The organism is Sphingorhabdus sp. (genome assembly GCF_044239665.1).
Classification (GTDB): domain Bacteria; phylum Pseudomonadota; class Alphaproteobacteria; order Sphingomonadales; family Sphingomonadaceae; genus Sphingorhabdus_B.
Window position 1 is genome coordinate 1 of the sequence record NZ_JBIIBA010000001.1, and the last position, 56,768, is coordinate 56,768.

Sequence of the window (56,768 nt, forward strand, 5' to 3'; positions counted from 1 at the left end):
CCCACGACAATATCGTCGACCTCTGCTGCGAGGCGTGGAACAAACTCATAGATCAGCCTTGGCGCATTATGACCATCGGCCATCGTAAATGGGCCAGTGAGTTGTGATCAATGCAGGTTGGTATAATATATCGTTAGATACATATCATCGCCGTATAACCGGCGGGCTGCTGAGGGGTGGACCTAAGATGAGGGTATTTATCGCTGACCATGGTTCGGATGTTGTGGATTATCTCAAACAGATAGTTGAAGACCTAGGGTATATTGCCGTCGGTTGTACCGACAACACAGCTTTCACCGAGATGTTATCGCGGGATATATATGACCTCGTCATCTTGGATTGGAATATTCGGACTGCGGACAATATGTCCCTGCTTGAATGGATGAATAAGACTTTGCCCGCGCGACCACCCGTTATCATGATGGCGAACCGGTCTGCTAAGCGTGATATTTCAGATGCATTAAATTCCGGCGCTGACGATTATATAACTAAGCCAGAAAGCCGTAATGTTATTGCTGCTCGGGTAAACGCTTTGCTGCGCGGCAATGCGGTAGGGGGCGCCTTTGATACCGAGGTGACATATGGCGCCTACAAAATGAACCGGCTTGAGCAGAGCGTTACAATCCATGAAGAGACCGTCATATTGACCGCCAAGGAATTTGAATTGGCGGAGATGGTTTTCAGAAATTCAGACCGGACCTTGTCACGTAACTATATTATGAAAACCATTTGGCGAACGACGGCAACGCTCGCGACACGCACATTAGACATGCACATTTCGAGGGTGCGGGCCAAATTGGCATTGCGGCCCGAAAACGGCTTCCGGATTTTCACGGTTTTCGGTTACGGTTACCGCCTTGAATCTCAGTAATAAGCTGTAAAAACTGACTTTTGCAAAAAGGCTGCTTCAAGCGGCCTTTTTCGCGCGCTCCGCCATTTCTTGGTTCAGCATTTCGGCCAACAGAAACGCCAGTTCAAGCGACTGCGCCGCGTTTAATCGTGGGTCACAATGGGTGTGATAGCGATCTGCAAGGCCTTCGTCAGTCACGGCAACTGCACCGCCAGTACACTCGGTGACATTCTGCCCCGTCATTTCGATATGGATACCGCCACCAAAGCTTCCTTCGGCGCGATGCACAGCAAAAAAGCCGCGCACTTCGGCTAAGATACGCTCAAACGGGCGCGTCTTATATCCGCTGGCTGATTTGACGACATTGCCATGCATCGGATCACAGGACCAGATGACGGGATGCCCTTCACGCTGCACCGCGCGTACCAAATTCGGAAGCCCCGTTTCTACTTTGTCATAGCCGTAACGCGAGATCAAAGTGATACGCCCGGCCTCCCGTGATGGGTTCAGCGTATCAAGCATCCGCAACAATGCATCGGGTTCAAGGCTTGGGCCACATTTCACGCCGATGGGGTTGCCGATACCGCGCAAAAATTCCACATGCGCCGACCCCTCGAACCGAGTCCGATCACCAATCCATAGGAAATGCGCTGACGTATCATACCAGCCGCCGGTCAGGCTGTCTTCACGCGTCATCGCTTGCTCATAAGGCAACAACAAAGCTTCGTGGCTCGTGTAGAAGCTTGTTCCCTTAATTTGCGGAACGGTCTCTGGCGTAATGCCGCACGCTTCCATAAAGGCCAGCGCCTCGCTGATACGATCTGCAGTTTCTTTATATTTTTGTGCCCATGGCGAACGGCCCATATAATCATGCGTCCAGGCGTTGACCTGCTGCAGATTGGCATAACCACCATTGGAAAAGGCGCGAAGCAGGTTCAATGTGGATGCGGCCTGACTATAAGCGCGGATCATACGCGCCGGGTCTGGCTCACGTCCCTCGGCCACAAATTCAATGTCGTTGATGATGTCACCGAAATAACTCGGCAGCTCAACACCGTTTATGGTTTCAGTCGGCGTCGAGCGTGGCTTAGCAAATTGGCCCGCCATACGCCCAAGCTTGACCACCGGTAATTTGCCCGCAAAGGTCAGCACAACCGCCATTTGCAAGATCACGCGGAACGTGTCGCGGATGTTATTCGGATGAAATTCGGCAAAGCTTTCGGCGCAATCGCCGCCTTGAAGCAGAAACGCCTTACCTTCCGCTACTTTCGCAAGATCGGCGGTGAGGTTACGTGCTTCGCCTGCAAAAACCAGCGGCGGATAATTACGCAGCGTGTTTTCCGTGGCCGACAACGCGGCAGCATCCTTGTACGCAGGCATGTGAATGCCCGTTGCGTCTCTCCAGCTTTCAGGCGTCCAATTCGTCGCCATGGGGCATACTCCAACAATGATAGAATAAATTTTGCGCCCTTTAGGCGTAACATGTTGTGGGTAGCAAGTGTTAGCGCCTAATTTCCGCTGGTTTCGCAAAATGCAACCAAGCTGGCGTCGTTTGCCACATTGGTAACCAAATTGCCTGTTGGCAAATGATTTGAAAGACGTCTATGTGGCCGCTGAATCGCCCCTATCGTGCGCCTTATTGTTGGACGCGGTTGGAGCGAAGGGATTTCGTCGGTATTGCGGGGTTCGGCTCCGCGACGCAAATAAGGGCAGATTATGTCGACAGTCAAAAACACAAAAGGCACCGAGAAAAAACCGGTGAAAGCGCCAAAGAGTGCCGCTGCAGCCGCTTTGAAAGCGGATAAAGCGACTACGGGCGATGTTCCGGGACAAGATTTACGCATTGAAAACAGCGATCAGGCGCCGGGCGTTCGCCGCCGCGACTTCATCCATATCGCCACCGTCAGCTTCGCTGGCGTCGGCGCTGCCGCCGTTGCGATGCCTTTGGTATCGCAGATGAGCGCAAGTGCCGACGTGCTGGCCTTGGCCTCCATCGAAGTCGACGTTGCCGCCATTCAGCCCGGCCAGTCAATCAAGACAAGCTGGCGCAAGCAGCCAGTCTTCATCCGCAATTTGACGCCTGCCGAAGTCGAAGACGCCAATAAGGTCGATGTCGGTGCATTACGCGATCCGCAATCGCTTGCCGACCGAACGAAACCGGGCAAGGAAAATTGGCTCATCACGCTTGGCGTTTGCACCCATTTGGGCTGCGTGCCTTTGGGCGCCGCCGCTGGTGAAGTTAAAGGTGAATATGGCGGCTATTTCTGCCCTTGCCATGGTTCGCATTATGACACCGCCGCACGTATCCGGAAGGGCCCAGCCCCGACGAACCTCGTCGTTCCGGAATTCGCATTCATTTCTGACACAGTCGTAAAAATCGGTTGAGGAGCTAGAACGTAATGAGCTTCCCTTGGGCACAAGAATATAAGCCGCAAGGCACAGTAAGTAAGTGGGTCGATGAACGCCTGCCCTTGCCGCGCTTGGTATATAATGCCGTTGGCGCCGGATATCCGGTTCCGCGTAACCTCAATTATTTCTGGAACTTCGGCGTCCTTGCGGGCGTTGCTTTGGTTATCCAGATTGTAACCGGCATCGTCCTTGCCATGCATTATTATGCAAGCATCGACGGAGCGTTCAACAGCGTTGAGCATATCATGCGCGACGTGAACTCTGGCTGGTTCATCCGCTACGCACATATGAACGGCGCGAGCTTCTTCTTCATCGTCGTATATATCCACATATTCCGCGGACTTTTCTACGGATCGTATAAAGCGCCGCGTGAAATGATCTGGCTTTTGGGTGTTACCATCTTCTTGTTGATGATGGCGACCGCATTCATGGGCTATGTTCTCCCATGGGGCCAAATGAGCTTCTGGGGCGCGCAGGTTATCACGGGCTTCTTCTCCGCGATTCCGTTGGTAGGTGAACCACTGCGTCAATGGCTCCTTGGCGGCTTTGCGCCTGACCAAGCGGCTCTGAACCGCTTCTTCTCGCTACACTATCTGATGCCATTCGTTATTGCAGGGGTCATCATCCTACACGTTTGGGCATTGCACATTCCGGGCTCATCGAACCCGACAGGTGTTAGCGTCAAGGGCGAACAGGACACGGTTCCATTCCACCCTTATTATACCGCAAAGGACGGCTTTGGCCTTGGGATCTTTTTGATCTTCTTCGTTGCGGTGACTTTCTTTGCGCCAAATATGTTGGGCCACCCCGACAACTATATCCCCGCAAACCCGCTTTCGACGCCTGCACACATCGTGCCGGAATGGTACTTCCTACCGTTTTATGCGATTTTGAAGGCATTCACCGTCGATTTCGGCATCCCCTTCACAGGTATCATTATCATTGAAGCCAAGTTGATGGGCGTGCTTGCGATGTTTGGTTCGATCCTGCTGCTGTTCTTCCTGCCATGGTTGGACACGTCACCAGTGCGTTCGGGCCATTATCGTCCGCTGTTCCGCAAGTTCTTCTGGTTTGGCCTCATCCCATGCTTGGTCCTATTGACCTATTGCGGCGGAAAGCCACCTTACACCCAGTGGGTTATTCTTAGCCAGATTGCAGCGGCTTATTATTTCATCCACTTCTTGATCATCTTGCCGATAGTGTCGCGCATTGAACGGCCGCTCCCGTTGCCGAATTCAATCACCGAAGCTGTCACCGGCAAACCGCTTGAAACAGCGGCTGCGTAAAACAGGGAAAGCAGTATCATGGTTCGTTTAGTTGCTTTTTTAGTAGGCCTGTTTTTCAGCGGCATGCTTTTGCTCGGCCTTGGGGACACTGTCATCAAAGCCATTCAGGAGCCTGCACAGCCGTCGGCCGAGTATGAGTTTCATGAAAAGCCACTTGCCGTCAGCTTTGCGCATGACGGTCCGTTCGGCAAGTATGACCGGGGCCAATTACAGCGCGGATTGAAGGTATATTCCGAAGTCTGCGCTGCTTGCCACAGCCTAAATCTCGTTGCCTTCCGTGATTTCGCGGCATTGGGTTACAACGAAGACCAAGTGAAGGCACTGGCCAAGGCGTGGAAGACCGAAGTACCAAGCATCAACCCTGAAACGGGTGAAGCGGCTTCGCGCCCTGCCATTCCTGCCGATAAAATTCCTTCGCCATTTGCGAATGAAGTGGCGGCACGTGCGGCCAACAACAATGCGCTTCCACCCGACCTTTCGCTGATCACAAAGGCGCGTGCTGATGGCACGGCCTATGTTTATTCCTTGTTGATGGGCTACCGCGATCAAGCCGGTTATAAGAATGCAGAAGGCAAAGAGCTGCTGAAGGAATTCCCTGAAGCCTCGACGTCTGCGGGTCTGCACTTCAACCCATGGTTCGCAAATTTGAACATCGCAATGGCCGACCCGATCGTGGGTGATGATCAAGTTACCTATGATGATGGGACGAAGGCCACCAAGGCACAGATGGCGAAAGATGTTTCTGCATTCCTGGCATGGACAGCAGAACCCAAGATGGAAAACCGCAAGAGCGCAGGTTGGGCGGCATTGGGCTTCCTGTTCATCTTCACCGTGCTTGCATGGATGTCCTACAGAACCATCTGGGCAGACAAAAAACACTGATAGCGTGAAACCTATTTTTGGAAGGGGCCGCTTTTGCGGCCCTTTCTTTTGCAATGAGGGCGTTGACGCTGTGGCCGGATAATGGCAATAGCGGCGCTTCAAACGGCCAATTGGTCCGTCGCGGGTATAGCATAGTGGTAATGCACTAGCCTTCCAAGCTAGCTAGAGGGGTTCGATTCCCCTTACCCGCTCCAACTTTCTGACCTTTACGCATTGTTTGCACCGCTAAGCTGATACAGTTTGCGACAACTCGGCCATTGTCTTGACAACCTATCGTGCCATATTCATCCTATATTCACGCGTGTTCATTAGTCTTAATGATTATAAGGAGCGAGAACGATGAAGAAACTTTCACTCTATGCTGGCATCATGGGTCTTTCTGTTACCTCTGCAGCGGCGCTTCATGCTGCACCCGTTAAAGCCGATGCAGACGGAAATCGCATTGTCACCAAGGCGGAAGCCATGGGAGCCGCCGATGCGCGCTTTGCTAAGATAGACGTAAATGGCGACGGCACGTTAAATGCTGCCGATCGGGCCGCCATGATGGCAAAGCGCTTTGCTATCATGGACGCAGACAATAACGGCGCAATTAGCCAAAGCGAGTTCATGGCAATACATGAAGCTGGCGCCGAGCGACGTGCCGACCGGCGTGAACGGCGCATGGAACGCATTGGGGCCAGCATGCGTGAAGGCCGCCAACGCGGCCGTGTTGGCACCATAGCCATGATGGCACGCGCCGACACCAATGGGGACAAGGCTGTATCCCAAGCAGAATACCGCGCCGCGATTGACGCACGTTTTAGTAAGGCAGATGCCAATCAAGATGACAGCCTTTCAATTGAAGAGCGTCAGGCCGCACATAAGAAACGCTAAATCTAGCGCATTGTTGCCCGCGCGTTTTCGCGCACTGTTCGGTTGAAGAGTCTCAATGCCTGTGGTCTGCGGGCAATAGGTTCGTGCATATTTTAAGGTGAGCCGGCTTGCGGAGATCGGTGGGCTGGCGGCATCTTGGGCGTTCTGATTAAATCGCTGTGGTTAGCAATCGTATAATGTTGGCCTCCTCCACCTTTAGCGCAATAACCGTTTGGACGCGGGCAGCCATACAGGCTAATGGCCTCGAAATAGGTTTCTAGTGAGGAGGCTCTCATGCGCATTGCGCTGTATCAGCCAGACATGGCGGGGAATGTCGGCGCGGTTTTGCGCACGTCGGCTTGCTTTGGCGTCATATGCGATATCATCGAGCCTTGCGGCTTCGCCTTTTCGGAACGTGCGCTAAAGCGTTCAGGCATGGATTATATGGATCATGTCCAGCTTCGACGTCATGCTGACTGGTCCGCCTTTCTCGAGACCTTAGACGGCGCGCGGATTGTCTTGATGTCCAGCAAGGCGTCTACCCCGCTTCCACAATTCACATTTCAGCCTAATGACATCATTCTCATGGGGTCCGAAAGCAAGGGGGCGCCACCGCAAGTGCATGCACGCGCCGACGCGCGCGTGTGTATTCCGATGGCAACAGGATTTCGTTCCTTGAACATTTCGGTATCGGCTGGCATCGCTTTGGCAGAGGGTCTTAGACAGACCCATTCATTCCCGAGAGGCGAGAAATGACCCTGATATTAGATCAACGCCAACAGGCCGCGCGGACATGGTTTGAATCGCTCCGCGACAGCATTTGCGCTTCCTTTGAAGCGATTGAGCGCGAAGCAGGCTCCGACGCGTCGTTTGAATATACCCCATGGGACCGCAACGACCATGATGGCTCACCCGGTGGCGGCGGTGTCCGCGGGGTGATGAAGGGTAAGGTTTTCGAGAAAGTCGGCGTCAATGTATCGACCGTCGGCGGCAGCTTTAACCCCGAATTTGCCAAAACCATTCACGGTGCGGCTGAAGACCCCAGTTTTTTCGCCACGGGCATTAGCCTCGTTGCGCATATGGCAAACCCGCATGTTCCAGCGGTGCATATGAACACGCGTTATTTGGTTACAACGAAAAGCTGGTTTGGCGGCGGTGCTGACCTTAACCCCCCCATTCCTTATGCGGAAGACACGGACGATTTCCACGCGCACCTCCGTGCGGCCTGCGCGCCTTATGGTCCCGATGTGTATGAACGTTATCGCAAATGGGCGGACGAATATTTCTGGATTCCGCACCGCAACGTCCATCGCGGTGTCGGCGGGATATTTTACGATCATCTCGAAAACACAAGCGACGCGTTGTTTGAACAGAATTTCGCCTTCACGCGTGATGTCGGCAATACCTTCCTCGACATCTTTCCAAAGCTTGTCCGCCGCCGCATGAACCAACCCTTCAGTACCGAAGAAAAGCAGGCGCAATTGCGATGGCGTGGTCTTTATGCTGAGTTTAACTTGGTATATGACCGTGGCACGACCTTTGGCTTGAAGACTGGTGGCAATGTCGATGCAATATTGATGAGTCTGCCCCCCGAAGTCGTATGGGCCTAACCCCATATGGTGTTTAGCCCGATCACCCATGGCGAACTTGGCGCAATTGTCACATCGTTGGAAATGACGATCCGTCCGCCTTTGCGGGCGCTGCCAGCGTCGGAGCTGCGCTTGGAACGATGGCAAGCGCCAACGGCAGATACCTATCGCACGCTATATCGCCGCATTGGCGAGCCATGGCTTTGGTTCTCCCGGCTTGCGCTGAATGACACCGACCTGTTGCACATCATCCATGACCCTACAGTGCGCATCTGGGCCGTTCTGGACCGGCGCGGAATTGAGGTCGGAATATTGGAGCTTGATTTCCGGCAGGCCGGACAATGCGAGATTGCCTTTTTCGGCCTAGTGCCAGAGCTGACTGGTAAGGGTCATGGCAAATGGTTGATGGCAATGGCGCTACAGATGGGCTGGGCCGAGGCTGGCGTTCAGCGGATGTGGGTGCACACCTGTACGCTTGATGGTCCGAATGCGCTGGCCTTTTACCAGAGGTCCGGCTTCACAGCCTATCAACGGCAGTTGGAAACCTTCCCCGATCCTCGCCTTAATGGCCTTATACCGCGCGATGCTGCGCCGCATATCCCAATTATAGGTTAAGGTTAGGACCTAGGTGTCTGTGCGGAAAGCTGTCGGTTCACGGCGACCAGCATCAATATGAAAGCCACGGCCTCCAAAGTGACAAATAGCGCCTTGACCGCGGATTCGACAATTGGGACGCCATCTTCGCCAGCGATCGACTGGCAAATGGCAACGATCGCGGCATCGGCCACACCTGCGAAAATGCGCAATATGACGGCAACGAAGAGCATCAAGAACAGGATCGCCCAACCGCAATTATTTGTAACGCGCCACGTCCGGATGATGGAACGGTTGACACCAGCCCCGGCATCCTGCGCGACGACGGCGGGCAATATTGCAAAGCGGCCAGATAGATAAAGGCCAGGTATGATCAGCAGAAAAAATCCAGCCAAGGTAGCCCAACCAACGAGCAAGCTGGCCAGCAAATAGGGGACGAATAATGCCGCTGCGGTTACAAGCGCATCCCCCACTTTTTCCAACCGACGCCCCGACATCAGCACGTATAAAGAGAGGCTGCCATAAATGGTTACCAACATGGTCGGCACAAGGACGAGCCAGTTGGCTTCGAAATAGCCGCTGATTTCCAACATGGCTTGATTTCTATTGTCCAGATTTTCAACCATTAGCGGCGGTACCAGAAAGGCCGAAATCCATGCCGACATAAAAATGAAGAAGCCTGCGATTGCGGCAATCGCCTCTTTATGCTCCGCAAGCAAAGCCCGCGCATCAATCCAGACAGCGAGATAATCAAGCTTCTTTGGCATAATTCCTCCTTAGCTATGCGCCGCGTAGAGGCAGACATATGCGGTGGCAAGCCGCTTGCACCATGCTAAGGGGTTCATCATGATTGTGGATCACAATATCGACTGGGACATATCGACTGGCCTGACGCCTTATCCAGACGCCCTAAAGCGTATGGAAGCGTTGCAGGCGGCCATCCGTGATGACAACGCAAGAGAGCTTATCTGGCTGTTGGAACACCCGCCCTTATACACCAGCGGCACCAGTGCGGACCCCGCAGAACTGCTCAGCCAGCAATTCCCAGTCTATGACACAGGACGCGGCGGGCGATACACCTATCATGGGCCGGGCCAGCGCATTGGCTATGTCTTATTGGACCTTGCCCGTCACGGAAAGGATGTGCGCTGCTACGTCCATGCGTTGGAAGGCTGGGTGATACATGCGCTTAGCCATTTTGGCATCCAAGCCCGCCGTGCCGAAGGGCGCGTGGGTATTTGGTGCGACACGCCGGACGGCCAAGAGGCAAAAATTGGCGCGATTGGGGTACGTATTCGCAAATGGGTCACAATGCATGGCTTTGCCGTCAATATTTCCCCTGATCTCAGCCATTTTTCCGGCATCGTGCCCTGCGGGATATCGGAATATCCGGTGACCAGCCTCGCCGCGTTAGGCATCAACGCTACCCTATCAGATTTTGACGCCGCTTTACTCTCCGCGTTCCCCGATTTTCTCAATAGTCTTGCGAAAGTAGATGAAGATTGTACGGTCGCGCCGAGTTAGAACGACGAGGATATTATGCGCTTTTGCAACTTCACGCCTGCCCTTGCCATGATGCTGCTGCTGTCCGCATGCGGCGGTTCGCAGGAGGATAATCAGGCCACCGAAACGCGCATGGATAGTCTCGACAGCCTGGAAGGCACGATCAGCGACGATATGATCAACACAGATGAAGCCGTTGACGATGTACCTGTTCAGCCTGGCGCCGATGTTTCGGTACCCGACGCAAGCAAGGATGCAGCTCCAGTCAAAACCGGCACAGCAGATACAGCAACAGTCGAAATATCCGGCGAACCCAAGTGAAGCTAAGCAACACGCTGCAGCTGCCTTGTGGGGCCGTGCTGAAGAATCGCATCGCAAAGGCCGCGATGACAGAGGGGCTTGCCGACCCATTGGGACGTCCGACGCCTGAATTGCAGAACCTATATGGCATTTGGTCAGATGGCGGCGCCGGCCTGCATATTTCGGGCAATATCCACATTGATGCCGACCATCTCGAACGCCCCGGCAACGTCTTTTTTGAGGGGCATCCAGATGCCGAGATGATGACCGCCCTCCAATTCTGGACAAAGGCGGCGACCCGCAACGGCAATCATTTCTGGGCGCAGATCAGCCATGCCGGACGGCAAACGATGCGTGCGATCAACCCGCGTCCCAAGGCACCTTCTGCGCTCAAGCTGCGGTTACCCGGCGGACAATTCGGGACACCCGTCGCCTTAACTGAGGACGAAATTCTGAACCTCATTGGCCGCTTTGGGCAGGCCGCATTACATTGTAAAAATGGTGGCTTTACAGGCGTTCAGATCCATGCCGCGCATGGTTATCTGATTTCGCAATTCTTAAGCCCAAGGTCAAACCAACGCACCGACCGCTGGGGCGGAAGCCTTGTGAACCGGGCCCGTTTCCTAATGTTTACGATAAACACTGTACGCACCTTGGTCGGCCCTGAATTTCCCATTTCCGTCAAATTGAACAGCGCCGATTTTCAGCGCGGCGGCTTTGCCTTTGAGGACAGCCTGCAAGTAGCCCGATGGCTGCAGGATGCGGGTGTGGACCTCATCGAGATTTCGGGCGGCACTTATGAGCAACCAAAGCTTCTGGGCATTCAAGGTATGGAAGAGGAGGAAACCCAGAATGTGGCAGACACCACGCTTTCACGGGAAGCCTATTTTGTTGACTTCGCCCAAGCGATGAAGGCCGAGTTAAAGATACCCTTGATGGTGACGGGCGGCTTCCGCAGCGCATCAGCAATGGAACAAGCCTTGCGCAACGGCGGTGCCGACGTCATCGGCCTTGCCCGGCCATTATGCGTCATGCCCGAGGCGCCAAGAAGGCTGCTCGGTGGTATGGCGATGTTACCAAAGGTCGAGAACCAATTGAGGCTGCTGCCTGAATGGCTGTCAAGCTTACGCAAGATCAAGATGGTGCGCAGCATGGAGGGATTTGCTACGCAATATTGGTTTTACAGTCAGATCTACGCCCTTGGCCGCACGGGCCGCACAGCACCAAATATGACGGTGTTTGCCGCATTGCGTGAAGTGGAAGCGTATCAGAAAGGCTGGTTGAAGGCGTCGCGCGCCGCGAGAGCTTAATCGCCCTCGCCGGGGTCAGGGCTGAAATATTTGTCGAACTTATCTTCTACGCCCTTAAACTCATCTGCATCTGCTGGCGGTTCACGGCTTGATGTGATGTTTGGCCATTCCGCGCTATAGGTCGCGTTGAGTTCAAGCCATTGCTCGAGACCGCTTTCGGTGTCTGGCAAAATCGCTTCTGCAGGGCATTCCGGTTCGCAAACGCCGCAGTCGATGCATTCATTGGGGTTGATGACGAGCATGTTGTCGCCTTCATAAAAGCAATCCACCGGACATACTTCAACGCAGTCCATATATTTGCAGCGGATGCAGGCATCGGTAACGACATAAGTCACTTGCGGAAATCTCCCAGACGCGGCGGCGGAGTAGCCGCTTCAATTTTCTGCCTATTGCGAGGCGCAGGGGGAAGTCAACGGCGGAATGCAACTGACTGCCAATTTTTAGTCTATACGCTGATAGCAAAGCAATGCCTCACAGGCAGGACCGCGCCGTAATGGCGTCGACAGCAGCTTGAACGTTACAACAGCCTCACCAATGGGCAATGTGATGATATCGCCGATGGCAATGGGCTGGCTACCCTTTTCCACCCGGCGACCATTGACGCGGATATGCCCCGTCTCCGCCCAATTTTGGGCGAGCGTCCGGCTTTTGGCAAAGCGCAGAAAGAACAGAAGTTTGTCGATCCGCAACTTCGCCCCAGCCGATTAGAGTTTTAGCCCCTTAAGCGCCGCCAATTGTAACGCAAGGGATGATAAAGGAGCGCTTTGCTTGGCAGCAACCGGTGCGCGCTCGGGTTTGGCTTGTGGCTTGCCCTTGGTCTGTGATTTTTGGTGTTGCGGCTTGGCGCGCGGCTGACGTTGCTCGGGCGGACGTGGCTTTGGCAAGCCGACCCAGCGCCAATGCGTCAGGGTGATGGCTTGTGCCTCGGCTGCTGGGGCCGCGTCGGGCTCTTGAGTGCTCGCTTCGGGTTCGGCAGCAACATTTATATCTGCGACTTCAGCTTCAGGGGTTAAAACGGTTTCCTCTGCCAATACTTCTACCGCCTCGGGAATAATGTCAGAGACTGCCTCAGTCTCAGTTTCAGTCTCAGTCTCAGCCCCAGCCTCAACAAGCTGCCGCTCCGGCGCCTTCTCCGCCGGGCGGAAGCCTGCGTCGCGCATCAGGGCCTTCAACCCGTTTTCGCTGATGCCCAGCGACGTCGCGAACGCCATGTCCATACCGAACAGATTGCCCTGCCCGCGTGCTTCATGCGCTTTTTTGATAACCCGTTCGGCCAGATCAATGCGGACATATTCGTCGCCAATCCGCCGATAACCAGCGTTGCGCGCTTCGGACGCACTGGCAAAATTCCACGCCTTCAAATGCACGGCGCTTTCGGGCGGGAGTTCTGGCATTGCACGGTTATCGCGCGCCGCAAATAATGCTGCACGCCATTTGGCCGCCGCTGGTTTCAAGGCATTATGGTGATAGATATCGAGCGCACCAAAGACGATGCCGCCCTTACGCGCAGCGCCACGGGCTTCCTTGGGTAATGCCGCAATTGCGTCAGCCAGATAATGCCGACCCGCAATGCCACCCTCATCTGCCAATCGCACCGCAAGCGCGCGGACATTGCCGTCGACATCTGCTTGTTGCGCGAGTTCCAATAGCCCAATTATGCCACCCATGGATTTGGCCAATTGCGTTGCAATCCAGCTTTCGGCGCGCGTTGTGATTTCACGCAACGCGTCACCTTCAAGGCCGGAAACAGCCTTCACTGGGGTAAACGCAGGTTGCATCAGCGTCCGCCCCTTAGTCAGCGCACCCAGTATTTCGCCCTGCCAGAAAATGGCGGGCTTGCCTTCTCCATCCGCCGCGAGCGAGAATTCGCTGTCCTCTGCCATGCTTACGTCCTTTGCCTTTTGTCTCAAATATGCTGTCAAATGCCGTTCGGCGGCTGCTAATAAAAGCTTACGGTCACTTGCTTTGGCCGCCGGGTCAACCCGAAACGCAAAGCCCCGTAAAGTACCAATGTCTTCTCCATCGACCAGAACATGTGTGTCAGCTTTAATCTCGACGGGCAACAACCCAACGTCCGTCGCGTTTTTCCGCAGTAGCATCGATGTGCGTTTATCGACAAATCGCTGGCGCAATGCATCGTGCAACGCGTCCGATAATTTTTCCTCCAACGCGCGTGCCCGCTCTGCCATGGCGGGCGGATTGGTCAACCAATCGCTCCGATGGGCAATATAAGTCCATGTCCGCACCGCAGCGATTCGCGCCGACAGCGTATCGACATCGCCTTGAATATTGTCGAGCCGCGCAAGTTCGCTGGCATAGACGCCTTGCGGAATGACGCGATCATTTTGCCCGAGATATTGCCACAGCGACGCAACGAAGCGGCTATGATGCTCCTCGCCCATTTGGCGGAAGTCAGGTAGACAGGCGACTTCCCAAAGCCGCGCGACATCGACTTGATGGCGGATCAGGGCGTTCACATCGGGCATTTCGGCCAAACGCTTGAGCACCAGCAAATCTATAACCTTGGGCGCTGGCAATAGCCCCGGACGATGCGGCTTTTTCTCCAAATCCGCGATCAGCGTGGCGATATCGTTAAAGCGCGGCTTGGCCTCACGCCAATACAACCAGTCCAGACGCGGGAAGCTGTGTCCTTCAATCGCCAACACCTCTTCGGGCGTGAATTCGCTGCCTTCGCCAGCCAGGGTCCCGAATGTTCCGTCGCGCTGATGGCGACCGGCGCGGCCCGCGATTTGCGCCATTTCGGCGACTGTCAGGCGTCGGCGGCGAGAGCCATCGAATTTGGACAGACCGACGAACGCGACATGCGCCACGTCAAGGTTCAACCCCATGCCAATGGCGTCAGTCGCCACGAGATAATCCACCTCGCCCGATTGGAACATCGCGACTTGCGCATTGCGCGTCCGCGGGGACAACGCCCCCATCACGACCGCAGCGCCACCGCGCATACGGCGCAAAGTCTCCGCCACGGCATATACCTGCTCGATTGAAAAGGCGACTATCGCTGACCGTTTCGGCAAGCGTGACAGTTTCTTCGCGCCAGCATAGCTCAACGTCGAAAATCGCGGGCGGGAGATGATTTCAGCATCGGGCAGCAACGCGCGGATAATCGGCCGAAGGCTCTCCGAGCCCAGAATCATCGTTTCCTCACGCCCACGCGCATGCAATATTCGGTCGGTAAAAATATGCCCCCGTTCGGGGTCGGCACCCAATTGCGCCTCGTCTATGGCGACGAAGGCAAATTCCTTCTGGATCGGCATGCTTTCAACGGTGCAGCAATACCAGCGGGCTTGCGGCGGCTCGATCCGTTCTTCACCTGTTATTAAAGCAACATTCTGTTCGCCCTTCATGGCGACAACGCGGTCGTAAATTTCCCGCGCCAGCAACCGCAACGGAAAGCCAATCATCCCGCTGGAGTGCGCACACATCCGCTCGACAGCAAGATGAGTCTTACCAGTATTGGTTGGGCCTAAAATGGCCGTGAGGGCGGAACGGACTGGGGGCAAAATTTACATCAGTTGGCCATCAAAGCTGCAGCGAGTTCCTTCAATGGCACGTTGGTATCGGCTAATTGTTCAAATGTGGGTGACAGGCCTTCGGTCACGAACAAGCGGCCCTGGACATAATCCTTGGTCGCGTTGACACAGTCGAGCGCGATGACTTTATTGGCCTTCAGATAGACAACTGAGAAGCAGCGCGTATCCGGGTCGCCGCGCAACACCATGGAATCATAGCCCGCGCTGATGCCCACTGTCTGAAGGCGCAAATCATATTGGTTGGACCAAAACCATGGCACCGCATGATAGGGCGTCAGTTCATTGGTCAGGCTTTTGGCCACGGCGTTGGCCATATCATTGGCGTTCTGGACCGATTCAACGCGCATGACGTTGCCGCCTGCAAAATCATTGGCATGCGCCGCGCAGTCGCCAATGGCATAGATGTCCGGCAAGGACGTCCGGCAATAAGCATCAACATCCACTCCGGCCCCGCCAGCGGCGCCCGCCGTCAGCAAAGGCGCAACAGCGGGGATGATACCAATGCCGACAATAACCATTTGGGCGGGGATCACTTCACCATTGGCCAAGCGCACACCCGTGACAAAATCGTTGCCCTCTATGCCACTGATTTCAACGCCCAAGCGCACGTCCACGCCATGCGCGCGATGCTCAGCCTCGTAAAAACGCGACAGCGGTTCGCCGACAACCCGCGCCAACACGCGGTCCATCGCCTCCAGAACAGTGACTTTCTTGCCGATTTTCCGGAGTACGGCCGCCGCCTCAAGCCCAATATAGCCGCCACCCACAATCGCAATGTCAGCGACATCATCGAGACCGTCAAGCATGCCGTCCACATCAGCGCGCGAGCGTACAACGTGCATCCCGGGCAGATTGCCGCCCTCAACTGGTAATGGCCGCGGACTGCCGCCTGTTGCCCAAATCATCTTGCCATAAGAAATGTCCGCCCCATCAGACAGTGTCACCTTATGAGCAGATGGATCGACAGCGTCCACGCGCATGCCTAACATCATATCGACGCTGCGTTCCGCCCAGAAAGCCGCCGGCCGGATCATGATACGTTCAAACGCTTTATCGCCCGCGAAATAATCTTTGGACAAAGGCGGGCGCTCATAGGGATATTCAGGCTCAGCGTTCACTACGCCAATGCTGCCCTCATATTTGGCTTGCCGTAACGCAATCGCGGCCTGCGCGCCGCCATGGCCGCCACCGACAATAAGAATATCATAATGCATTAGTGAAGATTCGCCTGCTTAAAAAACATCCGAGCAGCGGTAAGCAAAAGGTCGCCCACTGGCTAGTCCTATGCTTGCAGCGCATGCAATTAACTGGCAGAGCAAGGCTATGACAAGCATGACATTAGACTTTGCCCTTGGCGATAATGCCGACATGATCCGCGAAACGACGCAACGTTTTGCAACCGATAAAATCGCGCCGCTCGCGGCCAAAATCGACGCGGATGACTGGTTCCCCCGGGATGAGCTGTGGCGCGCCATGGGCGAACTCGGTCTGCATGGAATAACCGTTGATGCAGCCGATGGCGGGCTTGGCCTTGGCTATTTGGAACATGTTGTCGCGGTCGAAGAAGTCAGCCGCGCCTCTGCCTCCATCGGCCTTTCCTACGGCGCGCATTCCAACCTTTGCGTTAATCAAATTGCGCGCTGGGCCTCGCCAGAGCAAAAGGCGAAGTATCTGCCTAAGCTGATTTCGGGTGAACATGTTGGCAGCCTTGCCATGTCCGAAGCGGGCGCAGGTTCAGACGTTGTGTCCATGAAGCTGAAGGCGGAAGCGGTTCAAGGCGGCTATATTTTAAACGGCACCAAATACTGGATCACCAACGCGCCTTATGCCGACACTTTGGTCGTCTATGCCAAGACCGCGCCAGAGGCTGCCTCGCGCGGCATCACCGCGTTTCTGATTGAAAAAGGCATGGAGGGTTTTTCCATTGGCCAGAAAATCGACAAGGTCGGGATGCGCGGTTCGCCAACGGCGGAACTGGTGTTCAACGATTGCTTCGTATCCGATGAACAGGTGATGGGCCCGCTGCATGGCGGCGTTGGCGTATTGATGTCCGGGCTGGATTACGAACGCGTTGTGCTTGCCGGACTTCAGCTTGGCGTGATGCAAGCCTGCTTGGATGTGGTTCTGCCTTATGTGCGCGAACGCAAGCAATTCGGTAAGCCCATTGGCAGTTTCCAACTGATGCAGGCGAAAGTCGCCGACATGTATGTCGCGCTCAATTCCGCCCGCAGCTATGTCTACAATGTCGCGCGGGCATGTGACGCCGGACAGACCACGCGCTTTGATGCGGCGGGCGCAATCCTGCTCGCCAGCGAAAGCGCGGTAAAGGTTGCGGGCGAGGCTATTCAGGCCCTCGGCGGCGCTGGCTATACCAAGGATTGGCCCGTTGAGCGCTATTGGCGCGATGCCAAATTGCTCGACATTGGTGCGGGCACAAATGAGATTCGGCGGATGCTGATTGGCCGGGAGCTGATCGGAGCGGCTGGATGAGCATGTTGGTCAACAGCCTGTTATGACGGCACGTCCCGTCTTGGGTGTTATCGCCTGCAACCGCATGGTCGGCAGCGAAGTGGCCCAGGCTGTTATGAACCGCTATATTCGCGCGGCCATGACCTATGCTGATGTTGCAGCGCTGATCATCCCTTCCCTGCCCGACCTGATGACCGCCGCAGACGTCGCGCCGCGGATAGACGGCATATTGCTGACGGGTAGCCCATCGAACGTCGCAACGCGGCTTTATGGCGAAGATGGCGGCGACGGGCCTTATGATGACGGTCGCGATGAGATTGCCATGTCGATGGTGGACCGCATGATACAGGCGCAAAAGCCGGTATTTGGCATTTGTCGGGGTTTTCAGGAAATCAACGTCGCTTTGGGCGGAAGCTTACGCCGCGACACTAGCACGAGCGATACGCTTATGCGTCATCATGCCCCGAACGATGTCGGATTTGACGCAATGTTTGACCATCGCCATGCCGTTGACCTGACCGATGGCGGTATGTTGGCGGACGCATATGGCAAAGGCGCATTGGACGTAAACTCTGTCCATTATCAGGGCATTGGAAAGCTAGCCGACGGTCTAAATGTCGAAGCGCGCGCGCCCGATGGCTTGATCGAGGCCTATAGCGCACGGCCCAACGGCGCGCCTTTACTCGCGGTGCAATGGCACCCCGAATGGGGCACAGAAAATGACCCAGATTCGCAAATCTATTTCCAGCTTTTAGGAAAAGCGTTAAGAGGTGAATTGTGAACAACAAAGTGACCCGATATAATCGCTATCAAGCGCGGATAGGCTTTTCGCCCTGATAAATTGTCACCCCAGCGAAGGCTGGGGTCCATCACGCGTTTCGGTTTAAAACCGTGAGACGTAATAGGCACCAGCCTTCGCTGGTGCGACGAAAAGACTGAGGGACACAGATATGCCACGCAATTACGACATCGCCGAACTACGCCGTTTGGACATCGCCCACCATTTGCCTGCACAAGCCGATTGGCAGGAAATAGAGGATCTGGGCGGAAGCCGCATCATCACCCATGCCGAAGGCTGTTATATTCACGACGGCGACGGCAACCGCATATTGGACGGCATGGCTGGCCTGTGGTGCGTCAATGTCGGCTATGGCCGTGACGAATTGGCCGAGGTCGCGCGCGAACAAATGCGGGAGCTGCCTTATTATAACAGCTTCTTCAAAACCGCGAACGCGCCCGCAATCATGCTCGCGGACAAAATTGCCAGCCTGACGGGAGGCCGCCTGCCGCATGTGTTCTTCAACAGCTCCGGTTCCGAAGCCAATGACACCATATTGCGGATGGTCCGCCATTATTGGCAAGTGAAGGGCGAACATAGCCGCACCGTCATCATCAGCCGCCATAATGCCTATCATGGCTCTACGGTCGCGGGCGTCAGCATGGGCGGTATGAAGGCGATGCATGGTCAAGGCTTCCCCGCGCCTGGCATCTTGCCAATGGCGGGCATTGAGCATGTGCGCCAACCTTATTGGTATAATGAAGGCCGCGACATGACGCCGGAGGATTTCGGCACTGCATGCGCGCAAGCCATTGAAGACAAGATATTGGAGGTCGGCCCCGAAAATGTCGCAGCCTTCATTGGCGAACCCGTACAAGGCGCAGGCGGCGTCATCATCCCGCCCGACAATTACTGGCCGCAGGTTGAGGCGATTTGCCGGAAATATGGCATTTTATTGGTCTGTGATGAGGTCATTTGCGGCTTTGGGCGTACCGGCAACATGTGGGGCCATGAAACCATGGGCATTCAGCCCGATATCATCGCGATGGCCAAGGGACTGTCGTCGGGATATCTCCCCATCTCCGCCGTCGCGGTCAGCGCGAACATCATCAAGGTGATGAAAACCGGCGGCGATTTCGTCCATGGATATACCTATTCGGGCCACCCGGTCGCGTCCGCCGTTGCCTTACGCAATATCGAGATCATGGAACGCGAAGGCTTGGTCGACAAGGTCCGGAACGAAACTGGGCCATATCTCGCCAAGGCACTGGCTCCCTTGCGTGACCACCCGTTGGTTGGTGAAGCGCGATCCGTTGGCTTGCTTGGCGCGATCGAGGTTGTTGCAGACAAGGCAACCGGCGCGCGCTTTGGCGGTGCAGAAGGCACAGCAGGCCCGCTCGTCCGCGATATCTGCATCCGCAATGGCCTGATGGTGCGCGGCATCCGCGACAGCATCGTGATGTGTCCACCGCTGATTATCAGCACGGCCCAAATTGACGAGCTGGTAGGGATTATTCGCAAGTCCCTTGATGAGGCGGAGCCGAAATTACGGGCGATTGGATAAGGGCGAATAAGAAACCGTAGCCCTGAGCAAATTTTGTGACCTTGAAAAGTAAGATGCTGAAACAAGTTCAGCATGACGAAGCGGGTAACTTTTTACCAATCGTCACCCTGAACTTGCTTCAGGGCCTTACTTTTTACCATTCCGTCATCTAATTCAGCACCATCAAACTAGACAAAGTCCGCCTAACCCTTACCAATGGTAACCATGAAATCATCTACACTACGGCGCGCCTTGACGACGGCCGCCCTCACCCCCGCCCTGCTCCTTCAATTTGCGCCCGCCCAAGCAGCGGCGCAGGTCACCGCCAAGCCAAGGCCTCCTGTGCTTAGCTGTAACGTCAAAACGCCTGAAGGGCTGTCCTACACCGTTATCCAGCCGGGCAAAGGTGATCGGCCAAATGCCGCATCCCAAGTCACCGTGAATTATAAAGGCATGCTGACCGCCGACGGCAGCGAATTTGATTCCGGTCAAGGGGCCCAATTCCCCGTTGGCGGGGTCATTCCCGGATTTGCACAGGGCCTGCAATTGATGCAGGCTGGCGGCAGCTATCGCCTCTGCATCCCTGCGGCGCTTGGCTATGGCGCAGCGGGCACTGGCCCTATTCCAGCCAATGCCGATTTGGTGTTTGAGGTCGAACTGCTGTCCTTCACTAATCCCCCACCAAAGCCAATCATTCCCGCCGCCGAACGCGCTTGTTCGCAATCCACCGCAACGGGCCTCGGTTTCGAAGTCGTAAAATCCACTACGGGCAAAAAGCCGATCGATGGGGACATGGCGCTTGTCGACTTCACCATCTTTGACGCCGCGACCGGCGTCGTGCAGCAAAAAAGCGAGTGGGAAAAAATCCCGTTGAGCCAGACATCCCCAATTTTCAGCGAAAGCCTGAAAATGATGCAGACAGGCTCAACTTACCGTTTCTGTATGCCAAAGACCGACGACGGAGCGGCAGAAAGCAACATCATCGTCACGTTGATCGATTTGCGGCCTGCACCATAGCCGATTGATATGAAGTCAGAATTCACATGACATCCGAATTTCACGTTTATCCAAATCATAGGTTAGACTTGAGCATTTGTTGAGAACGCCGCGTCCGACAGTGACGCGCAGATCGACATCCTTGGTATTTTTGCCCACCACGACTATTTCCTGATCGTCGTTTGTCGCTGGATCCGTCGCTGCGGCCTGTTCAGCTATGCCCGATGCATCCCCATAGTCGCTGACCCGAACAGCCAGTTTGGTCATGGCAAGGTCACCAATTGCCAGTGGCAACCCGAGCGCCATGGGCCGTGTCGGTCGTTCCACGCCATAAAAAATGATAGTTGACGTCGGCGGGCCGTTGAAAACGCCCTTGTAGTTTGTTGCAAGCCAATTGCCCGTTGGCGCGCTCACCATATTTTGGTCCCGGACAAGGCTGAATATGACTTGCATCTTTTTATCTTGGGCAGTGACTGTTGTGCCAATGCCGACCCGGCCTAAAAATCCGAAATTGTCGAGCGCATAACGATATAGCCGCTCGCGGCTAGATTGTGGATTTAGCTCAAATTTGACTCGCTTATAGGGAAGAGATGCAGGGCTGATCGTACCGTCGGCGATAACCGAAGCTTCTTGTGTCGCCCATAATATACGCCGTTTCTCTGGCTTATCAGCGAAGTTGATTTCATGGACTGCGGAGTTCGCCGTTATTCTTGTCGGACCAATAGCAAAGATAATGCTAAACATGCCCGGTTTGAATCCCAATTGTTGGGCAATCGCAGGATTTATCGTGGGCGCGCCTGCTGCGTCTGGCCGCACTTCCAGCCGCAAAGGACGTCCCTCGATTTCGACATTGATTATATTGTCGCCCGATAAAACCAACTCGTCAGGCAATTCGGCAGGCGCGGCGTAAAGTCCCGTGGGTAACGACAAGGCGATACAGAGGCACGTGAATTTATACATTCCCAAACTTTCGAATCAAAATTTGGTATATTATATAATGTTTTAGCTTAACAAAACAACCGGACTGTCCGCGCGCCAGTGCATGCTGACCTTATCGTCCCAGGTGAAGTCATCTTGGTCATGGCGAGACAAATTGGGGCGGCTGACGCGGATGATTTGGCCGCCCTCAAGTTGAATATCATATAAAGTGACATCGCCAAGATAGCTCATACCCTTAATCGTGCCGCGCGCGAGATTGTGGCCGTCGGGTGCGTCTTGGGCAGCGGCGCGCACGGCTTTGCCCTCGCCGGGAACGTGCAGGTAAATTTTTTCGGGGCGCAATGCGATCCAGACATTTGCTCCATGGGGTCCAGTAACCCCATGGTTCAGGTAAACCTTACCAAGGCCCGGGCAGTCGACGGCAGCCTTATCGGGTTCGTCTAGCGTCAGCGTGCCTTCAAATATGTTCACCGAACCCACAAAGTCTGCCACGAACCGATTGGCGGGATATTCGTACAGATCGGATGGTGGCGCGAGTTGCGCAACTTCGCCTTTGTTGATTACCGCTACGCGGCTTGCCATCGACAGCGCCTCGTCTTGATCATGGGTGACGGTGACGAAGGTAATACCAACCTTGTCCTGCAAATCCGCCAGTTCAAATTGCATTTGCGCGCGCAATTTCGCGTCGAGCGCGGACAGCGGTTCGTCCAGCAACAACACTTTGGGCCGCATGACCAAGCTGCGTGCGAGCGCAACGCGTTGACGCTGCCCACCTGACATCTGGTCGGGCATCCGGTCCTCAAACCCGCCCAGCTTCACCAGCTCCAGCGCCTCCGCCACACGGTCGCGAATTTCGCCTTTCGATACGCCAGCTATGCGTAGGCCATAGCCGACATTATCGGTCACGTTCATATGCGGAAACACAGCATAGCTTTGGAACACCATGTTCACGGGCCGCTTGTTCGGCGGGACAAGGCTCATATCCTGTCCATCGATCAGGATCTGCCCCTCGGTCGGCAATTCAAACCCAGCGATCATCCGCAGCAAAGTCGTCTTGCCGCAGCCCGAAGGGCCAAGCAGGACGAAAAATTCGCCGGCGCGAATATCCAGACTGACATTGTCGACCGCCGTCACCTTGCCAAAGCGTTTGGACACATTGCGGATTTGGATAATGGGTGTTTTGGTTTCAGACATATCAGTTTTCCGTGGGCGGCGGGCGCATCTCAATGGGCGTCCGAAATGCCCTTCACACCCTGATATTTTAGGGCGATGAAGGTCAGGGCGACAGTGAGAATGATGAGGATGGTCGACGCGGCGTTAACCTCTGGCGTGACTGAGAAGCGGACCATCGAATAGACCTTTACTGGAAAAGTAATGGTGTCAGGACCGCTGGTGAAAAAGGTAATGACGAAATCGTCGAGGCTGAGTGTGAAGGCAAGCAATGCCCCTGCCACCAAAGACGGCTTTATATGCGGCAGCAGGACATCGCGAAACGCCTGCCACTCGGTTGCGCCAAGGTCCTTTGCCGCCTCTTCCTCTTCCTTGTTAAAACTCGCCAAGCGCGCCCGCACAACCATCGCAACAAAAGGGAAACAGAAGGTAATGTGTGCGATAGTGATGGCAGACAGGTTGAGCGGCCATGGCAGGTCGGTTGGCCAGTCGACTTTGGCAAAGAAGATCAAAAACGCGACGCCCAAGCAGATTTCAGGAACGATGATCGGCAAAGACATGGTGCCTTCGACCAGCCCCTTGAACGGAAAACGGAAGCGCCAAAGCATGACCGCAGCCAGTGCGCCGATGACTAAGCTGATGATCGTCGCCAAAAATGCGATGGTAAGCGAATTGACCATTGCTTCGACCAGACTGTCATTGTTGAGCGCTTTTTCATAATATTTGAGCGTGAAACCCTTCCACACGACGTTGCGCTTGCTGTCGTTAAAGCTGAAAATCATCAGGACAATCAGCGGCGCATAGAGGAACAGCATGGTCAGCCCAACCCAACTGCGCATCCAAAGCTTGCGCGTATATTCAAGCGGGGCGATGGCGTTGCGGTTAAACATCAGCGCACCTCCTTCACTTTGTTCGCCCGCATCGATTGCAGCGCGATCAAAATGAACATTGCGTAGATTAGCAAGAAGGACAAAGCTGCGCCAAACGGCCAGTCATTGGCGCGCTTGAACTGCCGTTCGATAACATTTGCAATCATCTGGCTATCGGTGCCGCCCATCAAGTCGGGCGTCAAATAGGCCCCCAATGCCGGAATGAGCGTGATCATGACGCCGGCTACAATACCGGGGGCCGCAAGCGGGACTACGACTTTCATGAAGGTTTTGAAATGGCCTGCACCCAAATCAAGGCTGGCCTCAATCAGGCTTTTATCCAGCCGGTCGAGCGCCGAATATAAGGGCAATACCATGAAGGGCAGATGCACATAGACCAGCCCCAGTACGACCGCGAAATTATTGTAGAGCAACTGCACAGGCGTCCATGCATCTAATGGCTGCATCCCCACCAAAGTACGCAACCAGCTTGCGCCATCCCATAGCTCGCCCAGCCCCTTGTTCATGTACCCGTTCGTGCCCATCAACGCCATTAGCGCATAAGTGCGGATCAACAAATTGGTCCAAAAGGGCAGCATGATGCCAAGCAGCAACCAAGGCCGCCATTTGGGTGCGGCAAAGGTAATTGCCATCGCCACGGGAAAGCCGATGATGAGGCAAATCAATGTCGTGAGCGCGGCCACCGCAAGGCTTTTTAGGAAAATGGAAAGATACAGCCACTCGGTCGCGCGCTTGTAATTGTCGAGCGTGCCGGAAATATCAATATCGGCTGGACCAGCATTCTGCCCAAAGCTGTAGAGCCACACGATGGTCATGGGCGCGATGAAGAACAGGGCAAGCCAGAACACCGGTGCCGTGGCAATGGCGGCAAAAGGCTTCTTCTGGCTTTTCCAGTCCTGCATCGGCCCTGACATTAATTAAGCCGCCCGAATGCGGGTGAACGCCTCCTCATATTTCGGCTGCAGCTCTGGATTGAATTTGGCATATTCGCATTTCGCCAGAACAGCGGCGGGCGGGAAAATGACCGGATTATTTTTATAATCATCGGGCATCAGCGCCTTTGCCGCCGCATTGGGCGTTGGATATAGAATTGTCTCGGTTATCTTCTTACCAGCCTCAGCATCCAGCAAATAGTTAATGAATGCATGGGCATTTTTCGGATGCGGCGCACCCTTTGGAATGCATAAATTGTCCGAGTTTAACTGACTGCCTTCCTTGGGAATGACAAAGCTAATATCGGGTTCTTCGGTCATAATCTGAGCAATATCGCCATTATATTCAAGGACGAGATCGACCTCGCCCTTCAGCAATAGATCCTGGCCATTGTCTTCATGAAAGGATTTAATATTCGGCTTTTGCTTGATCATCATCGCTTCAATCATTTTGATATCAGCGTCGGTCAGGCCATTGACCGATTTACCCAGATATTTGCCATATAGCCGGAACATGTCGCCAGCTTCGGACAGCACAGCAATGCGGCCTTTATACTCGTCACTGTCAAACAGCACTTTCCAGCTATCGGGCACCGACTTCACCTTGGACTTGCGATAGCCAATGCCAAGCGCCAGCCATGTGTAAGGCATGGAATATTTGCGCGCCGGATCATAAGGCACATCCTGATACTCAGGCGCGACATTCTTGAAATTAGGGATCTGCGCCTTGTCGATTTCAGCCAACATATCTGCGGCGGCCATGCGCTCAACAAAATCGTTTGATGGGACGATAACGTCATAGCCTTGGTTGCCCGCGCGCAGCTTGGCAAATAATTCGTCATTGCTCGCGAACAAGGTCATGTTCACGTCAACGTCGGCGCTGTTCTTATAATCCTCCAACGTGGTCTCACCAATATAGGTGTCCCAGTTATAAAAGTTCAGCTTGGCCTCTTCGCCATTGGCAAGCTTTGCAGCCTCTTTCTCGCCGCATCCAGCGAGCGCCCCCGTTAATGAAAATCCGACAGCCGCAACGCCCATGCCCTTCAGCATGGCGCGCCGATTGCTACCCGCGTGCAGAAATGTCTTGAAATCCATCGCTAATCTCCCACTGAGAACCCGTGTGTGAAGCGGGCATGCTGAACTAATATCAAGACTTAGAAAAGCCCCTTTTTTCCATGTTTTGCGACGCAATTTAGTTACGACATATCGCAATTATTTTGCACCGCAACATAACTATTTGGCGCGCGCCTTTGCTTCTGCGTCGACCGCTGCTTGAACTGCCTTGTAAAAGGCTTCCCGCTGTACACCGACCGTATTGGGGTCAGTTGCCTTGGGCCAGTTACTGTTCGATGCGATCACAAGGTTGCGCTTAGGGTCAATGAAGATACCCTGCCCAAAAATACCTTGGGCGGCGTAACTGCCGTCGTCATAGGTCCAATATTGATAGCCATAGCCCCTACCAGGCATATCTATGTCGGCCTGCTTGCTTGTTGCGGGCGCTATCCAGTCGTCGGGTAAGATGCTTGCGCCGTTGACCTTAGCGCCGCCCAGCATGAACACGCCAAAACGTGCGTAATCGCGGGTTGATGCCTGAATGCAGCAGCCGCTGATCTCGTGCCCAGTCGCACCCAATAGCCAGCTTGCGTCCTGTTCCATGCCAAATGGCGCCCATAGCTTCTCGGACAGATATGCGGATAAGGTCTTCTTTGTGGCTGAACTGACCAACACACCAATCAAATTGGTTTCACCAGTTTTGTAGACCCATTTCGTGCCCGCCGGTGCCTCACGCGGCAAATTGCGCATGTAGCTGACGGTCACGTCCATGCCATTTTCGGCCTTATGCTTATTGAACAAAGCGACGTCGGACTTGGGGTCCTCATAATCCTCATTCCATTTGACGCCGGACGTCATCGTCAGCAATTGTTCGATGGTGACGTCATCATAAGCAGAGCCCTTCAGATCGGGGATATAGGCAGAAACCTTGTCATCGATGCTTTTGATATAGCCGTCCTTTATCGCCGCACCGACCAAGGTCGAGGTGAAGGATTTCGCGACAGAGAAGCTCGTCCATTTCCCCTCTGGGCCAAAATCGAGGCCATATTTTTCCATCCGTATTTTGCCATCCTGAATGATGACCAACCCAGCGGTACGTTGCGCCTTCATATAGGCATCGACATCCGTAGCGATCGTCAGCGGCGTGCCCTTGGGCAAAGGATATACCTTGTCACCTTTTGCAATGACATTGGCTTTGGCAAGGATGGGAATCCGGTCCATCGTGCGAAACGCGGCGTCGCGTTGTTCAACGCTCCAAAACAGCACGTTAGCGTCCGTTGGCAGGCTGGACAGGAGCGCTTTCATATCCTTGTCCGCACTGACCCAGAATCCGCCCGCTGCCGATACGATGACCAACAAAATCCCGAATATCCATTTTTTCATCCTGCTCCCCCAATTTAACTAATACGTAAAGTGGCCTGCGCAGCACGGATGCCGCCGCCGCTAAATCCATCTTTGCAATACATCAGAAAATAGCGCCAAAGCGAAGTAAATTTATCGTCGGGCCGCCTTGTAAAATTCGACCGCGCAAATGCCTACAGTCATTGCGAAAGGCCATAACGCGCCTTATGTGTCTAACACACGCCCGCTAATGGGCTCGATTTCTAGGCATTATACCAAGTGGAGGAGTTCGTTAGATGCGTAAAACCTTTTTGAAATTTCTTCTGGTGCCCGTTGCTGCGGCCTCCTTAGCCGGATGCGGTATAAACAGCGTTCCGACGGCTGAAGAAAATGCCAAGGCGAAGTGGGCTGATGTGCAGGCCGCTTTTCAAGAGCGCGCTAACCTCATTCCCAACCTAGCCAATATCGTCAAAGGCGCGGCGGCGCAGGAAAACAAGACCCTGACGGAAGTCATACAGGCCCGGGCGCAAGCTACCTCACCCAACATTCAGGTCAACCCTAACGACTTGAGCGACCCTGCAAAGATGGCGGCGTTTCAGGCAGCACAGAATCAATTGTCGGGCAGCCTGTCGCGCTTGCTGGTTTCGGTCGAGCAATATCCGCAGTTAAAAAGCCAGGAGGGCTATTTGAAATTGCAGGACCAGTTAGAAGGTCAGGAAAACCGCGTGCGCATTACGCTGCGCGATTATAACGAAGCTGTGCGTGGGTATAACACCACCATTCGGACATTCCCCGACATCATTGGTGCAAAGATCATCCACGGTGCAAAGCCGATGGTTCCCTACCAATCCACAACACAAGGTGCAGAGACCGCACCGACGCTGGATATGGCGCCTGCGGCTTAAGGCCAAATTGGGGAATTGAACATGAAAAAGGCCCTAGGCCTTATGATTGCGCTGCTGCTGGCCCTCACCGGCCAAGCAGCAACTGCGCAAAATTTTCCCAAGCTCTCGGGGCGTGTGGTGGATCAAGCAGATCTGCTTGACCCGCAGCAAGAGGCCGCGCTCACTGCCAAGCTGGCGGGGCTGGAAACCCGCACCAAGCGGCAACTGGTGGTGGCAACGCTGAGCAGCCTCGAAGGTTATGAAATATCCGATTATGGCTACCGGCTGGGTCGGGAATGGGCATTGGGTCAGGATGGCAAAGGCGAGACCGAAAAGGACAATGGCGCGATCCTGATTATTGCCCCCAATGAACGCAGAATGCGGATTGAGGTGGGCTATGGCCTTGAGCCTGTACTGACAGATGGTCTGTCCTCGACGATTATTCGCAACGACATCACGCCCCGGTTTAAGGGCGGTGATTTTGCCGGTGGCATCAATGCGGGCGTTGACCGCATTGTCACGCAACTCGAGCTTCCCGCTGAAGAGGCGGCCAAGATTGCAAGCGCAGCCCAACAACCCCGTGATCGCGATGAAGGCGGCCCAATTAGCGCGATCATCTTTGTGCTCTTCCTCATCTTCTTCGTATTCCTGCCGATGTTCCGTTCCATAAATGGTGGCGGACGAAAGCATCGACGTGGCGGCATGGGTCCAGTCATCATTTGGGGCGGCGGCAGCGGATTTGGCGGCGGCGGCAGTAGTTTTGGAGGCGGCGGCTTTGGTGGTTTTGGCGGCGGAGGCGGCAGCTTTGGCGGCGGCGGCGCGTCAGGTGGTTGGTAGGATTATTTGATATGGCCTTAGGTAAAATCAGCCAAATGAGCGCAGCCGACCATGCTTTGGTGACAGCCGCTGTCGCCGACGCGGAACAACATACAAGCGGTGAAATCGTCACAATTGTGACGGATCTTTCGGACCATTATGACGACATCCCTATGGCATGGGCCAGCGCCGTCGCATTTATCGCCTTGGCGACATATGCATTTTTTTCCGAGTTTTACATTGGCCTGATCAACCGATTGTCGGGTGGATGGGGCCATGAATATACCATAAGTGAATATCTGGCCATTTTGTTGGTTGCGGTTGCATTGAAGTGGGTTGGAACGTGGTTGATCCTAAAATGGATACCCTTTCGTCTGGCCCTCACGCCCAAAGCGACAAAGCTGGCACGCGTCCGTCGCCGGGCAATGAGCCTGTTTAAGGTCGGAGCCGAATCCAAAACAATGGGCCGAACTGGCGTGCTCTTGTATCTGTCGATGAAAGAGCATCGCGCGGAAATCTTGGCCGACGCGGCAATCGCGTCCAAGGTTGCGCCAGAGGTTTGGGGTGACGCAATGGTTGCTTTGCTAGATCAGGTAAGGGCCGGAAATCCCGGTGCTGGCGTGGCGACAGCTGTCGCGCAAATGGGTGTGGTGTTAGCGGAACATTTCCCGAAGGGCTGCGAAAACCCCAACGAACTTCCCGACAGGCTCATCGAATTATGACGGAACCAGACGATGCAGAAACCGTGATGTGGCAAGGTCGCTTCATCACGGCCAAGACGCGCGGAAAATGGGAATATGTCAGCCGCGCGCGCGGTATCAAGGCAGCGGTAATCCTTGCTATGGAGGATGAGCATGTCCTGCTCGTCGAGCAATATCGCGTTCCGCTTGGCGCGAATTGTATTGAACTGCCTGCAGGTCTGATTGGTGACCATGAAGAGGGTGAGGACACGCTGGTGTCTGCTGCGCGCGAGTTAGAAGAAGAAACCGGCTATCGTGCCGACCAGCTGGAGATCGTTGGCGAGTATTTCTCGTCACCCGGCATGGTCAGCGAAAGCTTCTCGCTCGTCCGCGCGTTTGGTTTAACCAAAGTAAGCGAAGGTGGCGGTGTTGATGGTGAGAATATCATTGTCCACCGCGTCGCCTTGGCCGACTTGCCTAGATTTGTTCAGGAAAAGCGCGCAGAGGGTTGCGTCATTGACGTCAAGCTACTGATGCTGCCCGGAATGATCGCTTAACGAAAATTATCCGCATAAGCCTGCAGCTTCAGCGTTTTAGGCGGCGTTGGGATAAAGGTCGCCGCGATCCCCTTTTTCTCCGCAAAAGCCCGCGCTGCGTCCAAGCTTGGGAAGGTCAATTGCACTTGCGATTGCGTATCGCCTGATCCCGCCCAGCCCATGAGTGGATCCGCCTTGCGTGGTTCTGCCGGAACATATTCCAGCACCCATTCGCGGCGACCACTACCCGACTGCATGGCATTTTTGGGGCGTTGAAAGATGCGGGCGGACATATTGTGCTTCCTGACGGTTAATTCGCCACCGCCTTGCCCGAACAGCATCTGAGTCGTCAAGCGTTGCGGGGCGTATCGCGCGCTTGTGCTTTTTTGGTCTTAAGGCTGGCGACACTTTCCCACGGCGCGTCGGGCCAGTTATGTTTGGGGTAACGACCGCGCATTTCTTTGGCCACGTCACGCCAGCTTCCACGCCAGAATTCCGGCAGGTTGCGCGTGGTCTGAATAGGACGGCCAGCAGGCGAGGTTAGGCTAAGAACGAGTGGTATGCGGTCAACGCCTACCAACGGGTGGGTATCAAGGCCGAACAAAGCCTGCACGCGCAATTCGACGGTTGGCCCAGCCTCGGCAGCGTAATCGATATCATGCGCGGTTCCGGCGGGGCTTTTGAAAGAAGCGGGCGCGATTTGGTCAATGCGCGTGCGCGCATCCCATCCGAGCATATTGTCCAGTGCTTGCGCCAAAGCCGATGGCGCAACATCACGCAGGCGGTTCACCTTAGCAAGCAGGGGCAGAAGCCATTGTTCCGCGCTGTGCGCCAAAGCATCGTCGCTAAGCGTCGCAATATCTGCGAACAGCGCGCGTTCCCGAAGCGCGCGGGCCGATGCCGACCAAGGCAAAATGTCGATTCCCATATCCTGCACAGCGGCCAACAAAGCGTTGGCAAGGGCCTCAGGATCGGGCTTTTCGACGCGTCCCTCGCTCAGCACAATCGCGCCAAGTCGCCGCTGCACGCGTGCCTCCACGCGGTCAGCATTTTTATCATAAGACAGGATTTCCTGACTGATGATGCGATGCGCAAATCGTCCCATGATTTCGGGCTCGGTCAGCGCCGCCGCTGACAATATCCGCGCGCCCGATGCCGCGCCTTGCACATCGGCAACGGCAAGCCATTCTGCGCTTGCGAGAGGCGATGCAGCGTCCAGCTGAAGCCCGCGACCCATTGCGCTGATCCATTTCTCGCCCTTGGCATCGCGACGCTTCGCAATGCGTTCAGGAAATGCTGTGGCGATCAATCCGCCGATGCTTAAAGGGTCGACATCGGCTTTACCGCTGCACAACCGCGCAATGCGCTCCGCCAACTTGCGTGCGGCTTCTGCCTTTGGCCCACGTTCCCGCACAAAGCGTTCATAGCGGGCGTCAATGTCCTCACTTTGCCCGCCCAGGCCGCGCTCTTGCAATAAAATCGCCAACATCGCCGCGTCCTGCGCTTGCCCATTATGGGCGGCGGTCACAACCATATGCGCAAGGTTCGGCGGCAAGGGAAGGTTGGCAAGCGTGGTTCCGTGCGCTGTGATGCGGCCTTGCGGATCCAGCGCGTCAACCGACAAAAGTAATTTGTGCGCTTGCTGCACGGCGGCGGCGGGCGGCGGGTCAAGCCAACGGAGCTTTGCAGGGTCGTTCTCGCCCCAACGCGCACAATCGAGCAACAAGGGTGCAAGGTCGCTCTCCAGAATCTCCGGCGGGTCGAATGGCGGCAGGCCACCGTTGCCTGCCTCCTCCCACAACCGATAGGCAATCCCAGCCTGTTGCCGCGCGGCACGCCCAGCGCGCTGGGTTGCAGCAGACAGGCTTGCCCGCTCTGTTACCAACCGCGTGACACCAGCCGCCTGATCAAAGCGCGCGCGCCGTGCAAGGCCGCTATCGACCACGACCCGCACCCCGTCGATGGTCAGGCTGGTCTCGGCAATGTTTGTGGCAAAAATGACCTTGCGGCGGCCATGCGCGTCGCGGCGAACCGCAAGCCGCTGGTCCGCTGGGTCAATCTGCCCATGCAGCCTGTGGACCACGATATCTGGACCGCACTCACCCAAAGCGTCAAAGGCACGGTCAATCTCGCGCACGCCGGGCAGAAACGCCAATATATCGCCCTGCTGCTCCGATAGCGCCTGACGTAATATGCGCACAATGTCGGTTTCAATCGGCAGTTCGGTCCTGCGACCGACATAAAGATATTCCAAAGGCCATATTTTGCCTTCGCTTTCCAGTACCGGTGCATTGCCCATCAAGGTTGAAAAACGCGCACCATCCAAAGTCGCCGACATTGCCAGCAAGCGCAGATCAGGACGGAAAGCGGCCTGCGCCTCCAACGCCAGCGCGAGCCCGAAATCGCTATCGATGCTGCGTTCATGGACTTCGTCAAATAGCACAGCTGATACGCTTGATAGCTCAGGATCACTGATAATCCGATTGCGGAAAATACCCTCAGTCATCACCAATATGCGGGTATCCGGGCCATGTTTACTATCGAGCCGTGTCGCGTATCCAACCCGTCCGCCGACCGTTTCACCTAAATTTTCGGCGATACGTTCCGCCGCCATGCGCGCGGCCAAGCGGCGTGGTGACAGCAATAGGATTTGGCCAGTGCAATAAGCCTCATCCAATAAAGCAGGCGCAACCATAGTGGTTTTGCCAGCGCCCGGCGGGGCGATAAGAACAGCGTTGGGAGCAGCGCGCATCGATGCCAGCAAATCGGGCATAACCGCCATGACAGGCAATGCTTCGGTCATCTTAAGCGCGGACGGCACCGCTGCGTCCGTCAATATGCGCGGGCTATTGCGAATTCCACTGCCTCAGTCAGCGCAGATTTGGCTTCGCCTGCAGGGAAATGCGCAATCGCATCAATCGCGCGCTGACCATAATGCCGCGCCCGATCCAATGTGTCGTCAATGGCACGATGCGCACGCAACAATTGGCGGGCATGGGCCAAATCGGCGTCGCTTACCCGGTTACCCAGCATCGCTTCGCGCCAAAATTTCTGCTCTTCGGCGTTCCCACGGCAATGCGCGAGAATGACGGGTAGTGTAACCTTGCCATCGCGGAAATCGTCGCCGCTGTCCTTGCCCATGGTCGCGCCGTCGGAGACATAGTCGATCGCATCGTCAACAAGCTGGAACGCAATACCAAGATTGCGGCCAAAGGCATCCAGCGCCATTTCCTGCGCCTCTCCGCTTTCGGCGACAACCGCAGATATCCGGCACGCCGCAGCAAACAAAGCTGCCGTTTTCGAACCAATGATGTCGAGATATTTTTCTTCCGTCGTCGAAATCTGCCGCTGCGCAGTCAACTGGTTGACCTCGCCTTCCGCAATCACCGCCGATGCGTTCGACAGGATTTTAAGAACCTTCAGCGAACCATCCTCGACCATCAGTTCAAACGACCGGCTGAACAGAAAATCGCCGACCAGCACAGCCGCTGGGTTCCCGAAAATGAGGTTCGCCGCAGTTTTGCCACGTCGCATATCGCTGCCGTCGACAACATCATCATGCAGCAAGGTCGCGGTGTGAATAAACTCCACGGCTGCGGCCAATTTGTGATGACGATTGCCAGGATAATCGAGCAACTGCGCGCAGGCCAGGGTAAGCATTGGCCGCATACGTTTGCCACCGCCGGCAATTAAATGGCCTGCCAGTTCGGGAATAAGCGGAATTTCGGACTGCATGCGATCCAGAATGACCGCATTGACCTTATTCATGCCCAAAGCGACCAATTTCAAAATTGGGTCGAGCGATGGCGCCTGATGTCCGCCGATTTTGTGGATAGTTGCCGTCATAATCTGATCGCTGTGACGCGCGCAGCGTGGATAGGCAAGTGCAAATGGCGTATTTTCCCTTGTCCGTTGCGGTCAATATCGGCACAGATGGCGTCAATGAACGACGCAGACACCCTCGCCCGCTTTCGCGACAGTATCGATAACATCGATGCTGCCCTCGTTTTCATGCTCGCCGAGCGGTTCAAGATAACGCAGGCCGTGGGTGAGTTTAAGGCAAAGTCATCGTTGCCACCCGCAGACCCCGCACGCGAAGAGCGGCAGATAGAGCGGCTTCGGCAATTGGCACATGACGCCAAGCTTGACCCTGATTTCACCGAGAAATTCTTGCGGTTCATCATTGATGAAGTCATCCGCCATCATCAGCAAATTCGCGACGGAAGTTAATCAGCTTGTCGCTTTTGGTAAGCGTAGTCTGACCAAAAGTCCGCCCAGCTCCTCGCTTTCTTCTAACGCGACAGTCCCGCCATAAATTTCGACAACGTCGCGGACGATCGCGAGACCAAGGCCCGTACCAGGCTTGCCAGTATCCAGCCGTGCACCGCGATCAAACAACCGCTCGCGCTCGCTTTCTGGGATGCCTTTGCCATCATCCTCGATTATTATTTCCACAAATTCGCCTGCATCCCCGACCGTCACAAACACACTGCCGCCCCCATATTTGGCCGCGTTTTCGATCAGGTTACCGAGCATTTCATCCAGATCCTGCCGTTCCACCCGTGCGACAATTGCCTTGTCTCCGGCCATATCGAGTCGGACATGCGCATAGAGACGGCCAACGGCACGTTCCACCGATTCTAAGCTGCCCCAGACCAACGCGCGGCTGTGGCTATGGCCTCGGCGGCCAACGGCGCGGGCGCGGGCCAGATGATGATCCACCTGACGCCGCATCGTTGTGGCTTCGCGGATGACCGTTTCCGATATATCAGGGGCTTGCGCGGTCGCGCTATTCATGATGACCGTTAACGGCGTCTTGAGCGCGTGCGCAAGGTTACCGGCATGACGGCGCGATTCTTCGGCTTGCTGCTCATTATGGTCGAGCAGGGCGTTTAACTCATTCACCATCGGCATCACCTCATCGGGTAAGGCATCGGTCACTCGGCTTTCCTGACCGCTGCGCATTTGCGCAATCGCCATGCGCACCGCGCGCAGCGGCCACAGACCATAAAATGTCTGTAATGCCGCCAAAATGATAAGGCCAAGCGCTAACAGAAAGAAGCTTGTCACCAATACAGAGCGCAGTTCCTGAATCTGCGCATCAAGACTATCGCGGCTCTGCGCCACCATGAATGTCCAAGCAACATCGGAGTCCGGAAGCTTTATCGAGCGCTCTGCGATGCGCAGTGGCTCGTCAGGAAATTCATCACTGTTCCGAAAATGCACAGCCTGATCTTTATGACGAACCGGCGGTCTAAGCGCGCGGTCCCATAGCGAGCGAGAGGGAAATGGCATCGCGTCTTTGCCCGTGATCTGCCAGTAAAGGCCGCTGTTCGGTTCCAGAAAACGTTGGTCGCCCAACGGCCTGTTCATCCGGATTTCCCCGTCAGGGCCGATTTCTGCAGAAGCAATCATCGCGGTCAGAACATATTCGATCTGAGTATCAAAATTCTGTTCAACCGAATTGGTCAACACGCGGTCCAGCGCAGCGCCCCCGCCGATGAGCAAAATCGTAATCCACGCAGCTGCCGTCAGGATCATCCGGCGGGTAAGCGATCCCGTGCTTTGGAATTGACTGCGCCAGGTCGGCGGCTTTGGTACGGACATAATGGCGACTGGCGGATTCAGTTGACGGGTTCCTCAAGACTGTAGCCAAGGCCCCTGATTGTCGAAATCACGTCCTGTCCCAGTTTCTTGCGGATGCGAGTCACGAAAACCTCAATAGTGTTAGAATCACGGTCGAAATCCTGATCATAAATATGTTCGATGAGTTCCGTCCGCGACACAACCTTGCCCTTATGGTGCATCAGGTAAGACAGCAATTTATACTCTTGCGCCGTCAGCTTCACGGGCTGACCATCGAGCGTCACACGGCCCGAACGCGTATCCAACCGGACATCACCGACATTCAGCTCGCTCGACGCATTGCCAGATGCACGGCGGATCAGCGCGCGCAATCGTGCAATCAATTCTTCGGTCTGGAACGGCTTGGCGAGATAATCATCGGCGCCTGCATCAAGGCCAGCGACCTTATCTGACCAGCTGTCCCGAGCCGTCAGCACCAGCACTGGGAATTTCCTGCCTTCCTTACGCCAGCGGTCAAGAACGGTCAGCCCGTCAATTTCCGGCAACCCAAGGTCAAGGATGACAGCGTCATAATTTTCGGTGAAACCCATATAATGGCCATCCTCACCATCAACCGAGAGGTCAACGGCATAGCCAGCGCCTTCAAGCGTTGACTTGAGCTGCTTACCCAAATTGGGCTCGTCTTCTACGATCAAGATGCGCATGCCATTCCCTTAGTTTGTCATAAATTGTAACGCGCTGAGGCTAGCAGATTTGGGTGCCGCCACAAAATTCTATCACCGTTGCCGCAGCACACTTCCTGTCCGCCCATCCACGTCGACGAAGATAACGCGGTCGCGGTCGATGAACTTCAAACGGTAAACTTGTGCGGCAGGGTCATATTCTGGGCCCAGATACTGCATCCCGCGCATGCGTGGGACAATATTTGCCTCGATCTCGCGTAGGGGCTTGACCTTGCCAGCCCGCATATCCTGACGCGCCTCATTCTGCTCCCCCCGGAGTGGATCGGCGGTTACGGGGCTAAGCAAGGCGATGCTTGAGAGCATAGAGGCAAGAACAAGTCGGTGTAACATCATCGCCCCCTAAGCGTGCGGCATTGAACGCAAAGTGAATGGCGCGCTTACGCCGCGCGTCGTGTGACGTCCAAAACCCATTATTTTACCATTTCAAATGTGAAGGACATGCTTGCCCCGACGCTAAGTTCGCCAGGCGAAATGGGTATGGATTTCTCCATGTCGTTCATCGATGTACGCACGGCCATAGCCATTGGGGCAAAACGCCCTTGATTGTCCGTTTCTTCGACGCGTAGCACACGGACATCATTATACCCTGCTTTGCGCGCCAAGCTCCGCGCACGAGCCATGGCCGAGGCCCACACCTTATCGCGCGCGGCTTCCCGAAAATTGCTGTCGTCATCAATGCCGAACATTGGTCCGCTGAAATTTGTCGCACCATCGACCGCGAGCGCATCAAGAAACGCGCCAAGCTTTTTCAGGTCGCGTAGCTTGGCATTGACCATGTTCGATGCCTGATAGCCCTTAAAAATCTGCTGCCCGTCGCGATAGTCAAATTGCTGGTTCAAATTGATTTGTGTTGTTTGGATATCACGATCCGCAATGCCAAGCGTCTTAAGCCGCGCAACTACAGATGCCATTTGCACATTATTGGCGCGGACCGCCGCGCTTGCCGTTGGCGCCATTGTTTGAACGCCCGTCGAAAATGTAGCGATGTCAGGCGGGGTTTCGATCGTTTCTGAGATCGTCAGGTCGATGACCGGATTGGCGGTGGTAACATGCACCTCCGTCGCCATCGCGCCACTGGCCATCATCCCGCTCATCGCCAACATCGCTGCCCACATCAATTTTCGCATATCAAACTCCCGTTCAAAGCTAACCGTTTAGATCGCTGTTCGGCGCGCCCAATCGATATAGGCATGGCGAAGCTGAACGGTTGCCGAACCGGGTTGGCCATTGCCAATGAGTTGCCCATTAATCTTTACGACGGGCATCACAAAGCCTGAGGCGGATGACATAAAGGCTTCGGCGGCTTGTTCCGCCTCATGAATGGAAAAAGGCCGCTCTTCTATATGTTGTGCCACAAGCGGAAGCACCGATGCGCGGGTAATGCCGTGTAAGATTTCGCAGGTTAACGGGTGTGTGACTAAAACGCCCTCATGCGTAATGATATGCGCGTTTTGCGCGCTGCCTTCGGTAATCCAGCCATTGCGCTCCATCCATGCATCGTCCGCGCCGCGCGCAATCGCTTCGTTTTTCATCATGGAAGCATACAGCAATTGCGTTGTTTTGATGTCCGCCCTACCCCAACGCAAATCAGGCATCGTTATCACCCGAATGCCGCGTTGTGCCAAAGGGTTATCCGCAAGCGTGCGCGATTGCGTAAAGGCAAGCACCGTCGGCAGCGTATCGGCGGACGGAAACACAAAGTCGCGGTCTTCAGGCGCGCCGCGTGTCACTTGCCAATAGATCATGCCTTCTTCGAGGTTGTTGCGAGCAACAAGTTCGCGGCAGATGGCGAGCCAGTCGTCTGCGCCTGGCGCGCCTTTTATGCCGATTTCTGCAAGCGAGCGGACAAGGCGTTGCACATGGCCGTCGAAATCTACAAGTTTGCCGTCGAGTACGGAGACAACCTCATAAACAGCGTCCGAAAACAGGAAGCCTCGGTCGAATATCGAGACTTTTCCTTCGGTTTCGGGGGTGTAGTTTCCGTTGAGATAGATAGTGCGCATAAAAGGGCTTTGCTTGAAGCTTCCGCCATCGTCAACATCCACATTGTCATTCCCGCGAACGCGGGAACCCATGAACCGACGCTCACCGCCTACCACAGGTGTATTGTCGGGGGCATTGAGGCCAGGCCGTGGATTCCCGCCTTCGCGGGAATGACAAAGTGTGCTGAATAGACAATCTGGCTTGCCCCTGCCGGTGCTACCCCCTATCCGCCAGCCCATATGTCGCAACCTCCTATCTTCGCTTTCGAAAATCTCGCGCTCCAGCAAGGTGGCGGCTGGCTGTTTCAGGATATTGATTTGTTCATCGGCGCGCGCGACCGGCTGGCGCTGATCGGCCGCAATGGGGCGGGCAAAACGACGCTGATGAAGCTGGTGGCCGGAACGGTCGAAGCTGACAAGGGTAACCGCGTCATCGTGCCCGGCACCAACATTGTGATGTTAGATCAAGACCCCGACGTCAGTGCATTTAACAGGCTCGTCGATTTTGCCATTCATGGTGAAAAAGGCCCACCCGAATATGCGGTGCGCGCGATTGCTGACCAATTGGGCATTAATTTGGACCGCGAGGCAAAGACCGCAAGCGGCGGAGAAAAGCGCCGCGCCGCAATTTGCCGCGCGCTGGCAAGCGAGCCTGACCTGCTGCTGCTGGATGAGCCGACCAACCATCTTGACCTTGCCGCGATTGAATGGCTGGAGGAATGGCTGACGCGCTATCGCGGCGCATTCATGGTGATCAGCCATGACCGGACGTTTCTGACGCGGTTGACGCGGCAGACATTCTGGCTGGATCGCGGCCTGCTGCGCCGCAATGAAATCGGCTTTGGCGGTTATGACGCTTGGACCGAACGGGTCTTTGCCGAAGATGCGCGCAATGCAGACCGTTTGGATGCCAAGTTGAAGATTGAGGCGCATTGGCTAGAACGCGGTGTCACTGCGCGGCGTAAGCGTAACCAGGGTCGATTGGCCAAGCTATGGGAAATGCGCGCCGCGCGGGCCGCGATGATTGGCCCGCAAGGGACCGCCAAGCTCGCTGCTGCAAGCGACGATAGCAAAACCAAAACGGTCATCAGCGCGCAGAATGTTGGCAAAAGCTTTGGCGATCGGACGATTATCAAGGATTTCACGCTGCGCATTCAACGCGGCGACCGCATCGGCATTGTCGGCGCAAATGGCACGGGCAAAACAACGCTTATCCGTATGCTGACGGGCGAGACCGAACCCGATACGGGCAGCATCACGCTGTCGCCGACGCTCACGGGCATCGTCATTGACCAGCAACGCAAATTGCTGACGCCCGAAAAGCGCGTGCGCGATGTGTTGGCCGATGGCAGCGACTGGATCGATGTGCGCGGCGTGCGCAAGCATGTGCAGGGTTATCTTAAGGAATTCCTGTTCGACCCTGCGTTGATTGAGGCGCGGATCGGCTCCTTATCCGGTGGTGAGCAATCGCGCATTTTGCTCGCCCGAGAATTTGCCCGGGAGGCCAATTTGCTGGTGTTGGATGAGCCCACCAATGATTTGGACCTCGAAACGCTGGACCTGCTGCAAGAGGTTATTGCCGATTATGACGGTACGGTTTTGATTGTCAGCCATGACCGCGACTTTCTCGACCGGACGGTCAATTTGACGCTAGGTTTGGACGGATCAGGCCATGTCGATATTATCGCCGGTGGATATGCTGATTGGGAAGAAAAACGCGACAAGCGGGACAAGCCCACCGCCAAGAAGGCCGAAAAAACCGTTTCGACGGAGCCTAATAATGCGGCCCCATCAGCGCCAAAAAAGGTCAAGCTGACCTATAAGGATCAGCGCGACTATGACCTCCTGCCACAGCGCATCACAGACATAGATGCCGAGATTGCGGCGGCGGAAAAAGAAATGAGTGACCCAGCTTTGTACACGCAAAAGCCGGCGCGCTTTTCCGAACTGACCACCAAGACCGAAAGCCTGCGCGCCGAAAAGGATGCAGCCGAAGAACGTTGGCTCGAACTGGCCATGATGGTCGAAGATTCCACATCCTAGAATGGAATGCGGTAAAAGACCGCAAGCCGATCTAGCGCGATTTTGAGCACGAGCTTTCCCGACCGCACAGGCCACGACATCTCGCGCTCTCCAGCGGGCACACTTTCCCCAACGCAAATGACACGCCACGCAATATCCGACAAATCGGGGCCAAGCGCGGTCAGCGCGCCGTCAAAGCGGCTTTTGGCCTGAATCATCCGTTCCGTTCGGTTCAGCCCCGATGGTACGCCGCGTTTCTGGCGGCTACGCGGAATATTCTCCCACGACATAGCGACATGCGGCCCAAGGGCGGCAGGTTCATAATCGCCGCGCAATGTCTCGCCTGCCAACATTTGTCGGTTCGACAAATGGCCGCGCGCATGCAGCCACGACAGCGGCGATTCCGACAGGTTAATCGTAACGCTGCGCTGGGTGGCATGAATTTCTGCCACTGGGTGTTCGACCAGCATACGTGGATCGTGAAATTTTCGGTTCGAATGGGATTTGGCGGGCATCGATAATCTCCTTTGGCTCTTCGAATCATCCTTGCCATGTGGTAAATATTGTAGGAAAGAAAAAACCTATTTGGTAATGGAGTACTCCATGCAAAGTCGAATTCGCGATGTTCGAAGGGCCAAGGGCCTGACACTTGCCGATGTGGCAGAACGCTGTACGCCCCCAACAACGGCACAAACCATCGGCCGCCTTGAAACGGGTATGCGCGTGCTTTCACTCATCTGGATTAACCGCATTGCGGATGCTTTGGGCGTAGATTCCAGCGATCTCGTCGCTCTGCCTGACCAACAATTTCTGCCTGTCGCCGCGGTGCTGCATGAGGACGGAACTTATGCGCCAACGCAGGAGGAGCGCATCATGGTGCCCAATGTCAGCGGCAGGATGGTCGGGCTTAGGATTGCGGCACCGATGGGCGAATATCGACGCGGCGATGAATTATGGCTGGAGCAGCTACAGGCGGAGGATTTTGCCTCTGCGCTGAATTTGGATGTCCTTGTGCCACGACCGGGCGGACGGTTCATCTTTGGCCGCTTGCTTGGCCGCGATGCCGGAAAGCTTCACCTTCTGCCGCTGGAGGCGGGCGCACGTCAGCAGGTTGTGGCCGACCCAGCCTGGATCGCCAAAGCCGTTCGGCTCGTCCGCACGTTATAACGGTTAAGGCTGCGCGCCGAAGTCCTCGCCTATCCGCTCCGCCTTGGAACCCATCACTTCGTCGGTCGGGACGAAGCTATGTGATCCAACCTTGAGCCAAATCAGAATCGGCGCTGCCTGATAGATGGACGAATAGGTTCCGACGACGATTCCAAATGCCATTGCCATGCTGAAGCCAAAGATGACGTCGGGTCCAAACAGCACCAAAACGATCAGCGGCAGGGAAATCGACACGCTGGTCATCACCGTACGGGACAAGGTTTCATTGACCGACAGGTTCAACAGCGAGGCCATTTCCATTTTTCGGAACTTCATCAGGTTTTCGCGGATACGGTCGTAGATCACGACGGTATCGTTCAAGGAATAGCCGATGATGGTCAGCAACGCGGCAATGATGTTCAGGTCAAACTCCCACCCCGTAAGCGCAAATAGCCCGAAGGTAAGCGTTACGTCATGGACCAAAGACCAGATCGCCCCGACACCAAACTGCCATTCGAAACGGAACCAGATATAAATCGAAACCCCGGCCATGGCGGCTAGAAGAGCCAATATCCCTTTGCCGAACAATTCCTCCGAAACCTTGCCGGACACGGAGTCAACCCCGTCAATCCGCACATCGGGATGACCAGCCTTCAAACTGCTGGTGATTTTCTCCGTCATCGCATTCGCAAGTTCGGGGTTTTTGTCCGCGCCTTCAGGCAATTTCATGCGGATCGAAACCTGATTTTCCGCACCGAAACGCTGAATTGTCGGATCACCATAACCAAGGCTGCCCACCGTCTCGCGCAGTTCGGTCACGGGCGCCGTGGCGCTTTGCGTGAATGTCGCGCGGATCATTTGGCCGCCAATGAAATCAACGCCGAAGTTCAGGCCCTTGGTCGCGACCAAGCCCACCGATGCCGCCATCAACACTAGACTGATCGCAAAGGCCCATACGCGCCATTTAAGAAAATCTATATTTGTGTCATCACGAACGAGTTTGAGCAGTTTCATGGCAATATCCTCAAATCGTCAATTCAGTGGGCCGCGTGCGCTTCACCCAGAGCGACACCCACATGCGGGTGATGGTCACGGCGGTGAAAACCGAGGTCACAATCCCGATCATAAGGACCACCGCAAATCCGCGAATGGGTCCCGAACCGAAAATGAAGAGCAAAACCGCCGCGATGACGTTGGTGCTGTTTGCGTCGAAAATCGCGCGGCTCGCTTCTTTGTAACCAAACTCAATGGCCTGCACCACACGGCGCCCACGTTTCAGTTCTTCGCGAATGCGTTCGTTGATCAGCACGTTCGCGTCAACCGCCGCACCAATCGTCAGAACAAAACCCGCAATCCCTGGCAAGGTCAATGTCGCATTGGCAAAGGACATGACGCCCAAAATCATCAACACGTTGATGACCAAAGCCACATTGGCATACATGCCAAAACGGCCATAAACGAGGAACATCAGCACCAGAATGGCGGTTGTACCAATGACCGCAGCTAACACGCCACGACGGATGGAGTCAGCGCCAAGGTCGGGACCAACCGAACGTTCCTCCACGATTGTCAAATCCACCGGCAATGCACCAGAGCGCAATGAGATCGATAACGCATTGGCGCTTTCGGTCGTGAAGCTGCCGGATATCTGGGATACGCCACCGAAAATCGGCTCCCGAATTTGCGGTGCGGAGATGACCTGGCCGTCGAGCACAATCGCGAACAATTTGTTCACATTTTGCTGAGTCATCCGAGCAAATCTTTGTCCACCTTCGGAATCAAACTGGATGGTGACAGCAGGCTCATTGGTCTGCTGGTCAAATGTCGGGTCGGCCTTGACCAACTTATCGCCGGATATGCCGCCCAGGCGGCGCACCGCGATGTACGGCAGACCAGTGGGGTTGTCGGGATAAGGCAGAACTTGGCTACCAACGCGGGCCTTGCCCTGCGCGGTTTGGTCGGGATCGGCTTGTTCATCGACCAACTTGAATTCAAGCTTGGCCGTCTTACCAATCAACGCCTTCAGCGCCTCTGGATCATCCAATCCAGGAACCTGAACGACGATGCGGTTATCACCCTGACGAATGATTGTCGGCTCCAACGTGCCGAGCGCGTTAATCCGGCGGTCAATGACGTCCTTGGCTGTGTCCATCGCTTGGTCCAGCGCGTTTTCGTCGCCAGAGCTTGCTGGTGACAGAATAATTCGGTTGCCGTTATTTACGCCGATATTCCAATCCCGCGTCCCCATAGTATTGCTGATCAACGGCAAGATCACTTCCCGCGCAGCATCCACCTTGGATATGTCGCTGACGTTAAAGCTGAGTTCGCCGTTAGCGCGTGAGACATCCGCAATCGCAATTTGTGGATTGGCACGGCGCATCGCGGTGCGGACGCTGTCCTCCAAAGCTTCGAGCCGGGCCTCTGATAGTTGCGACGTGTCCGCCTCCAACAAGATATGACTACCGCCGGCAAGATCGAGACCCAGATTAATCGTGGGTGTGGGCACAAATTGCGCAAGCTGCGCGCGCATCGACGTTGGCAGCAGGCTCGGAATGGCAAAGGCCACCCCCACTACAAGCACGGTGTTGAGCATCCATATGCGCCAACGTGGAAAATCAAGCATAGATGGGTTCCGAACGAACTATGAAGGCAATATCTGGGGCGGGCGGCAAAGCCGTTCAACCCCGACGGTTAATCATTCGCAGCTTTGGCATTGCGCGGCTGCACATTGGCGATGGTTGACTTGACCGCTTTCACCCGCACATTTGGCGCAATTTCAACTTCAACATAGTCGTCAGCAACCTTAGTCACTTTGCCCATTAGGCCACCAGCGGTGACGACGTCGTCATTCTTTTGTACCGCAGCGATTTTTGCCTCATGCGCCTTCGCCCGTTTTTGTTGGGGACGGATGAGGAAGAAATAAAATACAACAAAGATCAGCAGGAGCGGAAACAACTGCACGAAAAAGGCAGAACTACCGGCACCACCGGCAGCAGCGCTCAAGATAACAAACTCCATGGAAGACCTCACATTCATTAAAGGGAGCGCCAACGTACAGCGCCGCCTGGGACCAATCGGGCGCGATTATCACCTGCACCCTGCAGACGCAACGTCAAAGCGTCGACAGCGCGCTTGCTTTTCCAAAACCACCACCATATACGCGCGCTTCCACTGGCCTCAGCGAGGTCATTGGCGGTCGGGACGTAGCGCAGCCTGGTAGCGCATCACACTGGGGGTGTGGGGGTCGCAGGTTCGAATCCTGTCGTCCCGACCAATTTTCCAACAAAAATGAAAGCTCAACGACGCGCAGACGCGCTCAGTTCGTATATTCGGCACATTTTACTTTCCTACATAAACCTATTTGGTTATTTTATGCGCGAAAGTGAGGATATGCCGATGCGGAACAATATTGACGAATTGATTGACGGCCTGATTGCACGCGAGGGCGGTTTTGTAGATCATCCCGCCGACAAAGGCCGGCCAACGCGCTGGAGCATCACGCAATCAGTCGCCCGTCGACATGGCTATATGGGACAGATGGAAAACTTGCCGCGCAACGTGGCAGCGTTGAATTAAAAAAAGCAATATTGGCGCAGGCCTGCCTTCGATAAAGTGTCACAAATCCTGCCGATATTGGTAGAGGAGCTATTTGACACTGGCGTCAACATGGGCACCAGCACAGCAATCGGGTTTTTGCAACGCGCGCTGAACGCACTGAATCGCAATGGCGCAGATTATCCAGACATAGCCGTAGATCGGACAATCGGCACGGACACTTTGCACGCGCTGGAGGCATTTTTGACAAAATGTGGGCCATCGGCGGAGGGCGTTCTGACCAAGGCAATCGATCCGTTGCAAGGCGCGTATTATGTCCGCTTGGCCGAAGCACGCCCCGCGCAAGAGGCGTTTCTATATGGCTGGCGAACAAGCCGTATTGGTTAATATTAGATAGGAGCATGCCATGTCACTCATTGAAGGTATCATTGGGCCGATTGCCGGCCTGATCGACAAATCATTCCCAACCCGAAAGCGCGGGATGCGGCGAAACTGGAACTGATCAAGCTGCAAGGCAGTCAGGAAATGGAAGCATTGCGCACCGATTTGTCCGCCGTCTTGGCGGAGGCGCAATCCGCCGATCCGTGGACAAGCCGCGCATGGGCCAGTTTTCTATATGTCATATATGCTATGCTGTTGAGGGCAATCACGATGGGGTTGATTGCCGCCGTGCAGCCAGAGGCCGCGGGCAATATTGCGCTTCGCATGAACGCATATCTGAACGGCCTGCCAGAGCCTTTATATGCGTTGTTTGGCACTGGCTATCTCGGTTACCCCGTCGCCCGCCAATGGGGTATTTCACGCGGGCTTGAAAAATAGTTGTCTAAAGCCAGCAACATCCGTTACCCTCTTACTCCCGTGAGGGATTATAGGGACTTAGGAGAACCAAGATGAAGAAATTAGTCGCAACTGTTGCTGCTCTTGCCTTTGCAGCATCGCTTACCGCATGTGGCGAAGCCGGTGAAAAGGCTGCTGAAGAAACCGCCGAAGCCGCCGACGCAACTGGCGAAGCTATGGAAGCTGGCGCCGAAAATGCAATGACTGCCACCGAAGATGCAGCCGACGCAACTGCCGAAGCTGGCGCTGCTGTTGAAGAAGCTGGCAAAGACATGCAGAAGGCCGCCGAATAATCGGCACGGATTCTGTATAGAATGTAAGCCCGCCCTGCCTTTGCGCAGCGGCGGGCTTTTTCATGTCGGTATATTGGTCCCTGCTGTCATCTCGTTTTGCGCAAACCGTTGTGCACATCGCCCGCTGCATTTGTCCCGTCAGCGCGGTTGCCGCCGTTCGGGCGGAATTGCCTGCGCACCGGGACGTCGAGGGTCTGCAGCGCCTAAGAAAAGACCGTTGTCGATCATGATGGATTGGGCGCTACCCATTGTTTCGTCGGAGGTGATGGTGTGGCCCATGGATTTCAGGATATTGACCGTATCGGGATTGAAATTTGGCTCAACCCGCAACTTATCGCTAGTGTCCTGATAGATACGCGGCTGATGGGTGGCCTCTTCAACATTGAGGTTAAAATCAACGACGTTGACGATCACTTGCATGACCGTATTGATGATCGTGCTCCCCCCGGGCGTTCCGGTGACGAGCCAAGGCTTGCCATTTTTCATGACAATTGTCGGCATCATCGTCGAAAGCATCCGTTTACCCGGTGCCATCGCATTGGGCGGTGGTGGCAAGCCTTCCCGCAGCGCTTTGGCAGCCTGTGCGTGTGAGAAGTTATTCATCTGATTGTTGAGCAGCACGCCCGTTCCGGCGATCATCACGCCCGAACCGAAATCGGCGCCCAAAGTGTAGGTCGTTGACACCACATTTCCCTGCGCGTCAGCCACAGAGTAATGGGTGGTAGACGGGCTTTCAAATTTGAACGGGTCGCCCACGCCCATTTGCGCGACGGGTTTGGCCTTTTCTGGATCGATACGTTCAGCGCGTGTGCGCGCATAAGCTTTTGAAATGAAACCTTGGACCGGCGCGGTTACGAAATCGGTATCTCCCAATAGGACGTATCGATCAGAATATCCCAACTTCATAGCCTCGGCCATGATGTGCAGAGACTTGGCCGAACCAGCGCCGTTCTGTTTCAGGTCAAAATTTTCAACGATGTTCAGCATATTGAGCAACGTTGCGCCGCCTGCACTTGCCGGTGGAGCGGTGACAACATCAAGCCCACGATAGGTTCCACGCAATGGCTTGCGCTCAATCGCGCGATAGGCGGCCAAATCTTCGGTGGTAATCAATCCGCCATTGGCTTTCATGTCGGCGGCAAAACGGGCTGCAACGGGGCCCTTGTAAAAACCATCTGCCCCGCGTTTCGCGATGTGGGTCAGTGTCCATGCAAGATCAGGCTGTTTCAGCCTTTCCCCTGCACGATATAGCGTGCCGTCGGGCTTATAATAAGCCGCTTTGGCGGCTGCGCTGGTCGACAAGCGTTCCTTGCCCCAACCAAAAACAAAAGCTTCGTCCGGGGTCAGGATCACGCCGTCGCGGGCAAGTGCGATTGCAGGCGCAACGACGTCTGACCAACGCAGTTTACCGTATTTTTTATGCGCCATATACAGGCCGGCAACCGTTCCGGGCACCGATGGCGCGAGATAACCGCGACTGGCGATTTGGGATTCCTGCCCCTGATTATCCACAAACATCGCGAGGGTCGCGGCCTTTGGAGCGACCGAACGGAAATCGAAAAAGACCTGCTCTCCGCTCTTGGCATCATGCACCAGCATGAAGCCATCGCCACCGATATTCCCCGCCCGCGGGAGCGTGACAGCCAAGGCAAAGCCAATGGCGACAGATGCGTCAACGGCATTACCGCCGCGGCGTAATATGTCCGCACCTACCTCTGACGCCATTGCATTTTGCGACACCACCATGCCTTGTTCGCCAACGACGGGTGAATGGATGCTGGGATATTCGAGCAGCTGCTTTTTCTGCGCAACGACTGGAGATGCCGCAAACGCGAATATAGACAGCAATAAAATGCCCGCACGTGACCCTTTTCCGATAATCTTCACCATCACACTCTCCCCAGCAATTGCGCAGCCCGTTCGGCCGATCCCATCGCATATGTCCAACCCAACATGCCATGCCCTATGTTGATTGTAACCCTTGGCGCAAGCTTCCTGATAATGGGAAGTGCGTTGGCCGTCATGGGGCGGATACCCGCCCAGCCATTATATGATCCCGCATAATCAGCAGCGCGTGGCAGAACGTCAGACGCAGCGGACACCAAACTCGCAAGTTGGCGTGGGTCAACCGCTATATCCCGCGCGCCCAATTCGGCGATCCCGGCAACACGTATCATGCCGTTCAGCGGGCAGAAGACGATTTTTCTGGAGACATCGGTGATGCTCATTATCGGCGATACTTGGCCGGGTGCGGCAGTAAAGGAATAGCCCTTCATCGGCATCAACGACGTACCAAGACCATGTTTTTTCAGTAAATTCGTGGCATCTATTCCCGTGCAAATCATCAGCTGATCGGCTGTGATTGCTTCGCCGGTCTTTGTGAAAACCACGGCCATGTCCTTGTCCGCTTTCCAGCGTGCAACGTCTGTCGCCATGCGCACTTGCACACCATATGCCGTGACCAATTGCGATAGCAAAGCATTACAGAATTTGTGCGGGTCGCCTAGTTCCTCCTGCGGCGAGTAAATAGCGCCAACAAAGCGGCCTGCGCGTTCCGCAAGAGCCCCTTCTTTGTTGACCGCTTCTTGTGGTGTCAAAATCTCCTGCACGGCGCCATGGCTTTGCCTTAGGGACACCATATCGCAGGCCGATTTAAATGCCGCAGCATCGTCATAGACCAACATCTTGCCCGCAGACTGATGTCCGAATTCGAGTTCATGTTTTTGCAGCAGGGCACGCATTGCCAATTGCGATTCCAGGCCCAATTGCAAACCTTCGAGACTGTTTTCCAGGAACCGTTGGCGCGTGCAATTGCGGATGAAGCGCATGAACCATGCAATCTGACTTGGGTCTAAGCTCGGTCTCAGGCGAAAGGCAGGATCGAGGCCCAATGCCAGAAAGGGCAGTCTTTTGAGCAAGCTGTTGCTCGCCAAGGCATCGGTGTAAATATAGCTGAGTTGTGCACCATTTGCGAAAGAAGCCCCGCTCCCGGCAATCTCGGCCCGATCGATGATCGTTACTGCAACACCACGTATGGCCAGAGCATAGGCCGTGGCTACACCCACCACGCCTGCACCCAAGACAATCGCGCTGCGGGGCAGCAAGGCATCATCAGAATCTTTGCGCCTGTTCATCCGGCCTAGCTAAAGATGCGTCGGACAAGAGCAAGCTTCATTGACGAACAAAAATACATCCCTACCATAACTTTGGGTTAAGTATTTTAATGCCGCTGCACGGGCGCGCACATTATGGCTGCAATGCCTGTTTCACCTCGGCGACAAATTGAAGCCCTAATCTGGAGGGTGGCCTATCCTCCAGCCAGATTGCATGGACCCCAAACTGCATTTCGGGCGAAATGGCGAGTGCTTCCAAGCCATCGCTCACCATGGATCGTGCTGTGAATTGATCAACGATCGCGATGCCCGATCCGAAACGCACCAATGCTGCTGCGATATAATAAGTGCTCACCGAGATGATCTTGCGCACATCAACCTGCGCTTTGTCCAAAGTGGCTTCCACAAGATCGCCAATGGGACCACTGCCGTTGACGCTAATCATGTCTAGGCCGCTCAATTCGCTGATTTTCAGGGTCGTTTCCCCGGGTGGAAACTGGCCCGGTCGGCAGATCAGATACAGGCGCGCTGTCGAAAGCTTTTCCAGTCTCAGTCGGGGGTGCTCCGGCGGATCATAGCCTATAGAAAGGTCGCATTCGCGTTCATACAACGCACGCGATATATCGTGATGGTGTAGGGTTTTGATGTCGAAGGTGACGTTGGGATATTTGGCGCGGAAGGCCGCTATGGCGCTTGGCGCCACTTCCAATCCCAACGATGGCGCTACACCGATCCGCAAATGGCCCGTGCCGGTGTTGCGTAAATTGTTCGCGGTGACCTGCAACGAGGAGATGCGGCTAAAGACCTCATCCACTTCACGGAACAATGCGTGCGCCTCGTCGGTCGGAACCAAGCGTCCGCGCACCAGATTGAACAGGCTGATACCAAGCTGCGATTCGGTGTGCCGTAATACTTTGCTGACCGCTGGCTGCGACACATTCAAGCCGCGCGCAGCCGCGCTGATTGAACCGTTTGCATAAACGGCGTGAAAAACTTCAATCTGCCTCAGTCTCATTGGGGCAAGTTAGCGGCGCATTTGCTGCGCCGCTACCTGCAAAGCGGTTTTCCGCTTTATCAAAACTCTTTCGACAGTTCGAAATAGACGAACCGGCCGACAGCGTCGTGCAGTGACCCAAGGAAACCATAGTTGGTCGATGCAAGCGGTGGTTGCTTATCGAACACGTTACGCGCGCCTACGCGGAACCGTGTGCCCGAAAGTGCACCCTGATCTTTACCCGCGCGATATTGTACATAAGTGTTGACCGTGGTGACGCTGTCTAACTTGAAAAACTGGTCGTTCACCTTGATCGTGCCCGTGTCGAAAACCGAACCTACATAATTCACCAAGACGCCTGCACTTACGGGGCCTGATTTCCAAGTCAGGTTTCCGCTCATGCGCCACTCGGGATTGCCGTTGACCTGGATCTGGCTTCCGGCCTGCGTAATCGTCACACCGGACCCCAATTTGCCCGCTGCGTTTGCAGCAATCAGTTGCGCCTGCAATTCCGATGCGGATTGTTCATATGTCAGCAGTTTTGATGCGTTGAGGTCGATGTTAAAACTGCCCAACAATGTGTTACGCACATCATAGCTGACACCGAAATCCAGACCTTCCAATTTGCGCAGTCCAAGGTTGAAATAATCATCCTTCACATAATCGATAGTCCCGATCACTTGCGTGCCCACCGGCGCCAGACGCACGACATTCGGGTTACTACGCCCGCCGAGCCGTTCGAGAAGGTCGAACAAAATCTGGTTTTGCGCGCCTTGGAGGCCAATTACGCCTTTCGAACGCAGCGACCAATAATCCACGGTGAAAGTGAGGTTATTGAAAGGCTGTATAATGATACCCGCCGACAAGGTTTCGCCATTTTCAGGTGTCAGGTTCTGATTGCCTGAGCGAATTTCAAGCGTGCTAATACCGCTACAGGCTGTCGCTGGATTCAAGCGGCAAGCGGCAAAGTCGGTGCGCGTATTTGCGACCTGTGTTCCGGCGCTGTAAAATTGCGCGAGATTTGGTGCGCGAAAATTCTGTGACCATGCAGAGCGGAGTTTGATGCCGTCTATCACGGTCCATGCGCCCGCAACCTTGGTCTTGAACACATTCCCAAAGTCCGAATAATGCTCATCGCGTGCCGCAAGTTGCAGGTCAATCGATTGGACCAATGGTATGTCCATATCTTCGGAAATCACAGGGACGGCGAGTTCGGCATAAGCCGACACAACCGTACGGCGCGCCTTTACATCAGGCGCGGGGCTGGCGCCCATGATGTCGGTGCCATAACGGATGCCGGAAACGCTATCTGTGTAGGTCGTGGTGCCGTCCAAACGGTTATCGCGGTTATCCGAATAAGTTTCGCGCCGCGCTTCAATACCGCTGGCAAAACCGACGCCGCCGGCGGGAAGGCTAAAGATATCGCTGTTGGAAATCCGGAAATCCAATGTGCCAAGCGATGTCTTGCTGATGCGATGCACATCGACCAAGAACGACTGCACCGTGGCCGCATTGTTGGGGGTGCCATCGCCAACTGAATAATCAGGCTGGCTTCCGCCGTTAAAGGGGTTGTAGGCATCAGGCGTTGACCGTGCGAGCGCCGCTTGAAATAGCGAATTGCTGACGGCATTTTTTGTATTATCGTCGGTGCGTGCCCAAGAATAAGATGCCGCAGAATCCCATTTAAAATTGCCCCACTCTCCGCGTACGCCGATGAGCGAGCGAATGCTGTCATCGGTTACGACAAAGGTACGTGGGCCTGTATCCACTGGACGATAATTTGTGATGCGCAACGCAAGTCCAGTCGTTGGTACGCCGACAAGGCCGGGCAAACGATTGGGGTTGGCAACGCCGTTGAACGTCGTTGGGCCAAAGGGATTGTAATAATTGGTGGTGGGGATCGTGATAACTGCGCTGGAAATCGGCGCGGATTGTTCACGCTGACCTTTCAGCTTGGCATTATAATAGCCCAATTCGCCAAACAGTTCGACCGAACCGATTTCCTGACGGAAGGTACTGAAAAGATTGATACGGTCAAGACCGCCGCGAATGGTGCGATCAGGGTTCTCGTCGTAGCGCAGAACGCGGCTGGTCGCCCCTGTGATGCCTCCGCTTCGCAGACAGAGATTTCCGTTGAAGACGGCACTTGAACAGCCAGCCGCAGTGTTTGCTATCGGCTCGATGTGAAAAACGCCCGAAGTCGTCAATGTCGGAGACGTGGCCGATGTTCCTTGACGGATCGTTGGCGCCGGAACGGTCGTAAATGCACCCCAAGGTGATGAGGTAGAACGGTTGTCGAATCCAGTGTCGGCCTCCCAAGGCGTCCCGACCAGCTTAGGCATATGGTTTTCACTTGCCGCAAATGGACGTTCGCTTGCGAATAAAGGCGTCCGCTTTGTATAGCTGCCAAACAATGTGAAGCGCCCGCCGGACTTGGTTTTGAAACCAGCCTTAATCGCGCCAGTTTTCTCATTCGTGCCGTCAGCAGAGCCGTAACGCGTGTCAAAACGCAAGCCTTCATATCTATCGTCCGTGACAACGTTGACCACACCGGCCACGGCGTCCGCGCCATAAACGGCGGCGGCACCGTCACGCAAAACTTCGATCCGGCGCGTTGCACCAACCGGAAGCGAGTTGGTATTGGCCGTCTGTACCGGAACAAAATTCTCCGTCTGCGTGCCCGGGGTCAAGATCATGCGGCGCCCGTTTACCAAAACCAAAGTGTTGCCGGTGCCGACACTGCGCAAATTGATTGAGGCATTGTCGCCGCGTGCATCGTTAAGGTTGCCGGTCGTCCGGGCCTCTTGGAACTGAACATCACCAGCCTGCGGGATCGACCGGAATAGGTCATCACCGGAAACGCTTCCCGTGGCAGCGATACGGTCTTCGTTGAGGACGGAGACCGGCAGAGTTTCGGCAATTTTCGAGCCTTCGATGCGGCTGCCGACAACGACGATCGCTTCTTTCGTTTCGGATTCTGCTTCGGGCTGGCCGGGTTGATCGGATTGGCCCGCAGATTGTGCGAACAATGGCGCGGAGACGAAAATGGAACAGCCGATCAATAAACCGGCGCGCATTGAATTTTTGGACACTGTGAATTGCCTCCCTTGACCGCCCCTGCGCGGTGTGTGAATTTCCACACGAATTGCACCAATTGCCAGCATTGACAAGCCATAGTCATTACAAATTTGTGACCAATCCATTCCGCAGGGTTATGGATTAATCACAAGTTATTTATGGGAAGATGCGCACCGAACGGCATATGCTGACCCATCGCCCTTATCGCTGGAGTATTTAAAATGGCAAGCAAACCACCCCTTTCGCCTGTGCGTTTCGCCGGATCGACGGTATATATTTCAGGGCAGCTGCCGCGTGGACAAGATGGCAAAATTATCACCGGAGATATGCAGGACCAAACGCGGCAAGCCTTGGCGAACCTTAAGGCCATCCTGCAATCCGAAGATCTGCAGTTATCCGATGTGGTAAAGGTGACCGCTTGGATCACGGATGCCGATTATATGGCTGATTTTAATTCCGTATATCGCGAATATTTTGCAGAACCATATCCCACGCGTTCAACAATTGTGTCGGCGTTGGTTGTTCCGGATGCAATGGTGGAGATAGAAGCTATTGCCTACAGGGACAACAAATAAGGACTCGCCATAAGCGAGAGGAAATAGGAACGGTCACATGGTAGCAGACGCGAAGTTCATCAGGGGCGTGGCGATGATCGCGCTGGCAATGACGACAGCTACGGCGCTGGTGGCGGCTGCACCGCAGGAGCCGGCCGCAGACATCATCATTCGCGGAGGTACCGTCTACCCAGGCAACGCGGCCCCGTTCCGGGGTGACATAGCAATCCGTGCAGATCGCATCATCTACGTCGGCCCTAAGGCCACCGGCGGCGCGAAGAAGGTAATCGATGCAACGGGCCTCGTCGTAGCGCCGGGGTTTATTGACCCCCATACGCATGCCGACGAGGCACTGGCGTCGAACGACCCTGCTGCACGGCTGGTATTGCCATTCCTTATGCAAGGGGTGACGACGGCATTTATCGGCGTCGACGGGCATGGCGACCCCAATGTCGCGCGCAGCTTTGGCCATATTGTAGCCAAAGACACCATCGCTGGGCGAACTTCGGCACATTCGGATCGCGACGTCGGCATCAATTTCGCTTCCTATGTCGGATTTGGTGACGTGCGCAAACAGGTTATCGGTGAAGCGGATCGCGCGCCGACAGCGCGTGAACTGACGCAGATGGCCGACCTCGTCTCCGACGCGATGTGCCAAGGCGCATTGGGCCTTTCGACCGGGTTGTTCTATGCACCGCAAAGCTTTGCCAAAAGCGACGAGGTGGTGACGCTGGCGCGGGCGGCGGCAGCGAAGGGTGGCATTTACGACACCCATCTTCGCGATGAATCTAGCTACTCCATCGGATTGCATGATGCGATTGAAGAGGCGCTGATGATTGGACGCGAGGCCAGCATTCCGGTCCATATCGCGCATATAAAGGCTCTTGGTGTCGATGTGCACGGGCAGGCACCAGCGATCATTGCCTTGATCGAGGCGGCGCAACGCGCGGGGCAAGTGGTGCATGCAGACCAATATGCATGGTCAGCCTCGCACACCTCGCTTTCAGCAGCGCTGATCCCGCGCAGTGCGCAAGATGGCGGACGTTCCGCTATGCTCAAACGGTTCGGCGATGCCCCGACGATGGAGAGGATGCGTCCACAGATCGCCGAAAATCTACGTCGGCGTGGCGGTGCGGCATCTTTGCTTATCACCTCTGGTCCTACGGACGCGCAGGGCAAGACTTTGGAAGCCATTGCGACAGAGCAAGGCGTCGATCCAGTCGCCGCTGCAATTGCGATCCTCAAGCAAAGCGAGGCGCGCGTCGCTTCGTTCAACCAAAACGAAAATGACATTGCCGCATTCATGCTGCGACCGTGGGTCGTGACCAGCTCCGACGCAACGCTGGGACATCCGCGTTATTATGGCTCGTTTGCGCGCAAATATGCAACTTATGTGCAAGACGAGAAGGTTATGAGCCTTAAAGCCTTCATTGACCAGTCGACAGCGGCGGCGGCAACAATGTTTCGCCTTGAGGGACGCGGACAGTTGAAAGTCGGAGCCTTTGCCGACGTAATCGCCTTCGACCCGAAAAGCTTCGCGCCGCGCGCCGACTATGCCAACCCGTTTTTGCTGGCGACCGGGATGCAGATGGTGCTGGTCAACGGACAGGTTGCGATCGAGAACGGCGCGCCCACAGGCGTTGCAGCCGGTCGCCCGTTGCCCCGCCAGCCCATAGCAGGAACGTGCCTTCCGGATCCGACAATCAGACCTGCTCGATCAAATTGATCGAAAACTAATTATTTCCAATTTTTTAGGCAAATTTTATGAATAAGCGAGGCCCCATAGAGGGTTGAAGTCGAGCCTAAAAAAGGCTGCCAGTGCCAAACTGAAGGGGGAAATCCCTGTTCGTGGCTTAGCACCTAAGGTCAGGACCCAAATGGTGCACCCAACTGGATTCGAACCAGTGGCCCCCAGATTAGGAATCTGATGCTCTATCCTGCTGAGCTATGGGTGCAGCGGCGACGGTCATAGCTGCGCGTAATCGGACGGTCAATTTTTTGCCGAGGGTGGGACGACCGGAAACAGCAAGGGCGCAATGCCGATGCCTTCTTCGACCAATGCCTTTGCCTCATTACTGCTAGTTTCGCCGTGAATGAGGCGCTCGGGTTCTTCGCCATAATGGATTGCGCGCGCGGTTTCGGCAAAGTTGCCGCCGACCCATTGCGATTTATCCAGCATCTCGGATTGCGCACGGGCCAATTTTTGGACCAGTTCTGCCATCGCAGGGGGCAGGACTTCGGGTGCCAGTGCCTCGGTGCGTGCTTCGGTGCGCGCCTCGCTGTTTGTTTCGGGCAATGCGGTGGGCACCGTAGGCAAGGCCACTACCCGTTGGTTGCCCTTGCGCGGAACATGGGGCACCGACAGCGCCTTTTGAATTCTGCCGTCATTGCACGTTGGGCATATAAGCATGCCGCCGGATTTCTGCGCCTCAAAATCCGCAGAGGACGCAAACCAGCCTTCGAACTGGTGCCCGTTGCTGCAATTCAGGTCAAATGTGATCATTGGGCGCCGCCAACTCCCAGCAAGCCATCCAGCTTTCCCTGGGCATCGAGCGCGCGCAGATCATCCGACCCGCCAATCGCGACATCATTGATGAAAATCTGCGGCACGGTTTGGGCGCCCGGCGCACGTGCGACCATCTCAGCGCGTTTTGCCCCGCCCATCGTGACGTCATATTCGGTATAGGTGACGCCTTTGCTGTCCAAAAG

The 56,768-nt window shown here is 55.2% G+C and carries 55 protein-coding genes, 3 tRNA genes and 2 pseudogenes (1 of these 60 running past the window's edge); 29 read left to right on the top strand and 31 right to left on the bottom strand.

All coding sequences use genetic code 11. The features are described from left to right. Positions 1–187: 187 nt before the first annotated feature. On the top strand, positions 188–871 hold the full coding sequence (locus ACILP3_RS00005) for a response regulator transcription factor (RefSeq protein WP_395614631.1): 684 nt from the start codon (positions 188–190) through the stop codon (positions 869–871). Positions 872–907: 36 nt separating this feature from the next. Here ACILP3_RS00005 and ACILP3_RS00010 read toward each other — a convergent pair whose 3' ends face one another. Continuing rightward, positions 908–2,281 carry a class II 3-deoxy-7-phosphoheptulonate synthase gene (locus ACILP3_RS00010; RefSeq protein ID WP_395614632.1) on the bottom strand — a complete coding sequence of 458 codons (1,374 nt, stop codon included), beginning with the start codon at positions 2,279–2,281 and terminating at the stop codon, positions 908–910. A gap of 411 nt (positions 2,282–2,692) precedes the next feature. Here ACILP3_RS00010 and petA point away from each other — a divergent pair, with 411 nt between their 5' ends. From petA to ACILP3_RS00050, 8 genes are all read left to right on the top strand, one after another. After that, positions 2,693–3,235, top strand: a complete 543-nt coding sequence (gene petA / locus ACILP3_RS00015) for a ubiquinol-cytochrome c reductase iron-sulfur subunit (RefSeq protein WP_395614756.1) — start codon at positions 2,693–2,695, stop codon at positions 3,233–3,235. A 14-nt stretch (positions 3,236–3,249) separates the two neighbouring features. Beyond that, a complete protein-coding gene (locus ACILP3_RS00020; RefSeq protein ID WP_395614633.1) occupies positions 3,250–4,545 on the top strand; it encodes a cytochrome bc complex cytochrome b subunit in 1,296 nt (431 codons plus the stop codon). Between the two features lie 18 nt (positions 4,546–4,563). Continuing rightward, positions 4,564–5,427, top strand: a complete 864-nt coding sequence (locus ACILP3_RS00025) for a cytochrome c1 (protein WP_395614634.1) — start codon at positions 4,564–4,566, stop codon at positions 5,425–5,427. A gap of 120 nt (positions 5,428–5,547) precedes the next feature. After that, positions 5,548–5,621 (top strand) — tRNA-Gly (locus tag ACILP3_RS00030). A gap of 145 nt (positions 5,622–5,766) precedes the next feature. Next, complete coding sequence (locus tag ACILP3_RS00035) at positions 5,767–6,300, top strand: EF-hand domain-containing protein (protein WP_395614635.1); 534 nt, start codon at positions 5,767–5,769, stop codon at positions 6,298–6,300. Between the two features lie 273 nt (positions 6,301–6,573). Further along, a complete protein-coding gene (locus ACILP3_RS00040; protein ID WP_395614636.1) occupies positions 6,574–7,035 on the top strand; it encodes a tRNA (cytidine(34)-2'-O)-methyltransferase in 462 nt (153 codons plus the stop codon). Continuing rightward, a complete protein-coding gene (gene hemF, locus ACILP3_RS00045; RefSeq protein WP_395614637.1) occupies positions 7,032–7,889 on the top strand; it encodes an oxygen-dependent coproporphyrinogen oxidase in 858 nt (285 codons plus the stop codon). Before ACILP3_RS00040 ends, hemF begins: the two co-directional genes overlap by 4 nt. Before the next feature lie 6 nt (positions 7,890–7,895). Then, a complete protein-coding gene (locus ACILP3_RS00050; RefSeq protein ID WP_395614638.1) occupies positions 7,896–8,483 on the top strand; it encodes a GNAT family N-acetyltransferase in 588 nt (195 codons plus the stop codon). A 2-nt stretch (positions 8,484–8,485) separates the two neighbouring features. Here ACILP3_RS00050 and ACILP3_RS00055 read toward each other — a convergent pair whose 3' ends face one another. Beyond that, positions 8,486–9,229 carry a hypothetical protein gene (locus ACILP3_RS00055; protein WP_395614639.1) on the bottom strand — a complete coding sequence of 248 codons (744 nt, stop codon included), beginning with the start codon at positions 9,227–9,229 and terminating at the stop codon, positions 8,486–8,488. A gap of 79 nt (positions 9,230–9,308) precedes the next feature. On the opposite strand from ACILP3_RS00055, the gene lipB reads away from it, so the two are divergent. From lipB to ACILP3_RS00070, 3 genes are read left to right on the top strand one after another with little or no spacing between them, the layout of a single operon-like run. Continuing rightward, positions 9,309–9,986, top strand: coding sequence for a lipoyl(octanoyl) transferase LipB (gene lipB / locus ACILP3_RS00060; protein ID WP_395614640.1), 678 nt, complete (start codon positions 9,309–9,311; stop codon positions 9,984–9,986). A gap of 15 nt (positions 9,987–10,001) precedes the next feature. Continuing rightward, complete coding sequence (locus ACILP3_RS00065; protein ID WP_395614641.1) at positions 10,002–10,286, top strand: hypothetical protein; 285 nt, start codon at positions 10,002–10,004, stop codon at positions 10,284–10,286. 35 nt (positions 10,287–10,321) lie between these two features. Then, complete coding sequence (locus ACILP3_RS00070; protein ID WP_395614642.1) at positions 10,322–11,575, top strand: NADH:flavin oxidoreductase/NADH oxidase family protein; 1,254 nt, start codon at positions 10,322–10,324, stop codon at positions 11,573–11,575. Here ACILP3_RS00070 and fdxA read toward each other — a convergent pair. The 4 genes from fdxA to ACILP3_RS00090 all read right to left on the bottom strand — a co-directional run bounded on the left by fdxA (position 11,572) and on the right by ACILP3_RS00090 (position 16,343). Then, on the bottom strand, positions 11,572–11,910 hold the full coding sequence (gene fdxA, locus ACILP3_RS00075; protein ID WP_295490252.1) for a ferredoxin FdxA: 339 nt from the start codon (positions 11,908–11,910) through the stop codon (positions 11,572–11,574). The genes ACILP3_RS00070 and fdxA overlap by 4 nt on opposite strands. A 105-nt stretch (positions 11,911–12,015) precedes the next feature. Next, the gene (locus ACILP3_RS00080; protein ID WP_395614643.1) at positions 12,016–12,264 is read right to left on the bottom strand and encodes an RNA-binding S4 domain-containing protein; all 249 of its coding nucleotides are present in this window, start codon (positions 12,262–12,264) and stop codon (positions 12,016–12,018) included. A 15-nt stretch (positions 12,265–12,279) separates the two neighbouring features. After that, positions 12,280–15,099 carry a helicase-related protein gene (locus tag ACILP3_RS00085; protein WP_395614644.1) on the bottom strand — a complete coding sequence of 940 codons (2,820 nt, stop codon included), beginning with the start codon at positions 15,097–15,099 and terminating at the stop codon, positions 12,280–12,282. Between the two features lie 8 nt (positions 15,100–15,107). Further along, the gene (locus ACILP3_RS00090; RefSeq protein WP_395614645.1) at positions 15,108–16,343 is read right to left on the bottom strand and encodes an NAD(P)/FAD-dependent oxidoreductase; all 1,236 of its coding nucleotides are present in this window, start codon (positions 16,341–16,343) and stop codon (positions 15,108–15,110) included. A 118-nt stretch (positions 16,344–16,461) separates the two neighbouring features. Between ACILP3_RS00090 and ACILP3_RS00095 the strand changes: the two genes are divergently transcribed. The 4 genes from ACILP3_RS00095 (at position 16,462) to ACILP3_RS00110 (ending at position 20,936) form a co-directional block, all read left to right on the top strand. Further along, positions 16,462–17,619, top strand: a complete 1,158-nt coding sequence (locus tag ACILP3_RS00095; RefSeq protein ID WP_395614646.1) for an isovaleryl-CoA dehydrogenase — start codon at positions 16,462–16,464, stop codon at positions 17,617–17,619. 22 nt (positions 17,620–17,641) lie between these two features. Continuing rightward, positions 17,642–18,379 carry a gamma-glutamyl-gamma-aminobutyrate hydrolase family protein gene (locus ACILP3_RS00100; protein ID WP_395614647.1) on the top strand — a complete coding sequence of 246 codons (738 nt, stop codon included), beginning with the start codon at positions 17,642–17,644 and terminating at the stop codon, positions 18,377–18,379. A 169-nt stretch (positions 18,380–18,548) separates the two neighbouring features. Beyond that, entirely contained in the window at positions 18,549–19,940 is a 1,392-nt protein-coding gene (locus ACILP3_RS00105) for an aspartate aminotransferase family protein (RefSeq protein WP_395614648.1), read from the top strand. Between the two features lie 231 nt (positions 19,941–20,171). After that, entirely contained in the window at positions 20,172–20,936 is a 765-nt protein-coding gene (locus ACILP3_RS00110; RefSeq protein WP_395614649.1) for an FKBP-type peptidyl-prolyl cis-trans isomerase, read from the top strand. A gap of 15 nt (positions 20,937–20,951) precedes the next feature. Here the strand turns inward: ACILP3_RS00110 and ACILP3_RS00115 are convergent, their stop codons facing one another. From ACILP3_RS00115 to ACILP3_RS00140, 6 genes are all read right to left on the bottom strand, one after another. After that, positions 20,952–21,875, bottom strand: coding sequence for a hypothetical protein (locus ACILP3_RS00115; protein WP_395614650.1), 924 nt, complete (start codon positions 21,873–21,875; stop codon positions 20,952–20,954). Between the two features lie 42 nt (positions 21,876–21,917). Continuing rightward, positions 21,918–23,048 (bottom strand): ABC transporter ATP-binding protein, encoded by a 1,131-nt coding sequence (locus ACILP3_RS00120; protein WP_395614651.1) that lies wholly within the window; start codon positions 23,046–23,048, stop codon positions 21,918–21,920. Between the two features lie 29 nt (positions 23,049–23,077). Beyond that, positions 23,078–23,914, bottom strand: a complete 837-nt coding sequence (locus ACILP3_RS00125; RefSeq protein WP_395614652.1) for an ABC transporter permease — start codon at positions 23,912–23,914, stop codon at positions 23,078–23,080. Continuing rightward, the gene (locus ACILP3_RS00130) at positions 23,914–24,828 is read right to left on the bottom strand and encodes an ABC transporter permease (RefSeq protein WP_395614653.1); all 915 of its coding nucleotides are present in this window, start codon (positions 24,826–24,828) and stop codon (positions 23,914–23,916) included. The genes ACILP3_RS00125 and ACILP3_RS00130 overlap by 1 nt, the downstream gene beginning before the upstream one ends. Before the next feature lie 3 nt (positions 24,829–24,831). Further along, complete coding sequence (locus tag ACILP3_RS00135) at positions 24,832–25,941, bottom strand: PotD/PotF family extracellular solute-binding protein (RefSeq protein ID WP_395614654.1); 1,110 nt, start codon at positions 25,939–25,941, stop codon at positions 24,832–24,834. A gap of 138 nt (positions 25,942–26,079) precedes the next feature. Next, on the bottom strand, positions 26,080–27,282 hold the full coding sequence (locus tag ACILP3_RS00140) for a serine hydrolase domain-containing protein (RefSeq protein ID WP_395614655.1): 1,203 nt from the start codon (positions 27,280–27,282) through the stop codon (positions 26,080–26,082). Between the two features lie 254 nt (positions 27,283–27,536). On the opposite strand from ACILP3_RS00140, the gene ACILP3_RS00145 reads away from it, so the two are divergent. From ACILP3_RS00145 to ACILP3_RS00160, 4 genes are read left to right on the top strand one after another with little or no spacing between them, the layout of a single operon-like run. Continuing rightward, the gene (locus tag ACILP3_RS00145) at positions 27,537–28,145 is read left to right on the top strand and encodes a LemA family protein (RefSeq protein WP_395614656.1); all 609 of its coding nucleotides are present in this window, start codon (positions 27,537–27,539) and stop codon (positions 28,143–28,145) included. A gap of 21 nt (positions 28,146–28,166) precedes the next feature. Beyond that, positions 28,167–28,961 (top strand): TPM domain-containing protein, encoded by a 795-nt coding sequence (locus ACILP3_RS00150; protein WP_395614657.1) that lies wholly within the window; start codon positions 28,167–28,169, stop codon positions 28,959–28,961. 11 nt (positions 28,962–28,972) lie between these two features. Next, entirely contained in the window at positions 28,973–29,662 is a 690-nt protein-coding gene (locus tag ACILP3_RS00155; RefSeq protein ID WP_395614658.1) for a TPM domain-containing protein, read from the top strand. Then, positions 29,659–30,177: an NUDIX hydrolase gene (locus ACILP3_RS00160; protein WP_395614659.1), complete on the top strand. Its 519-nt coding sequence runs from the start codon at positions 29,659–29,661 to the stop codon at positions 30,175–30,177. The genes ACILP3_RS00155 and ACILP3_RS00160 overlap by 4 nt, the downstream gene beginning before the upstream one ends. Here the strand turns inward: ACILP3_RS00160 and ACILP3_RS00165 are convergent. Genes ACILP3_RS00165 through ACILP3_RS00175 form a run of 3 tightly spaced genes read right to left on the bottom strand, consistent with a single transcriptional unit; the run spans position 30,174 to position 34,002 of the window. Then, a complete protein-coding gene (locus ACILP3_RS00165; protein ID WP_333567600.1) occupies positions 30,174–30,449 on the bottom strand; it encodes an ETC complex I subunit in 276 nt (91 codons plus the stop codon). The genes ACILP3_RS00160 and ACILP3_RS00165 overlap by 4 nt on opposite strands. A gap of 56 nt (positions 30,450–30,505) precedes the next feature. After that, positions 30,506–32,959, bottom strand: coding sequence for an ATP-dependent helicase HrpB (hrpB, locus tag ACILP3_RS00170; protein WP_395614757.1), 2,454 nt, complete (start codon positions 32,957–32,959; stop codon positions 30,506–30,508). 29 nt (positions 32,960–32,988) lie between these two features. Continuing rightward, complete coding sequence (locus ACILP3_RS00175; protein WP_395614660.1) at positions 32,989–34,002, bottom strand: polyprenyl synthetase family protein; 1,014 nt, start codon at positions 34,000–34,002, stop codon at positions 32,989–32,991. A 96-nt stretch (positions 34,003–34,098) separates the two neighbouring features. Here ACILP3_RS00175 and ACILP3_RS00180 point away from each other — a divergent pair, with 96 nt between their 5' ends. Then, positions 34,099–34,386 carry a chorismate mutase gene (locus ACILP3_RS00180; protein WP_295490303.1) on the top strand — a complete coding sequence of 96 codons (288 nt, stop codon included), beginning with the start codon at positions 34,099–34,101 and terminating at the stop codon, positions 34,384–34,386. Here the strand turns inward: ACILP3_RS00180 and ACILP3_RS00185 are convergent, their stop codons facing one another. The 5 genes from ACILP3_RS00185 to ACILP3_RS00205 all read right to left on the bottom strand — a co-directional run bounded on the left by ACILP3_RS00185 (position 34,387) and on the right by ACILP3_RS00205 (position 38,560). Continuing rightward, positions 34,387–35,697 carry a sensor histidine kinase gene (locus ACILP3_RS00185; RefSeq protein WP_395614758.1) on the bottom strand — a complete coding sequence of 437 codons (1,311 nt, stop codon included), beginning with the start codon at positions 35,695–35,697 and terminating at the stop codon, positions 34,387–34,389. Between the two features lie 83 nt (positions 35,698–35,780). After that, positions 35,781–36,446, bottom strand: coding sequence for a response regulator transcription factor (locus tag ACILP3_RS00190; RefSeq protein WP_395614661.1), 666 nt, complete (start codon positions 36,444–36,446; stop codon positions 35,781–35,783). 72 nt (positions 36,447–36,518) lie between these two features. After that, entirely contained in the window at positions 36,519–36,818 is a 300-nt protein-coding gene (locus ACILP3_RS00195; RefSeq protein WP_395614662.1) for a hypothetical protein, read from the bottom strand. Between the two features lie 77 nt (positions 36,819–36,895). Continuing rightward, positions 36,896–37,612 carry an SIMPL domain-containing protein gene (locus ACILP3_RS00200; protein WP_395614663.1) on the bottom strand — a complete coding sequence of 239 codons (717 nt, stop codon included), beginning with the start codon at positions 37,610–37,612 and terminating at the stop codon, positions 36,896–36,898. Between the two features lie 27 nt (positions 37,613–37,639). Continuing rightward, a complete protein-coding gene (locus ACILP3_RS00205; protein WP_395614664.1) occupies positions 37,640–38,560 on the bottom strand; it encodes a D-amino-acid transaminase in 921 nt (306 codons plus the stop codon). Positions 38,561–38,707: 147 nt separating this feature from the next. Between ACILP3_RS00205 and ACILP3_RS00210 the strand changes: the two genes are divergently transcribed. After that, the gene (locus tag ACILP3_RS00210) at positions 38,708–40,510 is read left to right on the top strand and encodes an ABC-F family ATP-binding cassette domain-containing protein (RefSeq protein ID WP_395614665.1); all 1,803 of its coding nucleotides are present in this window, start codon (positions 38,708–38,710) and stop codon (positions 40,508–40,510) included. On the opposite strand, the gene ACILP3_RS00215 is transcribed toward ACILP3_RS00210, so the two are convergent. After that, positions 40,507–41,004: a DUF6456 domain-containing protein gene (locus ACILP3_RS00215; RefSeq protein ID WP_395614666.1), complete on the bottom strand. Its 498-nt coding sequence runs from the start codon at positions 41,002–41,004 to the stop codon at positions 40,507–40,509. The genes ACILP3_RS00210 and ACILP3_RS00215 overlap by 4 nt on opposite strands. A gap of 88 nt (positions 41,005–41,092) precedes the next feature. On the opposite strand from ACILP3_RS00215, the gene ACILP3_RS00220 reads away from it, so the two are divergent. After that, entirely contained in the window at positions 41,093–41,656 is a 564-nt protein-coding gene (locus ACILP3_RS00220) for a helix-turn-helix domain-containing protein (RefSeq protein ID WP_395614667.1), read from the top strand. 3 nt (positions 41,657–41,659) lie between these two features. On the opposite strand, the gene secF is transcribed toward ACILP3_RS00220, so the two are convergent. The 3 genes from secF to yajC all read right to left on the bottom strand — a co-directional run bounded on the left by secF (position 41,660) and on the right by yajC (position 44,653). Then, on the bottom strand, positions 41,660–42,649 hold the full coding sequence (gene secF / locus ACILP3_RS00225) for a protein translocase subunit SecF (protein WP_395614668.1): 990 nt from the start codon (positions 42,647–42,649) through the stop codon (positions 41,660–41,662). A 10-nt stretch (positions 42,650–42,659) separates the two neighbouring features. Next, the gene (secD, locus tag ACILP3_RS00230) at positions 42,660–44,258 is read right to left on the bottom strand and encodes a protein translocase subunit SecD (protein ID WP_395614669.1); all 1,599 of its coding nucleotides are present in this window, start codon (positions 44,256–44,258) and stop codon (positions 42,660–42,662) included. A 68-nt stretch (positions 44,259–44,326) separates the two neighbouring features. Continuing rightward, positions 44,327–44,653 carry a preprotein translocase subunit YajC gene (gene yajC / locus ACILP3_RS00235; protein WP_395614670.1) on the bottom strand — a complete coding sequence of 109 codons (327 nt, stop codon included), beginning with the start codon at positions 44,651–44,653 and terminating at the stop codon, positions 44,327–44,329. 179 nt (positions 44,654–44,832) lie between these two features. Between yajC and ACILP3_RS00240 the strand changes: the two genes are divergently transcribed. The 4 genes and pseudogenes from ACILP3_RS00240 to ACILP3_RS00255 all read left to right on the top strand — a co-directional run bounded on the left by ACILP3_RS00240 (position 44,833) and on the right by ACILP3_RS00255 (position 46,320). Then, positions 44,833–44,909 (top strand) — tRNA-Pro (locus ACILP3_RS00240). A 122-nt stretch (positions 44,910–45,031) separates the two neighbouring features. Further along, positions 45,032–45,577, top strand: a pseudogene (locus ACILP3_RS00245) (glycoside hydrolase family 108 protein). Positions 45,578–45,596: 19 nt separating this feature from the next. Beyond that, a pseudogene (locus ACILP3_RS00250) lies at positions 45,597–46,009 on the top strand (holin family protein). Between the two features lie 71 nt (positions 46,010–46,080). Next, the gene (locus ACILP3_RS00255; protein ID WP_395614671.1) at positions 46,081–46,320 is read left to right on the top strand and encodes a hypothetical protein; all 240 of its coding nucleotides are present in this window, start codon (positions 46,081–46,083) and stop codon (positions 46,318–46,320) included. 138 nt (positions 46,321–46,458) lie between these two features. Here the strand turns inward: ACILP3_RS00255 and ggt are convergent, their stop codons facing one another. The 4 genes from ggt to ACILP3_RS00275 form a co-directional block, all read right to left on the bottom strand. Further along, on the bottom strand, positions 46,459–48,210 hold the full coding sequence (gene ggt, locus ACILP3_RS00260) for a gamma-glutamyltransferase (RefSeq protein ID WP_395614672.1): 1,752 nt from the start codon (positions 48,208–48,210) through the stop codon (positions 46,459–46,461). Beyond that, a complete protein-coding gene (locus ACILP3_RS00265) occupies positions 48,210–49,454 on the bottom strand; it encodes an FAD-dependent oxidoreductase (protein WP_395614673.1) in 1,245 nt (414 codons plus the stop codon). The genes ggt and ACILP3_RS00265 overlap by 1 nt, the downstream gene beginning before the upstream one ends. Before the next feature lie 112 nt (positions 49,455–49,566). Further along, positions 49,567–50,448 carry a LysR family transcriptional regulator gene (locus ACILP3_RS00270; RefSeq protein ID WP_395614674.1) on the bottom strand — a complete coding sequence of 294 codons (882 nt, stop codon included), beginning with the start codon at positions 50,446–50,448 and terminating at the stop codon, positions 49,567–49,569. 59 nt (positions 50,449–50,507) lie between these two features. Continuing rightward, on the bottom strand, positions 50,508–53,519 hold the full coding sequence (locus tag ACILP3_RS00275; protein ID WP_395614675.1) for a TonB-dependent receptor domain-containing protein: 3,012 nt from the start codon (positions 53,517–53,519) through the stop codon (positions 50,508–50,510). A 207-nt stretch (positions 53,520–53,726) separates the two neighbouring features. On the opposite strand from ACILP3_RS00275, the gene ACILP3_RS00280 reads away from it, so the two are divergent. Next, positions 53,727–54,080, top strand: coding sequence for a RidA family protein (locus ACILP3_RS00280; RefSeq protein WP_395614676.1), 354 nt, complete (start codon positions 53,727–53,729; stop codon positions 54,078–54,080). Between the two features lie 37 nt (positions 54,081–54,117). Continuing rightward, a complete protein-coding gene (locus tag ACILP3_RS00285; protein ID WP_395614677.1) occupies positions 54,118–55,785 on the top strand; it encodes an amidohydrolase family protein in 1,668 nt (555 codons plus the stop codon). Between the two features lie 152 nt (positions 55,786–55,937). Here ACILP3_RS00285 and ACILP3_RS00290 read toward each other — a convergent pair. The 3 genes from ACILP3_RS00290 to grxC form a co-directional block, all read right to left on the bottom strand. Beyond that, positions 55,938–56,014, bottom strand: a tRNA-Arg gene (locus ACILP3_RS00290). A gap of 35 nt (positions 56,015–56,049) precedes the next feature. Continuing rightward, complete coding sequence (locus ACILP3_RS00295) at positions 56,050–56,562, bottom strand: DUF1178 family protein (RefSeq protein WP_395614678.1); 513 nt, start codon at positions 56,560–56,562, stop codon at positions 56,050–56,052. Next, positions 56,559–56,768, bottom strand: partial view of a glutaredoxin 3 gene (grxC, locus tag ACILP3_RS00300; protein WP_395614679.1) — the 3' portion only. It continues 63 nt past the right edge of the window; the window shows 210 of its 273 coding nt (coding positions 64–273); the start codon falls outside the window, past its right edge; its stop codon occupies positions 56,559–56,561. The genes ACILP3_RS00295 and grxC overlap by 4 nt, the downstream gene beginning before the upstream one ends.

Excerpts from the sequence above, each read along its gene's own strand:
- ACILP3_RS00135 (WP_395614654.1), bottom strand. The coding sequence starts at position 25,941 with ATGGATTTCAAGACATTTCTGCACGCGGGTAGCAATCGGCGCGCCATG.
- ACILP3_RS00160 (WP_395614659.1), top strand. The coding sequence starts at position 29,659 with ATGACGGAACCAGACGATGCAGAAACCGTGATGTGGCAAGGTCGCTTC.
- ACILP3_RS00210 (WP_395614665.1), top strand. The coding sequence starts at position 38,708 with ATGTCGCAACCTCCTATCTTCGCTTTCGAAAATCTCGCGCTCCAGCAA.
- ACILP3_RS00205 (WP_395614664.1), bottom strand. The coding sequence starts at position 38,560 with ATGGGTTCCCGCGTTCGCGGGAATGACAATGTGGATGTTGACGATGGC.
- ACILP3_RS00220 (WP_395614667.1), top strand. The coding sequence starts at position 41,093 with ATGCAAAGTCGAATTCGCGATGTTCGAAGGGCCAAGGGCCTGACACTT.
- ACILP3_RS00195 (WP_395614662.1), bottom strand. The coding sequence starts at position 36,818 with ATGATGTTACACCGACTTGTTCTTGCCTCTATGCTCTCAAGCATCGCC.
- ACILP3_RS00265 (WP_395614673.1), bottom strand. The coding sequence starts at position 49,454 with ATGAACAGGCGCAAAGATTCTGATGATGCCTTGCTGCCCCGCAGCGCG.
- ACILP3_RS00270 (WP_395614674.1), bottom strand. The coding sequence starts at position 50,448 with ATGAGACTGAGGCAGATTGAAGTTTTTCACGCCGTTTATGCAAACGGT.
- ACILP3_RS00065 (WP_395614641.1), top strand. The coding sequence starts at position 10,002 with ATGCGCTTTTGCAACTTCACGCCTGCCCTTGCCATGATGCTGCTGCTG.
- ACILP3_RS00190 (WP_395614661.1), bottom strand. The coding sequence starts at position 36,446 with ATGCGCATCTTGATCGTAGAAGACGAGCCCAATTTGGGTAAGCAGCTC.
- ACILP3_RS00115 (WP_395614650.1), bottom strand. The coding sequence starts at position 21,875 with ATGTATAAATTCACGTGCCTCTGTATCGCCTTGTCGTTACCCACGGGA.
- ACILP3_RS00105 (WP_395614648.1), top strand. The coding sequence starts at position 18,549 with ATGCCACGCAATTACGACATCGCCGAACTACGCCGTTTGGACATCGCC.
- ACILP3_RS00025 (WP_395614634.1), top strand. The coding sequence starts at position 4,564 with ATGGTTCGTTTAGTTGCTTTTTTAGTAGGCCTGTTTTTCAGCGGCATG.
- ACILP3_RS00165 (WP_333567600.1), bottom strand. The coding sequence starts at position 30,449 with ATGTCCGCCCGCATCTTTCAACGCCCCAAAAATGCCATGCAGTCGGGT.
- ACILP3_RS00185 (WP_395614758.1), bottom strand. The coding sequence starts at position 35,697 with ATGATCCTGACGGCAGCTGCGTGGATTACGATTTTGCTCATCGGCGGG.
- ACILP3_RS00145 (WP_395614656.1), top strand. The coding sequence starts at position 27,537 with ATGCGTAAAACCTTTTTGAAATTTCTTCTGGTGCCCGTTGCTGCGGCC.
- ACILP3_RS00175 (WP_395614660.1), bottom strand. The coding sequence starts at position 34,002 with ATGACGGCAACTATCCACAAAATCGGCGGACATCAGGCGCCATCGCTC.
- ACILP3_RS00285 (WP_395614677.1), top strand. The coding sequence starts at position 54,118 with ATGGTAGCAGACGCGAAGTTCATCAGGGGCGTGGCGATGATCGCGCTG.
- ACILP3_RS00005 (WP_395614631.1), top strand. The coding sequence starts at position 188 with ATGAGGGTATTTATCGCTGACCATGGTTCGGATGTTGTGGATTATCTC.
- ACILP3_RS00125 (WP_395614652.1), bottom strand. The coding sequence starts at position 23,914 with ATGTTTAACCGCAACGCCATCGCCCCGCTTGAATATACGCGCAAGCTT.
- ACILP3_RS00255 (WP_395614671.1), top strand. The coding sequence starts at position 46,081 with ATGAAGAAATTAGTCGCAACTGTTGCTGCTCTTGCCTTTGCAGCATCG.
- ACILP3_RS00130 (WP_395614653.1), bottom strand. The coding sequence starts at position 24,828 with ATGTCAGGGCCGATGCAGGACTGGAAAAGCCAGAAGAAGCCTTTTGCC.
- ACILP3_RS00055 (WP_395614639.1), bottom strand. The coding sequence starts at position 9,229 with ATGCCAAAGAAGCTTGATTATCTCGCTGTCTGGATTGATGCGCGGGCT.
- ACILP3_RS00180 (WP_295490303.1), top strand. The coding sequence starts at position 34,099 with ATGAACGACGCAGACACCCTCGCCCGCTTTCGCGACAGTATCGATAAC.
- ACILP3_RS00095 (WP_395614646.1), top strand. The coding sequence starts at position 16,462 with ATGACATTAGACTTTGCCCTTGGCGATAATGCCGACATGATCCGCGAA.
- ACILP3_RS00100 (WP_395614647.1), top strand. The coding sequence starts at position 17,642 with ATGACGGCACGTCCCGTCTTGGGTGTTATCGCCTGCAACCGCATGGTC.
- ACILP3_RS00200 (WP_395614663.1), bottom strand. The coding sequence starts at position 37,612 with ATGCGAAAATTGATGTGGGCAGCGATGTTGGCGATGAGCGGGATGATG.
- ACILP3_RS00050 (WP_395614638.1), top strand. The coding sequence starts at position 7,896 with ATGGTGTTTAGCCCGATCACCCATGGCGAACTTGGCGCAATTGTCACA.
- ggt (WP_395614672.1), bottom strand. The coding sequence starts at position 48,210 with ATGGTGAAGATTATCGGAAAAGGGTCACGTGCGGGCATTTTATTGCTG.
- ACILP3_RS00140 (WP_395614655.1), bottom strand. The coding sequence starts at position 27,282 with ATGAAAAAATGGATATTCGGGATTTTGTTGGTCATCGTATCGGCAGCG.
- ACILP3_RS00295 (WP_395614678.1), bottom strand. The coding sequence starts at position 56,562 with ATGATCACATTTGACCTGAATTGCAGCAACGGGCACCAGTTCGAAGGC.
- ACILP3_RS00010 (WP_395614632.1), bottom strand. The coding sequence starts at position 2,281 with ATGGCGACGAATTGGACGCCTGAAAGCTGGAGAGACGCAACGGGCATT.
- secD (WP_395614669.1), bottom strand. The coding sequence starts at position 44,258 with ATGCTTGATTTTCCACGTTGGCGCATATGGATGCTCAACACCGTGCTT.
- ACILP3_RS00020 (WP_395614633.1), top strand. The coding sequence starts at position 3,250 with ATGAGCTTCCCTTGGGCACAAGAATATAAGCCGCAAGGCACAGTAAGT.
- hemF (WP_395614637.1), top strand. The coding sequence starts at position 7,032 with ATGACCCTGATATTAGATCAACGCCAACAGGCCGCGCGGACATGGTTT.
- ACILP3_RS00280 (WP_395614676.1), top strand. The coding sequence starts at position 53,727 with ATGGCAAGCAAACCACCCCTTTCGCCTGTGCGTTTCGCCGGATCGACG.
- ACILP3_RS00155 (WP_395614658.1), top strand. The coding sequence starts at position 28,973 with ATGGCCTTAGGTAAAATCAGCCAAATGAGCGCAGCCGACCATGCTTTG.
- ACILP3_RS00090 (WP_395614645.1), bottom strand. The coding sequence starts at position 16,343 with ATGCATTATGATATTCTTATTGTCGGTGGCGGCCATGGCGGCGCGCAG.
- hrpB (WP_395614757.1), bottom strand. The coding sequence starts at position 32,959 with ATGACCGAAGCATTGCCTGTCATGGCGGTTATGCCCGATTTGCTGGCA.
- ACILP3_RS00215 (WP_395614666.1), bottom strand. The coding sequence starts at position 41,004 with ATGCCCGCCAAATCCCATTCGAACCGAAAATTTCACGATCCACGTATG.
- ACILP3_RS00150 (WP_395614657.1), top strand. The coding sequence starts at position 28,167 with ATGAAAAAGGCCCTAGGCCTTATGATTGCGCTGCTGCTGGCCCTCACC.
- ACILP3_RS00040 (WP_395614636.1), top strand. The coding sequence starts at position 6,574 with ATGCGCATTGCGCTGTATCAGCCAGACATGGCGGGGAATGTCGGCGCG.
- secF (WP_395614668.1), bottom strand. The coding sequence starts at position 42,649 with ATGAAACTGCTCAAACTCGTTCGTGATGACACAAATATAGATTTTCTT.
- yajC (WP_395614670.1), bottom strand. The coding sequence starts at position 44,653 with ATGGAGTTTGTTATCTTGAGCGCTGCTGCCGGTGGTGCCGGTAGTTCT.
- ACILP3_RS00120 (WP_395614651.1), bottom strand. The coding sequence starts at position 23,048 with ATGTCTGAAACCAAAACACCCATTATCCAAATCCGCAATGTGTCCAAA.
- lipB (WP_395614640.1), top strand. The coding sequence starts at position 9,309 with ATGATTGTGGATCACAATATCGACTGGGACATATCGACTGGCCTGACG.
- ACILP3_RS00035 (WP_395614635.1), top strand. The coding sequence starts at position 5,767 with ATGAAGAAACTTTCACTCTATGCTGGCATCATGGGTCTTTCTGTTACC.